We start from the raw sequence: 57,671 nt of genomic DNA, 5'->3' as shown, positions 1-57,671 counted from the left end.
GCGATCCGAGTCATCCGGCCAACTTCGGAAAATTGTGCAGCAAGGGCTCCAGCCTGCACCTCACCGGAGACCTCGCGGCCCGCGCGTTGTACCCGGAACTGCGGCTGGGCAAAGGCCTGGCCCGCAGCCGCACCGACTGGGATACCGCCCTGGAGCACGCGGCGAACGTGTTTGCCGAAACCATCGCTGAACACGGGCCGGACAGCGTCGCGTTCTATATTTCCGGGCAGTTGCTGACCGAGGATTACTACAGCTTCAACAAACTGGCGCGGGCGCTGGTGGGCACCAACAATATCGACAGCAACTCGCGGCTGTGCATGTCTTCGGCGGTGGTCGGCTACAAGCGCAGCCTGGGGGCCGACGCGCCACCGTGCAGCTACGAGGACCTGGAGTCGAGCGACTGCGTGATGATCGTCGGCAGCAATATGGCCTACGCGCATCCGGTGTTGTTCCGACGCCTGGAGGAAGCCAAGGCCCGCCGGCCACAGATGAAAGTGCTGGTAATTGATCCCCGGCGCACCGACACCTGCGACTTGGCGGACCTGCATCTGGCGATTTTGCCGGGTACGGATGTCGCATTGTTCCATGGGATCCTGCACTTGCTGTTGTGGGAAGACTGGATCGACCGCGACTTTATCCAGGCCCATACCGACGGCCTGGTCGAACTCAAACGCCTGGTTCACGACTACACACCGCAAATGGTCACGCAGTTGTGCGGGATCAGTGTCGAGCAACTGCGTCTGTGTGCGGAATGGGTCGGCACCTCGGCGAGTTTTCTGTCGTTGTGGTGCATGGGGCTCAATCAGTCCACCGCCGGCAGCGCGAAGAACAGCGCCTTGATTAACCTGCATTTGGCGACCGGCACCATCGGCCGCCCTGGCTGCGGACCTTTCTCCCTGACGGGTCAGCCGAATGCCATGGGTGGGCGGGAAACCGGCAGTTTGTCGAATTTACTGCCTGGCCATCGTGAGGCTGCCAACCCCGAACATCGGGCAGAAGTAGCCGCGTATTGGGGGGTCGACCAACTGCCGGCCAGCACCGGGCTGACCGCCATCGAATTGTTTGAACAGATGCAGGCCGGCAAGATCAAGGCCTTGTGGATCGCGTGCACCAACCCCGCCCAATCCCTGCCCGACCAGAACACCGTGCGCCAGGCCCTGGAAGCGTGTCCGTTCGTGGTGCTACAGGAAGCCTTTCGTACAACCGAGACGGCGCGTTACGCCGACCTGTTGCTGCCAGCCGCGAGCTGGGGCGAGAAGGAAGGCACAGTGACCAACTCTGAGCGGCGCATTTCCCACGTTCGCCGAGCCATCGCCCCACCTGGGGAAGCGCGGCCGGACTGGGCAATCACCGTGGATTTTGCCCAACGCCTGGAGCAGCGTCTTTGTCCCGGAAAACCGGGGCTTTTTGCCTTTGAGCAACCGGCACAGATCTTTGATGAATACAAGCTGCTGACCCGTGGCCGGGACCTGGACCTGTCGGGTATCAGCCACGCGCTGCTGGACCGGATAGGCCCGCAGCAATGGCCATTCCCGGCCGATGCGGTGGGCGGAACACCAAGGCTGTACACCGACGGATTTTTCCCTACGGAGACTGGCCGCGCGCACTTTGTCGCCGACCCTTATCGCGCCGCCAAGGAGCAGCGTGACGCGCGCTTCCCACTCACCCTGATCACCGGCCGCCTGCGGGACCAATGGCATGGCATGAGCCGCACCGGCACCGCTGCGCAGCTGTTCGGCCATGTCAGTGAAGCAGTGCTCAGCCTGCACCCGGACGAACTGCGTCGCCATCGCTTGAAGGAAGGGGATCTGGTCAGCCTGAAAAGCCGGCGCGGCAGCGTGATTGTGGCCGTCGGCAGCGATGACAGCGTGCGTCCCGGCCAGGCTTTCCTGCCGATGCACTGGGGCGACCGTTTTCTTAAAGGCGGCGTAAATGCGCTGACCCAGCCGGCATTCGACCCGCTGTCCAAACAGCCGGAACTCAAGCACAGCGGCGTGCGCCTGGAGGCGGTGCGACTGCCCTGGCACTTGTTTGCGCTGATTGAAGGCGATGTGCAGCAACACTTCGAAGCGTTGCGACCGCTGTGTGACGGCTTTGCCTACGTCAGCCTGAGCCTGACCGGACGCGAGCGGCCTGCCCTGCTGATTCGTGCGGCGCATCACGAGGCGCCCGCCCTTGAACTGCTCAAGCAGATCGACCAACTGCTGGGCCTCAACGACGGCCCCGTGATGGCGTACGACGACCCGCGGCGCTCCATTGGCAAGCGGGTAAAGATTGAAAAAGGCCGTATCACCGCGATCCGCCTGGCTGGCGAAACCCTGGCTCGCCACTGGCTGCAAAGCCTGTGGCTGGAAGGTCGCACCGATGAGCAGTTACGCCGCTGGTTGTTGGCACCATTGAGTGCGCCACCGGGGGGCGGCTCGAGCAGCAACAAGACGCTGTGCAACTGCAAGAACGTCAGCGAAAGCGCGGTCTGCGCCGGCATTGCCCGGGGCCTGGACCTGAACGGGCTGAAGCAGGAACTGGGTTGCGGCACGCAATGCGGCTCCTGTGTGCCGGAAATCAAACGGTTATTGGCGAACGGCGAGCAGCCAATCGCGATCAGAGTGTGAGGCAAGCATATGAGCGCAAAAGTCTGGCTGGTGGGCGCAGGCCCCGGCGATCCGGAACTGCTGACACTCAAGGCGGTGAGAGCCCTGCGGGAAGCCGATGTGGTGCTGATCGATGATCTGGTCAACCCGGCGCTGCTGGAGCATTGCCCCGCTGCACGGCTGATCACCGTGGGCAAACGCGGTGGCTGCCGTTCCACCCCACAGGCGTTTATCCATCGCCTGATGTTGCGTTATGCCCGGCAGGGTAAGTGCGTGGTGCGGCTCAAGGGCGGCGACCCGTGCATTTTTGGTCGCGGCGGCGAAGAGGCGGCGTGGCTCAGGCAGCAAGGGGTGGAAGTGGAGTTGGTCAACGGCATTACGGCAGGGCTGGCCGGGGCAACGAACTGCGATATCTCGCTGACGTTGCGCGGTGTCAGCCGTGGCGTCACGTTGGTCACGGCCCATACCCAGGACGACAGCAGCCTCAATTGGCGGGCCCTGGCCGAGGGCGGCACGACGCTGGTGATCTATATGGGGGTGGCGAAACTGGGGGAAATCCGCCGGCAATTGCTGGAAGGTGGCATGAGCGATGACATGCCGGTGGCGATGATTGAAAACGCTTCACTGCCACAACAGCGCGAATGCCGCAGCAGCCTCGCCCGGATGCAGGATGATGCGCACGAATTCGCGCTCAAGAGCCCGGCTATCCTGGTGATTGGCCGGGTTGCGCAAGCGACGCAGGCGCTTGCGGCCCTGGCCAGCGCCACGGCCTGAGGCAAATTACAGGCGAAAAAAAGCCCGGCCTAAGCCGGGCTTTTTTCTACAACTCAGTAATTACTGAGCTGCTTGTGCTTCTACCGAGGCTTCTACGCGACGGTTGATAGCACGGCCAGCTTCAGTTGCGTTGTCAGCAACTGGGCGGGATTTGCCATAACCAACCGAGCTTACACGGTTAGGAGCAATACCGTCTTTGACCAGGACTTGCTTAACAGCGTCAGCACGACGCTGGGACAGCTTCTGGTTGTAAGCGTCAGGACCGACGGAGTCAGTGTGACCTTCAACAACGGTGGTGGTTTGTGGGTACTGTTTCATGAAGTCAGCGAGGTTTTTCACGTCGCCGTAGCTGTTAGGCTTAACAACCGACTTGTCGAAGTCGAACTTCACGTCCAGCTCAACACGAACAACCTGAGCAACCGGAGCTTCTGGCTCTGGGGTTGGCTCTGGAGCTGGTGCTGGGGTAGGAGCTGGAGCAGTTTTGCCAGCGTTGCCGCCGAAGTTTACGCCCAGGCCAACCAGTGCGGAGTAGTCCCACTTGCCGTTGTCGATAGCGTAGTCAGCTTCAACACCAGCACGTGCGAACAGGTTGTCGGTGAAGTAGTACTTCACACCAGCGCCAGCGATAGCCAGGGTCGATTGATCGCGACCTTTGTGACCATCAGCTTCAACGTTGGTACGGCTCTGGTGGCCGAAACCGCCCTCTACGTATGGACGCAGGGAGTCGACGCCAGCTTGACCGAAGTGGTACTGGGCAGTAACGCTGCCGGTATCACCTTTGATCTTCTGGTTGCCAGTACCGTCGTTCGAACGGGTGTGGTTGGTAGTGTCGTAGTTCAGGTTGATCGACACGTCGTCGGTCAGGAAGTAACCGATGCTGGCGCCAGGATTGAAGCCGTCTTCGATATGTTTGACGCTATCGTTGAACTGCTTTTTGTAAAACAGCTGGCCTTCAACTGCGCCTTGGCCTTGTGCCAGAGCGCCGACAGAAGTGGCAGCAATAAGAGTACCAATGGCCAAGCCCAAGGTGTTTTTCAGTTTCATCCGTTAAATCCCCATCTGGTGATTGTAAAGCAGTCCCACATACCGGGGGACAACTCGGCGACAAGTCTAACAGAACTTGCCTACACGTAAGAGATATTTGCCACGCACTAAGTTTCAGTGCTGCCCGCAAATTTCTCACGTAATTTATCAAGAGCGCGTTTGTAACGCATTTTTGTAGCACTCAAACCCATATGCATGATGTCAGCGATCTCCTGAAACTCCAGCTCTGCGACAAATCGTAGCACCAGAATTTCCCGGTCAATCGGATTCACATGCACCAACCAGCGATCGAGTCCGCCCTTTTCTTCCGGGGTAGGCGCCTTTTCCTCAGACGCTTCCTCAAGGGGGTCCAGACTCAAAGCATCCATCAAGCGACGCTTTCGCCGTTCCTTCCGATACTGCGTGATGCACTCGTTGTACGTGATGCTATAGAGCCATGTCTTGAACTTCGATTTTCCCTCGAAGTTCTTCAGGCCGTATAGCACCTTGAGCATCACTTCCTGACAGACATCATCCGCATCTCTATCGTTCCCTAAATACCTTGAACAAACGTTGAACAGAGTGCGTTGATACCTGCGCATCAATTCTTCGTACGCGCGTGTTACGTGAAACAGCTCCGTGTGTGCGCGCGCGACCAACTCCTCATCAGAGAGCTCACGGGGGTCATAGCGCGTGGACAGCGTTTGGGCTTTATTCAAAACAAGTCGTGCCGACAGTCAGGTCAATGTCCGCCATGGCCTGGATACCCAGGTTTGCGGCGGCGTACATTAGCAGGATTCGCCGGGTTAGCGGCTAGTCACATGCTGTTCCAGCAGGATCCGGTTCGAAAGCGAAACCAGTTCGCCATCGTCCGTCAGCACTGTCGTCTTGACCGTGCCGATCTCCTCGATCTGCCCTTCGACCTCGCCCACACGCACTTGTTGCCCAACCTGATATAGCTCACGCACATAGATTCCCGCAAGAATCTGCCCGGCAATTTCCCGGCTTCCCAGTCCCATGGCCAGCGCAACGGCCAGACCAACGGTAATCAAAACAATCACAATCACATGGTTCAGCAGGTCGGTCTTGACCTCCAGCTGGCTGATCGCGACCGAAATACTGATGATAATCACCAGACCCTGGGCAATTCGCCCCAGGCCGCTGGCGTAATCCAGACCCACGCCTTCAGCCGCGCCACGCACCAGGCCATTGGCCAGTTGCGCCAGCAAAACCCCTACCAGCAACACCAGCGCGCCACCGAATACTTTCGGCAAATACAGCGCCAGCATGTCGAGCGTAGCTGAAACTCGCTCAAGTCCAAGGGATTCAGCCGCAGAAACCAGAAAAATCAGTAAAACAAACCAATAAACGATCTTGCCGATCAGTGTCGAGATCGGCACTTGCAACCCGGCACGCCCCAAAATCTTGGTCAGGCCGGTGCCACCCATCAATCGATCAAGACCCAGCTTAGCCAGCAATTTGGAAAGCAGGGTGTCAAGCAGCTTGGCCACGACAAAACCCAGCAGTACCACCACCAGTGCACCAAACAGGTTGGGAATGAAATTCGCCACCTTGGTCCACAACGCAGTCATTGCAGTTACCAGACTCTGGGTCCAGAGATCGAGTTCCATATTCATTCAGCCTTATCAGCAGTGCGAGCAAGAGGTTTACGACGGGAAACCGGTGAGACATGGGCCGAACCATTGTTCAAGGCCATCATCAACGCCGGCAACCAGCGGCCAAGCAGACCGAACAGATCCCCCGCCCCGACCTGGCGGTTGGCGGTTTTCAAGACGCGACCCAGGCAAGCATCGTCGTCCCGGTTGGACGGCGAGGCATTGAGCATGTCACGCAAAGACTGTTCGAACGGATCGTGCATAAAAAACCTCTCGCAAGTGATTTAAAAGACGAGGGTAAAATTCTTCGGGTCACATGACCTCTTTCCACGTTCAGGTCACATTCAGCTCAAACCCAACGTAACCGTCGAAACAACCACCATTGCCCGACCGCCACCGTGACCATCATCAGGCAGGCAATCAGGAACCCGTAAGGGCTGGAAGAGAACGGAATTCCGCCTACATTGATGCCCAGCAAACCGGTCAGGAAACTCATCGGCAGGAAGATCCCGGTGATGATCCCGAAGCGGTACATGGTGCGGTTCATGCGCAGGCTCAAACGCCGGTCTTCGGTCTCCAGCACAAGCCCCACGCGCTCCCGGGCCAGCTCAAGCTCTTCCAGGTAGCGGGTCAGGCTGTTGTTCAATTCGTTCCAGTAGTCAGCATCGTCGTCACAGAACCAGGGCAATTTGATCCGGGTCAACTGCGCGAAAATATCCCGCTGCGGCGACAGGAAACGTTTAAGCCCGGCGGCGCGCCGACGGATCTGCAAAACGCTGCCGTGCTCCGGAGTATACCGTTCGTCGGCATCCAGTTTTTCTTCTTCGATATCGACGATTTCGGACAAGTCGCTGACCAGATCCTGAACCTTGTTGGTCAGGTACTGCGCCATATACAGGACCAGTTCCGAGGAAGTCTTCGGCCCCTTGCCGTCTGCCAGTTGCACCAGCAACTCGTCGGTGGCGCGCAATGGGCGCAAACGCAGGGAAATCACCCGCGCTGCCGAGGCAAAGATCCGCACCGAGACCATGTCTTCCGGTTCGGCGCCGGGATTGAGGTTGACCCCGCGCAAAAACAGCAGCAGTTCGGCATCCGGCAGCGGCAACAGGCGTGGGCGAGTGTTCTCCTCCAGCAGCAGGTCACAGGCGAATTCGCTGAGGCCGCTGGATTTGCGCAACCAGGTCTGGGTCTGGGGATGGCTACGGTCCCAATGCAGCCACAGGCTTTCCTGAGGCTGCAGTTGCAGCTCATCAAGCTCTGTCCGGGCAATCGAACGCGCACCACCTTTACCGTCCAGCACCAGGGCATGCACCAGCCCCCACTGCGCGTTTTCTTCCTCGAACATCCTCACCCCTGTCGGCTACTGCTGTTTATTCAGGCATCTTCAGCGGGCTGGGGGAGACGATCACACCGTTATTGTCGGCGTACACGTACTCGCCCGGGCGGAAGGTCACGCCGGCGAATGTCACCGCCACGTTCAAATCGCCAATACCGCGCTTGTCAGTCTTCATCGGGTGGCTGGCCAGGGCCTGCACGCCCAGGTCGGTCTGGGCGATTACGTCGACATCGCGGATGCAGCCGTAGATCACCAGCCCTTCCCAGCCGTTTTTCGCGGCTTTCTCGGCGATCATGTCGCCCAGCAACGCGCGGCGCAGGGAACCCCCACCATCGACCACCAGCACCTTGCCGGCCCCATTGAGTTCGGCTTGTTCCTTGACCAGGGAATTGTCTTCAAAGCACTTGATGGTCACGATCTCGCCACCAAAGGAGTCCCGGCCGCCGAAATTGCTGAACATCGGCTCAACCACCTGCACCAGCTCCGGATAGGCGTCACACAGGTCGGGGGTAAGGTAATGGTTCATCGAGAAACTCCTGTAGGTGAAAGAAGGTGTCAAACATCCCACTGTTTACTTACATCTGGAAACGCTTTGCCGTGAAGGCTCTTTAATCCGGGCCGAATAGTCAGGCCCATCGGATAGCAACGCAAGACCCACTGCGCGACTGAATATGACCAGAACCACTCAACGCGTCATATCTTAGCCTCTACGGCAAACAAGCGAAACGCCCCTGATAGAGCCTTGCGCTCAAACCGCTGCCAGTTCCTGCGCCTGCGCCCCCAGCAAAGGTGTAAGCGGATTTTTCAACCAGCGCGTCACCAGCGGCCACACTTCAGCCTGGGCGGCCTTGCTGACGAGCATCTCGACATGCCCGAAATCCCCGCTGAACCCTTGCTGGCGCCCCAGGCACAGGTATTGGCGATGCTCGGAGCCGACCTGCTCAAAGAGTTTGCGACAGGCCCAGTCCGGGTCCTGGTGATCGCCGGCGGCGCTCACCGCCAACAGCGGCACGTCAACCTCGGCCAGGCCTTTCCACCAATCCTGCTTACCTTCGCCAAAGCGGCCGAACAGCCCATTCCAGCGCATGGCTTCAATCAATACACCCGCCGGCTCGTCCTCCGGGCCGCGTTTCCACCGAGCGCCGGACAATTGGCCGAAACGTTTCAAGAGCAGGCGACCGGTCCACTCCACCGGTGGCAACTTCAACGGCCAATGCGTGCGACTGACCTGGCAGCCAAACAGCGCCACCGAGGCCACTGCCGGCGCGCCAAGGTGCTGCCCACCCAGGGCCGCAGCCAGGGTTGTGCCACCCAGGGAATGCCCGATCCAGTGGGGAATCTGCCCGCTTTGCTCACGCACGAAGGCGGCAATGGCCGGCAAGTCGTAGCGAGCATAGTCGGCGACACGATTCCTGGCGTAGTCCTGATTGCGCCGGGACAGCCCGTGACCGCGCATTTCCGGGATCCAGACGTCAAACCCTTCGCGCGCCAGGTAGGCGCCCAGGCCGATCCCCTTGGGCGAGTACCAGAAGCGGCGGTTGGAAAAACTGCCATGCAACAAAACCACCGGCACGCCCCGGTTTTCCGGGACGTCAGCCAGGCCCAGGCGGGTCACGGCCAGCTCGACGGTACCGTCAGGGCTGTTGCCGGGTTTCAGCCGATACACATCTTCACTCAGGTCGCCACGACGCTCAGCGCTGATCAAGGCGACGGGAAACAGGTTGCTGCTGCTTTGCATAATGCTCTTGCACAAAAAAGGGCGGCGTCCGGAAGGAGTTCCGCCCTGTACAGAATGAGAAATGCCGGCCAACCGCAAGGTTGACCGGCACTTTTGGGTGTTGCGTATTACGCCTGGGCTTGACCTTCAGCCAGGAAGAACCAGGTTTCCAGTACGGAATCGGGGTTCAGCGAGACGCTTTCGATGCCCTGCTCCATCAGCCACTTGGCCAGGTCCGGGTGATCGGAAGGGCCTTGGCCGCAGATCCCGATGTACTTGCCGGCCTTGTTGCACGCCTGGATGGCGTTGGCCAGCAGCTTCTTGACCGCAGGGTTACGCTCGTCGAACAGGTGGGCGATGATCCCGGAGTCGCGGTCCAGGCCCAGGGTCAGTTGGGTCAGGTCGTTGGAACCGATGGAGAAGCCGTCGAAGAACTCCAGGAACTCTTCAGCCAGGATGGCGTTGGATGGCAGCTCGCACATCATGATGACGCGCAGGCCGTTCTCGCCACGGGACAGGCCGTTTTCAGCCAGCAGGTCCACCACCTGGCTCGCTTCACCCAGGGTGCGCACGAACGGCACCATGATTTCTACGTTGGTCAGGCCCATCTCGTTGCGCACGCGCTTGAGGGCGCGGCATTCCAGCTCGAAGCAGTCACGGAAGGCTTCGCTGATGTAGCGCGAGGCGCCACGGAAGCCGAGCATCGGGTTTTCTTCTTCCGGCTCGTAAAGCTTGCCGCCGATCAGGTTGGCGTACTCGTTGGACTTGAAGTCCGACAGGCGCACGATGACCTTTTTCGGGTAGAACGCCGCTGCCAGGGTGCTGATGCCTTCTACCAGCTTATCGACGTAGAAGCCCACCGGGTCGTTGTAGCCGGCGATGCGCTTGTCGACGCTTTCCTTGATGTCCGGCGGCAGGCCGTCGTAGTTCAGCAGAGCCTTGGGGTGCACACCGATCATGCGGTTGATGATGAACTCCAGGCGGGCCAGGCCCACACCGGCGTTCGGCAATTGCGCGAAATCGAAGGCGCGGTCCGGGTTGCCGACGTTCATCATGATCTTGAACGGCAGGTCGGGCATGGCGTCGATGGAGTTTTGCTTGATATCGAAGCCCAGCTCACCTTCGAAGATGAAGCCGGTGTCGCCTTCAGCGCAGGACACGGTTACGCCCTGGCCGTCTTTCAACAGTTGGGTGGCGTTACCGCAACCGACCACTGCCGGAATCCCCAGCTCGCGGGCGATGATCGCCGCGTGGCAGGTACGCCCGCCACGGTTGGTGACGATGGCGCTGGCGCGCTTCATCACCGGTTCCCAGTCCGGGTCGGTCATGTCGGAAACCAGCACGTCGCCTGGCTGGACCTTGTCCATCTCGGACACGTCCTTGATGATCCGCACCTTGCCGGCGCCGATGCGCTGGCCGATGGCACGGCCTTCCACCAGCACGGTGCCGGTTTCTTTCAACAGGTAGCGTTCCATGACGTTGGCCGAGGTGCGGCTCTTCACGGTCTCAGGGCGGGCCTGGACGATGTACAGCTTGCCGTCGTCGCCGTCCTTGGCCCATTCGATGTCCATCGGGCACTTGTAGTGCTTCTCGATGATCATCGCTTGTTTGGCCAGTTCGCTGACTTCGGCGTCGGTCAGGCAGAAACGCGCGCGTTCGGCCTTGTCGACATCAACGGTTTTCACCGAGCGACCGGCCTTGGCCTCGTCGCCGTAGATCATCTTGATCGCCTTGCTGCCCAGGTTGCGGCGCAGGATGGCCGGGCGGCCGGCTTCAAGGGTGTGTTTGTGGACGTAGAATTCGTCCGGGTTCACCGCGCCTTGTACGACGGTTTCGCCGAGGCCGTAGGCGCCGGTGATGAACACCACGTCGCGGAAGCCCGATTCGGTGTCCAGGGTGAACATCACGCCGGCGGTGCCGGTTTCCGAACGCACCATGCGCTGCACACCGGCAGACAGGGCCACCAGCTTGTGGTCGAAACCCTGGTGTACGCGGTAGGAAATAGCACGGTCGTTAAAGAGGGAGGCAAACACTTCCTTGGCTGCGCGGATCACGTTTTCCACGCCGCGGATGTTCAGGAAGGTTTCTTGCTGGCCGGCAAAGGAGGCGTCCGGCAGGTCTTCGGCGGTGGCCGAGGAGCGCACGGCGACGGCCATGTCGGGGTTACCGGCCGACAGCGTGGCAAACGCGGTGCGGATCTCGGCGTTGAGCTTCTCGGGGAACTCGGCTTCCATGATCCATTGACGGATCTGGGCGCCAGTCTTGGCCAGGGCGTTGACGTCATCGACGTCCAGCGCATCGAGGGCGGCATGGATCTGATCGTTGAGGCCGCTCAACTCGAGGAAATCACGGTAAGCCTGGGCAGTGGTGGCAAAACCACCTGGCACCGATACACCGGCGCCCGCAAGATTACTGATCATCTCGCCCAGGGATGCGTTCTTGCCCCCTACGTGCTCTACATCATGGACGCCGAGCTTATCGAGGGAAACTACGTACTCTACCAAGGTGATCTCTCCACTTTCTGTGTTGGAAAAGCTCAGGACGCCGGCGGCTCAGTAGGAGCGGTTACCGGCGTTTGTGGCCTGGACCTGGAAAATAAGTGAGAATGCGGCCCACTGCGGGACGGCAAAATCGCGCCTATCATATCCAAGATTCGTCATCAGCTTAAGGCCCAAGGCTCAAATGAAACGATCTGCTTTCTTTATCTCCGACGGCACCGGCATTACAGCCGAAACCCTGGGTCAAAGCCTGCTGGCGCAGTTCGAAAACATTACCTTCAGCAAATTCACGCGACCCTATATCGATAGCGTGGATAAAGCGCGAGCCATGGTACAACAAATCAATCTGGCGGCCGAAAAAGACGGATTTCGTCCGATCATTTTCGACACCATCGTCAATCAGGACATTCGTGAGATCCTCGCCACCTCCAATGGTTTCATGATCGACATCTTCTCTACCTTCCTGGCGCCGCTGGAACAAGAGTTAAGTGAACATTCGTCATACTCTGTCGGAAAATCTCACTCCATTGGCCATAACTCCAACTATATGGAGCGGATCGAGGCGGTGAACTTCGCCCTCGACAACGACGACGGCGCCCGCACCCACTACTACGACAAGGCTGATTTGATCCTGGTGGGCGTATCCCGCTGCGGCAAGACGCCGACCTGCCTTTATATGGCCATGCAGTTCGGGATTCGCGCGGCCAACTACCCACTGACCGAAGACGACATGGAGCACCTGACGCTGCCGAGCGCCCTGCGCGCGCACCAGCACAAGCTGTTCGGGCTGACCATCGACCCGGACCGCCTGACGGCGATTCGCAACGAGCGCAAGCCCAATAGCCGTTACTCCAGCTATGCGCAGTGCGAATTTGAAGTGCGGGAGGTGGAAAATCTGTTCCGCCGGGAAAATATTGCGCACATCAATTCCACGCATTTTTCGGTGGAAGAGATTTCGGCGAAGATACTGGTGGAGAAAGGGGTGGAGCGGCGGTTCAAGTAACTCCGCGCGCTGGCCAAGGTGCTTGTGTGGCGAGGGAGCTTCTGTGGCGAGGGAGCTTGCTCCCGCTCGACTGCGCAGCAGTCGCAAACCAGACGACTGGTATTTAGTGAATGGCTTTGGGGCTGCTTCGCAGCCCAGCGGGAGCAAGCTCCCTCGCCACAGGGGTCATGTTCACAACAAGCTGTTGGGTTCACAGGTGAAACCGCCCCCCGCCCTGCCCCAGCGCCGTCGCCAGCGCATCGAACCCATCCAGCAGCAACTGATCATCCCCCGACGTATTGCAGATGCTCGCCCGAATGAATTGCGGCACCGCCGTCTGCCCCACGGCAAACGCTTCGGCTGTCGCGATCAGGTAATTGTTCTGCTTTAACTCCGCCTCGATTTCCGACGCGCGCCATGGCTCCGGGACTTCGATCCAGAAGTGCGGGCTGTTCAGGTGAGTGCGGTACTCCAGCCCGATCAACAAACCTTCCACCAGTGCCTTGCGGCGGCTGATTTCCTGGATCTGCTGGTGCAACAGGTGTTCCGCCGTGCCGTTTTCGATCCACTGGGTCGCCAGTTCCAGGGTGACCGGCGTGGCCATCCAGCAGGTGGAACGCAAGGCCGCAGAAATCCGGCTGACCAGCGCCGGCGGTGCATGCACGTACCCAACCCGCAAGCCTGCCGATACCGCCTTGCTCAGGCTGCTGATCAGAATCGTACGCTCCGGAGCAAAATGACTCAGGGGCGGCGGACGGTCTTCCACCAGCACACCGTGGGCCTCGTCCTCAAGAATCAGCAGGTTGTGTTCCCGACAGACCTTCACCAATGCCTCACGGCGCGGGACCGACAGCACCGCCGTCGTAGGATTCTGGATGGTCGGCGTGCAGTACAACGCCGACACCCGGTGATTGCGGCAGACTTCATCCAGCGCCCCCGGCAGCAGCCCTTCTTCATCCATTTCCAGGCCGATCAGGCGGATGCCCAGCATGCGCGCGGCGGTGATCAGCCCCGGATAGGTCAACTGTTCGGTCACCACCGTATCGCCGGCTCGCAACAGCGCCATCATTGCGCAGAGCAACCCATGCTGGCCGCCGTTCACGCAAATCACCTGCTCGGGAATCGGGTGGAAATCCCGCTGCACCAGCCACTGCGCACCCGCCGCCCGGTAACGCGGCAGCCCGGCATCCGGGGTGTAGGCACTGATGTCCTGCAAGAACTTGGCGTTGTTCGCCAGCGTCTGGAAGCTCTGGGCCAGGAACGTGGTCTCCTGCCCGGGGATGTGCATGTTGCGGCTCATATCAAAGTATTGCCGCGGCTCGTCGCTGAAGTTGCGAAAGCCTTCATCCCGCTGGCGCTCCATCCCACGCTTGCGTACGAAAGTGCCGTCGCCGACCCGCGCCACTACCAGCCCCAGGCGTTCCAGCTCACCGTAGGCGCGGCTGATGGTGCCAATGGTGACCCCCAGATTGTCGGAAAGCACCCGATGAGGCGGCAGTTTTCTTCCCGGTTCAATCAAGCCTTCAAGGATGCCTCGCTCCATGACATCGGACAGGCGCTTGTACTTCACGCCCTGCCCGTTGGAGAGTCCTTCTCGCATAATTGACACCATGTCAATATTTGTTTTGACAGCCATCATTCGCCCTAATAGTGTGCTTTTACGGGTTCAATCACCGAATCATGGCACTCAATATAGAGGTCAATTCGGTCTCATGGAAGCAATGTCACGATGCCAATGTCCGCCGTTCTCGAAAATGCTGAAAAAACAAAAACTCACAAGCAGTGGTTGGCCGGGCTGATTACCAGTGTGATGTTCCTGATCGTGTGTCTCAGCTGGGGCACTACCTGGCTGGGCATCAAGATCGCTGTGGAAAGCGTGCCACCGCTGACCTCCGCCGGGCTGCGGTTCCTGATCGCGTTTCCGCTGTTCCTGTGTTTCGCCTGGGTGCGCCGCGAGCCGATCCTGTTTCCCCGGGAAAGCCGCTGGTTTTTCGTGTTTGTGACGCTGTCCTACTTCAGCGTTCCGTATTACCTGCTCAACTACGGCGAGATGCATGTTTCGTCCGGCCTTACCGCGCTGCTGTTCAGCTGCATGCCGGTGTTTATCCTGATTTTCTCCGCGCTGTTCCTGCGCGAGCGCATCTACTTTTCCCAGGTGATCGGTATCGCCATCGGTTTCGGCAGCCTGTACATGATCATCAAGAGCCAGGGCCTGCACCTGGACCATGCCGAGTTCTTCGGCGTGCTGGCGATCCTCGCCGCCGCGATCATGCATGCCTTGTGCTACGTGATTACCAAGAAACAAGGCAGTGCCATCAGCGTGATCACCTACAACACCCTGCCCATCGGCATCGCCGGGTTGATGCTGTTTGTCGCCGGGCTGTGGTTTGAAACCCCGACCTTTGAAGACATCACCCTGCGTTCCTGGAGTGCGCTGTTCTACCTCGGGCTGGTGGCCTCGGTGGGCGGCTTTATCGTGTATTTCATGCTGCTCAAGCGCCTGAGCCCGATCATTCTGTCCTTCGTGTTCATCATCTTCCCGGTGTTCGCGGTGATCATCGGGGCCTGGTACGAGGGCGTGCAGATTTCCAGGGACCTGATGATGTATTCGGCGATCCTGCTGGCCGGCTTTGCCATCACCAAGCTGCCCATCGAAAAGCTCCTGGCGAAGAAAAACTGAGATGAAGGTCCTGAGCCCAAGCGCACTGGAGCAGATTTACGCCCACGCCGACCGCAGCTACCCCGAGGAATGCTGCGGCTTTGTTTTCGCCGATGGCAGCGTGTACCTGGGCAGCAACATCCAGAACGAGCTGCACAGCAAGAACCCGGATATGTATTCACGCAGCGCCGCCAACGGCTACACCTTCTCGGTGGCCGACACGCTGATGATGAACAAGGCGTTTCGCAGTGATAACCCGGTGGTGGTGATCTACCACTCCCACCCTGACGTCGGCGCGTATTTCAGCGACGAAGACCAGGACAAGGCCCTTTTCATGGGCGAGCCGATCTACCCCGTAAGCTACCTGGTGGTGGATGTTCGCCAGGGCAAGACCCAAGGTTCCAAGCTGTTTGCCTGGGATGGCAAACGTTTCGCCCAAAACCCCTTCAACGACCTGCAAACGGAGTTGTGCATGAACGCTGTCTCTTTCCCCGACATCCTGGTCCGCGTGGCCAAGCTGCCAGCATCGACCCTCGAGGGTGCCGGATCGACATTGCGCGAAGTCATTGAAAACCTGTGCGATAACCATCCGAATTTACGTGCGCACCTGTTTCACGAAAATAACAACCAGATCAAGGAGCACTTCCTCTTTATCGCCGAAGAAGAACTGATCAACGCCGATGACAGGTTACCGGAAGAAGCCAAAATCGAAGTACTGCTGGCCACCTCCGGCGGCATGGACGTCGACCAACTGAGCAACGAAGAAGTGCAGCGCTACGTGCGCCACATCACCCTGCCCGGCGTCGGCCGCGAAGGCCAGTTGAACCTGAAGAAAGCCCGCGTGCTGATCATCGGCACCGGCGGCCTCGGTTCGCCCATCAGCCTGTACCTGGCGGCAGCCGGCATCGGCACCCTGGGGCTGGTGGATTTCGACGTGGTGGAAAGCAGCAACCTGCAACGCCAGATCGTCCACGGCAACAGCACCTTGGGCCTGCCCAAGGTCGAGTCCGCCAAGCAGCGCTTGCAGGACCTGAACAGCCACATCCAGATCAACACCTACGACACCGCCTTCAACACCGACAACGCCCTGGAACTGGTGGGCGCCTATGACCTGGTGATCGACGGCACCGACAATTTCGAAACCCGCTACCTGGTCAACGACGCTTGCGTGCAGTTGGGCAAGCCGTTGGTGTACGGCGCCATCTACCGCTTCGACGGGCAGATCAGCGTGCTCAACTATAAAGGCGGGCCGTGCTATCGCTGCCTGTTTCCCCAGGCACCACCGGCGGAACTGGCGCCCAACTGCAGCGCCGGCGGGGTCATCGGCGTATTACCCGGGGTGGTCGGGATGATCCAGGCCACCGAGGCGATCAAGCTGCTGATCGGCATTGGCGAACCACTCTCGGGCCGGCTGATGCGCTTTGATGCGCTGGCGATGAAGTTCAGCGAGATCCGCTTCAAGCGCCGCGCCGACTGCCCTTGCTGCTCGGAACTGCGACACAGCCAAACCATCGCCCCCGCCGTCTGCGCCGACGCCCTGCCAAGCCAACCTTCCCTGGCCGAAGAACGCTACATCAAGCCGCGGGTGCTCAAGCAACTGCTCGAGCAACACAGCAAGGCCGACGTACTGCTGGATGTGCGGGACGCCAGCGAGCTGGAAGTGTGCAAGTTGCCGGGGGTGGTGCACATCCCGCTGGCCGAGCTCGACGGGCAACTCGCCAACCTCAGCCGCGACAACACGCACTACCTCATCTGCTACGCCGGGACCCGCGCGGAGCAAGCCGCCAGCACCTTGCTGGCCGCCGGATTCGCCAACACCAAAGTACTGCAAGGTGGCATGAAACACTGGGTTCGCGACGTCGAACCCGACATGCCTTTGTACTGATCAGCGGCCATGGGCTCTTACTTGATGTTGCATAACTCGATACTCGACGCCATTGGCCAAACGCCCATCGTGCGCCTGGAACAGTTTTCCGAAGACCTCGGCATCGAGGTCTACGCCAAGCTGGAATCCCTCAACCCCGGCGGCAGCCACAAGGCACGCATCGCCCTGGGCATGATCCTCGACGCCGAGCGCCGGGGCATTCTGATTCGTGGCTCAGGGCAAACCATCATTGAGCCCAGCGGCGGCAACACCGGCATCGGCCTGGTGATGGCCGGTAACGTGCTGGGCTACAAGGTGGTGCTGGTGATCCCCGACAACTACAGCCCCGAGAAGCAGAAACTGCTGCGCCTGTACGGCGCCAGGGTGGTGCTGTCGGACAGCCGCCTGGGCAACAATTCCCACGGCGAAAAGTGCATGGAGCTGCAGCTGGAAAACCCCAGCTACGTGATGCTCAACCAGCAGCGCAACGGCGCCAACCCGCAGACCCACCGTGACACCACCGCCCGGGAAATCATCCGCGCCTTCGGCGAGCTGCGTGTGGACTACTTCGTCAGCGGCATCGGCACCGGGGGCCATATCACCGGCATCGGCGAAACCCTCAAGAGCACCTGGCCGGCGATCCGCGTGATGGGGGTGGAGCCGGAAGAGTGCGACCTGCTCAGCGACCGCCATGCGCCGCACCATATCCAGGGCCTGTCGATCGGCTTGATCCCGAGCATTCTCAACGTCGCGATCATTGACGGGATGCTCAAGGTGTCGCGCCAGGAATGCCTCGACATGATCAAACGCATCATGCGCACCGACGCCATCAGCCTCGGGCTGTCGTCGGCCGCCAACATGGTAGCCATCGCCAAGCTGGCGCCGGAGCTGCCCACCGACACCGTCGTGCTGACCATGGTCTACGACAGTGCCGACAGCTATCTGCCCTGTTTTGAATAACAACTATTGCGGGGGTGCCTCCATGGGGGGCTTTATCGACATGCAACAACTGCACGATGAGTTGCTCACCCACCTCATCACCACGCTCACGCCTGCGCAGTTGAAGCAGCTGGAGGCGCATCTCGCGCCGCTGATCCAGGCGGCGGCCCAGGCGGTGGCCGAAGACCTGATCGCCTATGCCTGGCGCGACCCGGCGTCCCGTGGGCGCGGAGAGCTGATCCTGGAGTCCTACGCCTCGTTCAAGGCCGTGCTGTATTACCGCCTGGCCCACCTGGTGTGGAATTTCCCGGACAAGAACAACGGCGTGTTTTCCGCCATCGCCCTGAAGCTGAGCAACCAGGGCAAGATCCTGTCCGGCGCCGAAATTCACCCTGCGGCGCGGATCGGCCGGCGCTTTGTGCTGGACCACGGTTACGGCACGGTCATCGGTGAAACCTGCGAGATCGGCAACGACTGCTACATCCTCTGCGGCGTGACCCTCGGCGCCCGGGGCATCGCCAACAACCCGGACGGCAAGCGCCACCCGCGGCTGGGCAACAACGTGGAAGTCGGCTCCGGCGCACGGGTGCTCGGTTACGTGCTGATCGGCGACAACGTGTTCATCAGCCCGTCCTGCGTGATCACCCAGGACGTGCCGGCCGGCACCAAGGTCAAGGTGGTCAACCAGATCCAGTTGCAGAAAAACGATGAGTCGGACCACAGCAATTACCTCGGCGCGTTTGCCCTCGACGAACGCCTGCACGTGGTGGGCGAAGTCAACGCCAGCCACAAGGTGACGGTATTGGACGCTGACTTTCATCCCCTGCCCGGCCTGCTGCTGGAGCCGACAGTCAAGGAACGTCATCACCTGCAATTCCGCCTGCGGCACATCGAAACCAACGCCTACCCGCCGCGCCTGCCGCTGAACCTGAAAGTGACCGGGCCCGAATTTGAAATCACCCTGCTATCTCCTCCTGGCTTGAGCGCGATGGTTCGTCGCCTGCTGCAAGCCAGCCCACTGATCGTCGGAGGTTGAACATGTCCGTGCACACCATGGAAACCCTCGCGCTGTTCGACAGCGCGCCTTACCAGAATGCCTTCAGTGCGCGGGTGATTGCCGTCAGCGAACAGGGAATCGCCCTGGAGCACACGCTGTTCTACCCCACCGGCGGCGGCCAACCGGGGGACACCGGCCATTTCATCCTGCCCGACGGCAGCCGCGTCGACATCACCGGCACCGTGCGTGACCCGGTGCTGCGCTCGATCATCTGGCACCAGGTAGAACACTGCCCCGAGCAACTGGCCGCCGGGATGCAGGTAGACGCCAGCCTGGACTGGGAACGTCGCTACCAGCACATGAAAATGCACACCTGCCTGCACCTCCTGTGCTCGATCATCGACGCTCCGGTGACCGGTTGCAGTATCGGCGCCGACAAGGGCCGCCTGGATTTCGACCTGCCGGAAATGACCCTCGACAAAGAGACCATCACCCGTGACCTCAATGCCTTGATCGAACAGGCTCATGGGGTGAAAACCCTGTCCATGCCCGCCTCGGAGTATTCAACCCTGCTGCAGATCACTCGCACCCAGGCGGTGGCGCCACCGGTCATCCAGGGGGCAGTACGGGTGATTGAAATCGCCGGGATCGATATCCAGCCCTGCGGCGGCACCCATGTGACCAATACCGAAGAAATCGGCCGGGTGTTCTGCGAAAAAATCGAGAAGAAGAGCAAACACAATCGCAGGGTGATCCTGCGGTTTGAATAACCGCCGAGCGACGACCGGGGCGCCGACGCCCTAGTCGCCGTTCGTACAGGAAACTGACAGCAAATTTATGCGCTTGTAACATTCAGAAACGTACAATCCCGCCAGCAACGCCTCGTTGCCCCTGACTCGCGAAAACAGCGCCCGCCCTTCTCGGTGGGTCATTCGTGCAGCAGCTAAGCTCACTCCCATCACGCCCCTGAACCTGAACGCTGCAGGAATGACTGCCTATGAAAAGAGTGTTCCGTCACTACATCCCTGCATCCACATTGCGCTTGCTACCCAACCGCTGGGATTTGGTCGCCCTGCCCCTGGTGATCGGCTTTTTACTGTTTTTCTCCATCACTGCACGGGAAACCTGGGCGCCCATCGCCACCCTGCAGAGTGAAGTGATCTCGCTGGACCCGGCCAACCTGCCGGAATACGCGATGCGCACCACGATGCGCATGCTGGCGGCGATGGTTGCAGCGCTGGTGTTCACCCTGTTGTACGGCACCCTGGCCGCCAAAAGCCGGCGCGCCGAGAAACTGCTGGTGCCCGTGCTCGACATCCTGCAATCAGTACCAGTGCTGGGTTACATCTCGTTCACAGTGACGTTCTTCCTGCTGCTGTTCCCCGGGCGTGTGCTCGGCGCGGAGTTCGCGGCCATCTTTGCGATTTTCACCAGCCAGGCCTGGAACATGACGTTCAGCTTCTACCAGTCGCTGCGCATGCTGCCCCATGACCTGGTGGAAGTGTCGACCAACCTGCGACTTTCCGGTTGGCAGCGGTTCTGGAAGCTCGACGTGCCCTTCGCCATGCCCGGGCTGGTGTGGAACATGATGATGAGCATGTCCGGCGGCTGGTTTTTCGTGGTCGCCTCCGAGGCCATTACCGTCGGCGACAAGACCATCACCTTGCCGGGCGTGGGCTCATACCTGGCCCTGGCGATTGCCCAGAAAGACCTGCACGCCGTGGGCTACGTGATCCTGGCGATGATTGTGGTCATCCTGATGTACGACCAGTTCCTGTTCCGCCCACTGGTGGCCTGGGCCGACAAGTTCCGCATGGAAACCACCGCCTCCCAGGGTGCCGCGCCGCAATCCTGGCTGCTGAACCTGATCCAGCGCACGCGCATCGTCCAGCGCGTCCTGCGGCCTGTCACCCGCGCCATCAGCCGCATTGGCAACAAGCGCTTCAGCCTGGCGGGCGGTGCACTCAAGGCGCTGCCGGCAGAAACCCCGAAAGCGTCAAAAGTGATCGACTGGGTATGGGGCGCACTCATCGCGCTGCTGGCCGCTTATGCGCTGTACCACATCGTGCAGTACGTCGGCACCGAAGTGACCCTGGCCGAAGTCGGCCACGTATTTGTGCTGGGCTTCATCACGCTGCTGCGTGTGGCTGGCCTGATCCTGATCGCCTCGCTGATCTGGGTGCCGCTGGGCGTGATGATCGGCTTGCGCCCGGCCCTGGCGGAAAAGATCCAGCCGCTGGCGCAGTTCCTCGCGGCCTTCCCGGCGAACCTGCTGTTCCCGGTGTTCGTCATCGTGATCCTGCACTACAACCTCAACCCGGATATCTGGCTGAGCCCGCTGATTGTGCTGGGCACCCAGTGGTACATCCTGTTCAACGTGATCGCCGGAGCCAGCGCGTTCCCGAATGACTTCAAGGAAGCCGCCGCCAACTTCCGCATTCGCGGCTGGTTGTGGTGGCGCAAGGTGATGCTGCCGGGGATTTTCCCGTACTACGTCACCGGCGCGATTACCGCCTCGGGGGGTGCCTGGAACGCCAGTATCGTGTCCGAGTACGTGTCCTGGGGCCACGACAACGTGGTCGCCCACGGGCTGGGCGCCTACATCGCACAAACCACTGCGGCCGGCGACTTCCCGAAGATCGCCCTGGGCGTGGTGGTGATGTCGATCTTCGTGGTGGCGTTCAACCGCGCTGTGTGGCGGCCGATGTACGCCATGGCTGAAAACAAACTTCGTCTGAATTGATGGGACTCGCTGTGATGACTACCTATACCGAGCATGCCGCCGACACTCCGGAAATCTACTCGTTGAAAAACGTGAACCGGGTGTTCGGCAAAGGTAAAGACGAGCTGCAAGTCCTCAGCGGCGTGAACTTGAGCCTGCACGAAGGCGAGATTGTCGGCATGCTCGGCCGGTCCGGCTCGGGCAAGTCGACCTTGCTGCGCATCATCGCCGGGCTGATTCAGCCGTCGTCGGGCGAAGTACGCTACAACGGCGCGCCACTCACCGGCCCGGCCGAAGGCGTGGCCATGGTGTTCCAGACCTTCGCACTGTTCCCGTGGCTGACCGTGCTGGAAAACGTCGAGGCCGGCCTGCAAGCCTTGCAGGTCGAGCGCAAGGAGTCCCGCAGGCGCGCCCTGGCGGCCATCGACCTGATCGGCCTGGACGGCTTTGAAAACGCCTACCCGCGCGAACTGTCCGGCGGCATGCGCCAACGCGTGGGTTTCGCCCGTGGGCTGGTGGTGAACCCGACCCTGCTGCTGATGGACGAACCGTTCTCGGCGCTGGACGTGCTCACCGCTGAAACCCTGCGCACCGACTTGCTGGATCTGTGGAGCGGCAAGCAACTGCCGATCAAATCGATCCTGATCGTGACCCACAACATCGAAGAAGCGGTGCTGATGTGCGACCGCATCCTGGTGCTGTCGTCCAACCCTGGCCGGGTGGTGGCCGAGATAAAGGTGCCGTTTGCCCACCCGCGCAACCGCCTGGACCCGACCTTCCGGCAAATGGTCGACGACATCTATGCCCTGATGACCGACCGCCGCAGCGCTGACGCCAGCAGAGGTTTGCCTGAGCTGAAAATGGGCAGCCTGTTGCCGGAAGTCTCCACCAACCTGATGGCCGGCCTGATCGAAACCCTGGCCGCCGAGCCCTACAACGGCCACGCCGGCCTGCCGACCGTGGCCGAACGGCGTTTGCTGGAAGTCGACGATCTGTTCCCGGTGGCGGAGATGCTTGAGCATTTGGGCTTCGCCGAACTCAAGGGTGCCGATATCACCCTGACCGATGCCGGCAAACTGTTCGCCGACTACGGCACCCAGGAGCGTAAAACCCTGTTCGCCGAACACTTGATCCGCCACGTGCCATTGGCCGCGCGCATTCACCAGGTGTTGCTTGAGCGCAGCGGCCACCGGGCGCCACGGGTGCGCTTCGAGCAGGAACTGGAAGACTCGATGACGGAAGCCTTTGTGGAGAAAACCCTGGAAAGCGTGGTGGCCTGGGGGCGGTATGCGGAGATCTTCTCCTATGACGACCATACCGAGACGTTCAGCCTGGATGATGTGGAAGGCAGCATGTAGGTTTAATGTGGGAGCGGGCTTGCTCGCGAATGCGGTGGATCAGCCATATATGTATTGGCTGACACTCCGCATTCGCGAGCAAGCCCGCTCCCACATTTGACCAGTGGTGTTCTTCAGATGACGAACAGGTCCACAAACCGGTTTACCGCAGTGGCCTCAAGCCGTGCCTGATCCTTGCACAGCGCAAAAATCTCGGCACTGCGCTGCGCGGTAAACCGGGTCGCCAGATTGGCCTTGAACTTGTCTTCCAGCAACGGAATGCCATCCACCCGACGGCGACGGTGGCCAATCGGGTATTCCACGGCCACCTGTTCGGTGCTGGAACCATCCTTGAAGAACACCTGCACCGCATTGGCGATGGAGCGCTTGTCGGCCTCCAGGTATTCGCGGCTGTAGCGCGGCTCCTCGACGATGACCATCTTTTCGCGCAGCTCATCGATGATCGGATGGGCCGCGTGGAATTCATCTTCGTATTGCTCGGCCACCAGGTTGCCAAACGCCAGCGGTACGGCGGTCATGTACTGCAGGCAATGATCGCGGTCCGCCGCGTTGGCCAACTGCCCGACCTTGGAGATGATCCGGATCGCCGATTCGTGGGTGGTGATCACAATCCTGTCGATCTCATGCAGGCGGTGCTTCACCTGTGGGTGCAGGGTGACTGCTGCCTCGCAGGCGGTTTGTGCGTGGAACTCGGCGGGGAAGCTGATCTTGAACAGTACGTTCTCCATCACATACGTGCCGTAGGGCTGCGACAGGCTGAAGGCGCGCTTGTCTTCGGGCTTGAGCGCCAGGTCCTTGTTGGTGTGGCTGAACAGCACGTCATAGAAGCCCCACTGCGGCGCGCTCAACACACCGGGAATGCCCATCTCGCCGCGCATGGCGATATCCGCCAGGCGCACCCCGCGACTCGACGCATCCCCCGCCGCCCACGACTTGCGCGAACCGGCGTTCGGCGCATGACGATAAGTACGCAATGCCTGGCCATCGACAAACGCCTGGGACAGGGCCGACAGCAGTTGCTCACGGTTGGCGCCCATCAGCTTGGCGGTGACGGCGGTGGAGGCGACTTTCACCAGCAGCACGTGGTCAAGGCCGACACGGTTGAAGGAGTTTTCCAGGGCAATCACACCCTGGATTTCGTGGGCCATGATCATCGCCTCCAGCACGGCCCGCACGGTCAGCGGTGCGTCGCCGTTGGCCAGGCGTTTTTGCGAGAGATGGTCGGCGACCGCGAGGATGCCACCGAGGTTATCGGAAGGGTGACCCCATTCGGCAGCAAGCCAGGTGTCGTTGTAGTCGAGCCAGCGCACGATGCAGCCGATGTCCCATGCGGCCTTGACCGGATCCAGGCGGAACGAGGTGCCCGGCACCCGTGCGCCGAACGGCACCACCGTGCCTTCGACGATCGGCCCCAGGTGCTTGGTGCACTCCGGGAAACGCAGGGCCAGCAGGCCGCAACCGAGGGTGTCCATCAGGCAGTTGCGGGCGGTGTCGAGGGCATCGCGGGATTCGATCCTGAAATTCAGTACGTAGTCGGCGATGTCCTGCAGGACCTGGTCGTAGTCGGGGCGGTTGTTCTGGTCGACGTTGGCGCTCATGGCAGTACTCCAAAGTGGGTTAGGTGTGGTCCATCCTCAGGGTCAGGGTGTTCGTTCCCACGCTCTGCGTGGGAATGATCGGTTAGAAAGAGTCGCCGGGGACGCGTACGAACCCTTCCATCAACACTCGCGCACTGCGGCTCATGATGGCTTTTTTCACGACCCATTCACCGTCGATCTGGCTGGCCTCGGCGCCTACGCGCAACGTCCCGGAGGGATGCCCGAACCGCACCGCATTGCGCTCCACGCCGCCCGCTGCCAAATTCACCAGCGTGCCGGAAATCGCCGCCGCCGTGCCAATCGCCACCGCCGCCGTGCCCATCATCGCGTGGTGCAACTTGCCCATGGACAGCGCCCGCACCAGCAGGTCGACATCACCCGCCTTGATCGCCTTGCCGCTGGACGCCACGTAGTCCGCAGGCCGCGCCACAAACGCCACCTTCGGCGTGTGCTGACGCTGGGCCGCCTCGTCCAGGTGTTTGATCAAGCCCATGCGCAGCGCACCATGGGCGCGGATGGTTTCAAACATCGCCAGGGCCTTGGGGTCGCCATTGATCGCGCCCTGCAACTCGGTGCCGGTGTAGCCCAGGTCCTGGGCGTTGATGAAGATGGTGGGAATCCCGGCATTGATCAGCGTCGCCTTGAACGTGCCGACACCCGGCACTTCCAGATCATCCACCAGGTTGCCGGTAGGGAACATCGAGCCACCGCCGCCCTCTTCTTCCGCCGCTGGGTCCATGAATTCCAGCTGCACCTCGGCGGCCGGGAAGGTCACGCCGTCGAGTTCGAAGTCGCCGGTTTCCTGCACCGCACCGTCGGTGATCGGTACGTGAGCGATGATGGTCTTGGCGATATTCGCCTGCCACACCCGCACCACGGCCACGCCGTTGTGCGGAATGCGCGCGGCATCTACCAGGCCGGCGCTGATGGCGAACGAACCCACCGCCGCCGACAGGTTGCCGCAGTTGCCGCTCCAGTCCACGAACGGTTTGTCGATGGACACCTGGCCGAACAGGTAATCCACGTCGTGATCGGCGCGGGTACTTTTGGCCAGGATCACGGTTTTGCTGGTGCTGGAAGTCGCGCCGCCCATGCCGTCGATTTGCTTGTCATACGGGTCGGGGCTGCCGATCACCCGCAACAACAACGCATCCCGCGCCGCGCCCGGCACCTGGGCCGACTCGGGCAAATCCTTGAGGCTGAAAAACACGCCTTTACTGGTGCCGCCACGCATGTAGGTGGCGGGAATCTTGATCTGCGGTACGTGTGCCATGGTGGTCCTCATGGGCCGGGGCGTTGACCCCGGCCGCAGTTATCAGGCAGTTACAGCCGATTCCAGGAAGTCTTGGGCAAAACGTTGCAACACGCCGCCCGCCTCGTAGATCGACACTTCTTCAGCCGTGTCCAGCCGGCAGGTCACCGGCACCTCGACACGCTCGCCGTTCTTGCGGTTGATCAGCAACGTCAGTTGCGCACGCGGGGTGCGTTCGCCGATCACGTCGTAGGTTTCCGTGCCGTCGATCTTCAGGGTCTTGCGGTCGGTGCCCGGCAGGAACTCCAGCGGCAGCACGCCCATGCCCACCAGGTTGGTGCGGTGGATGCGCTCGAAACCTTCGGCGGCAATCGCCTCAACACCGGCCAGGCGTACGCCCTTGGCCGCCCAGTCCCGGGACGAACCCTGGCCGTAGTCGGCGCCGGCAATGATGATCAGCGGCTGCTTGCGCTCCATGTAGGTTTCGATGGCTTCCCACATGCGCGTGACCTTGCCTTCCGGCTCCAGGCGCGCCAGCGAACCCTGCTTGACCTTACCGTCTTCAACCACCATTTCATTGAACAGTTTCGGGTTGGCGAAGGTGGCGCGCTGCGCGGTCAAGTGGTCGCCACGATGGGTCGCGTAAGAGTTGAAGTCGACTTCCGGCAGGCCCATTTTCGCCAGGTATTCGCCCGCGGCGCTGTCGAGCATGATCGCGTTGGACGGCGACAGGTGATCGGTGGTGATGTTGTCCGGCAGCACCGCCAGCGGGCGCATGCCCTTGAGCGGACGTGCACCGGCCAGGGCACCTTCCCAGTACGGCGGGCGACGGATGTAGGTGCTCTGCGGGCGCCAGTCGTACAGCGGCGTGACCTTCGGGCCGGTGTCTTCGTGGATCGCGAACATCGGGATGTACACCTGGCGAAACTGCTCCGGCTTGACCGACGCCTTGACCACCGCGTCGATTTCTTCGTCGCTTGGCCAGATGTCCTTGAGGCGGATTTCCTTGCCATTGGCGTCCAGGCCCAGCACGTCTTTTTCGATGTCGAAACGGATGGTGCCGGCAATCGCATAGGCCACCACCAGCGGCGGCGACGCGAGGAACGCTTGCTTGGCGTACGGGTGGATACGGCCGTCGAAGTTGCGGTTACCCGAAAGCACGGCGGTGGCGTACAGGTCGCGGTCGATGATCTCTTGCTGGATCACCGGGTCGAGTGCGCCGGACATGCCGTTGCAGGTGGTGCAGGCGAACGCCACCACGCCGAAACCCAACTGCTCCAGCTCGGTGGTCAGCCCGGCTTCGTCGAGGTACATCGCGACGGTTTTCGAACCCGGTGCCAGGGACGACTTGACCCACGGCTTGCGGGCCAGGCCGAGCTTGTTGGCATTGCGTGCCAGCAGGCCGGCGGCAATCACGTTGCGCGGGTTGCTGGTGTTGGTGCAACTGGTGATGGCGGCGATGATCACCGCGCCGTCGGGCATTTGCCCCGGCACGTCATCCCACTGGCCGGAGATGCCCTTGGCCGCCAGGTCGCTGGTGGCGACGCGGGCGTGGGGGTTGCTCGGGCCGGCCATGTTGCGCACCACCGAGGACAAATCGAAGCTCAGGCCACGCTCGTATTGCGCGCCCTTGAGGTCGTCCGCCCACAGGCCGGTGTGGCGAGCATATTGCTCCACCAGGGTGACTTGTTCGTCGTCACGGCCGGTGAGCTTGAGGTAGGCGATGGTCTGCTGGTCGATATAGAACATCGCCGCCGTGGCGCCGTATTCCGGGGCCATGTTGGAGATGGTGGCGCGGTCGCCCAGGGTCAGCGCGGAGGCGCCTTCACCGAAGAACTCCAGCCACGCACCGACGACCTTCTGCTTGCGCAGGAACTCGGTCAGCGCCAGCACCATGTCGGTGGCGGTGATGCCCGGTTGCAGCTTGCCCGTCAGCTCCACGCCAACACTTTCCGGCAGGCGCATCCACGAGGCGCGGCCGAGCATCACGCTCTCTGCTTCAAGGCCACCAACGCCGATGGCGATCACGCCCAAGGCATCAACGTGAGGCGTGTGGCTGTCGGTGCCGACGCAGGTATCCGGGAAGGCCACGCCGTCACGTACCTGGATCACCGGAGACATTTTCTCCAGGTTGATCTGGTGCATGATGCCGTTGCCCGGCGGGATCACGTCGACGTTCTTGAAGGCCTTTTTGGTCCATTCGATAAAGTGGAAACGGTCTTCGTTGCGACGGTCTTCGATGGCGCGGTTTTTCTCGAACGCCTGCGGGTCAGAACCACCGGCTTCGACGGCCAGGGAATGGTCGACGATCAGTTGGGTCGGCACCACCGGGTTGACCTGGGCCGGGTCACCGCCTTGCAGGGCGATGGCGTCGCGCAGGCCGGCAAGGTCCACCAGGGCGGTCTGGCCGAGGATGTCGTGGCACACCACGCGGGCCGGGAACCACGGGAAGTCGAGGTCGCGTTTGCGCTCGATCAGTTGGCTCAAGGAGGCATTGAGGGTTGCGGGGTCACAGCGACGCACCAGGTTTTCCGCGAGCACGCGGGAGGTGTACGGCAGTGTGGCGTAGGCGCCGGGGGTGATTGCATCGACTGCCGCGCGGGCGTCAAAGAAATCGAGGCGGCTGCCGGGGAGCGGTTTGCGGTGTTCAGTGTTCATCGTCAGGACTCGGTCACGGTAGTTGCAAAAGGAAGAACCGGTGCTGATCCAAGGTGGAATGCGATCAAAATGTGGGAGCGGGCTTGCTCGCGAAAGCGGTGTGTTATGCAACACACATGGCGACTGTCGCACCGCCTTCGCGAGCAAGCCCGCTCCCACCTTTTTGATCCGTTTTCACCCCAAGATCAGCGGTTTCTCCACTCAGCGACGTTCGATTGGCACGAACTTGCGCTGCTCAACGCCGATGTACTCGGCGCTCGGACGGATGATGCGGTTGTTGGCTCGCTGCTCGAACACGTGAGCTGCCCATCCTGTCAGCCGCGAGCAGACGAAAATCGGGGTGAACAGCTTCGTCGGGATGCCCATGAAGTGGTACGCCGAGGCATGGTAGAAGTCGGCGTTGGGGAACAGTTTCTTCTGCTCCCACATGGTCTTGTCGATGGCTTCAGAAACCGGGAACAGCACGGTGTCGCCCACTTCGTCCGCGAGTTTTTTCGACCAGGCCTTGATCACCTCGTTTCGCGGGTCGCTGTCTTTATAGATCGCGTGGCCAAAGCCCATGATCTTGTCCTTGCGCGCCAGCATGCCGAGGGTGCCTTCCACCGCTTCCTGGGCGGAAGAGAAACGCTCGATCATCTCCATCGCCGCTTCATTGGCGCCGCCGTGCAGCGGGCCACGCAGGGAGCCGATGGCGGCAGTCACGCAGGAATACAGGTCCGACAGGGTCGACGCACACACGCGGGCGGTGAAGGTCGAGGCGTTGAATTCGTGCTCGGCGTAGAGAATCAGCGACACGTTCATCACCTTGACGTGCAAGTCGCTGGGCTTCTTGTCGTGCAGCAGGTGCAGGAAGTGCCCGCCGATGCTCGGCTCGTCGGTCACGCAGTTGATGCGCTGGCCGTCGTGGCTGAAGCGGTACCAGTAGCACATGATCGCCGGGAACGCGGCCAGCAGGCGGTCGGTCACGTCGCGCTGCACGCTGAAGTCTTTCTCCGGCTCGATGTTGCCCAGGAACGAGCAACCGGTGCGCATCACGTCCATCGGGTGCGCGTCGGCGGGGATGCGTTCCAGCACTTCTTTCAGCGCCTGGGGCAGGTCGCGCAGTTTGCCGAGCTTGGCGGTGTAGGCGGCCAGTTCGGATTTGGTCGGCAGTTCGCCGTAGAGCAGCAGGTAGGCGACTTCTTCAAACTGGGCATCGGCGGCGAGTTCGCGCACGTCGTAGCCGCGATAGGTCAAGCCGGCACCGGCCTGGCCCACGGTGGACAGTGCGGTTTGCCCGGCAACCTGGCCACGCAGGCCAGCTCCACTGAGTACTTTTGCTTCGGCCATGGTTATCTCCAATCTTGTAGTTATTAGTGAGGCGCTCGCGTTACTTCTTGGCGGCGAACAGCGCGTCGAGCTTCTGCTCGAAGGTGTGGTAGTCGATGCGATCATAAAGCTCCATGCGGGTTTGCATGGTGTCGATCACGTTCTGCTGGGTGCCGTCGCGACGGATCGCGGTGTAGACGTTCTCGGCCGCCTTGTTCATGGCGCGGAAGGCCGAGAGCGGGTACAGGACGATGGAAACATCCGCAGATTTCAGTTGATCGACGGTATAGAGAGGTGTCGCACCGAATTCGGTGATGTTGGCCAGGATCGGCGCTTTCACCCGGGAGGCGAACAGCTTGTACATCTCAAGCTCAGTGATGGCTTCCGGGAACACCATGTCGGCACCGGCCTCGATGCAGGCGGCGGCACGTTCCAGGGCGGATTCCAAACCTTCCACGGCCAGTGCGTCGGTGCGGGCCATGATCACGAAACTGTCATCGGTACGCGCATCCACCGCAGCCTTGATGCGGTCGACCATTTCCTGCTGGGACACGATTTCTTTGTTCGGGCGATGGCCGCAACGCTTGGCGCCCACCTGGTCTTCGATATGGATCGCCGCCGCGCCGAACTTGATCATCGACTTGACGGTGCGCGCCACGTTGAACGCGGAGGAGCCGAAACCGGTGTCCACGTCCACCAGCAGTGGCAGGTCGCACACGTCGGTGATGCGGCGCACGTCCGTCAGCACGTCATCCAGGCCGGTGATGCCCAGGTCCGGCACACCGAGGGAGCCGGCAGCCACCCCGCCACCCGACAGGTAGATCGCCTTGAAGCCGGCGCGCTTGGCCAGCAGCGCATGGTTGGCGTTGATCGCGCCGACTACCTGCAACGGGTGCTCGCTGGCAACCGCGTCACGGAAACGCTGGCCTGGAGTGGTGTTGTTATTGGAACTCATGACTCACCTCGTGATTGGGGAGCGCCGTCCGGGAAGTGACGGGCAATGTTGCGTTTGGAGGCGCCGATATGCCGGCGCATCAACAACTCGGCCAGTTCACCGTCGCGATCGGCAATCGCGTCAAGAATGCGGTGATGCTCGGCAAAGGCCTGGCGTGGACGATTGGGGGTGGCGGAGAACTGGATGCGGTACATGCGCACCAACTGATACAGCTCGCCGCACAACATTTGGGTCAGGGTGCGATTACCGGCGCCTTGAATTATCCGGTAATGAAAATCGAAGTCGCCTTCCTGCTGGTAGTAGCCGACACCGGCCTGGAAGGCCGCATCGCGCTCGTGGGTGTGCAACACCTGGCGCAGCTCTTCGATCTCGGCGTCGGTCATGCGCTCGGCGGCCAGGCGGCAGGCCATGCCTTCCAGGGATTCGCGGATTTCGTAGAGTTCGATCAGTTCTTCATGGCTCAACGAGACCACTCGCGCGCCCACATGGGGGATGCGCACCAGCAGGCGCTGGCCTTCCAGGCGATGAATCGCCTCGCGCAGCGGGCCACGGCTGATGCCATAGGTGCGCGCCAGCTCCGGCTCGGAGATCTTGCTGCCGGGGGCGATTTCGCCCTTGACGATGGCGGCCTGGATACGCCGGAAGACGTTCTCGGACATGGTCTGGGAATCGTCTTGGGCCATCACTGGGGTTTCCAGTTGATCCAGCATATTGTCGACACCTTTAAAAGCAATGCCGCAAAAACTAGCCAATCAGCCCCGGATAGTCAAAGAATAAATACACATTGTCGACAATCGTCTAATAACCCGCCTTGCACTCTATCGGGGCATGGCCGGCTGCCAGCGCTGGCGCCAGAAAACCTTCATGTTAGAATGCCGGCCACTTTTGCCTCACATCCCTGGATGAAAAGGCGCACGAGGGAGCTTGCGCAGCAATGCCAGTCGCCTTGAATTGAACATCGCACTGCACCGCGTCAGGATTTATGAGACTCAAGCCCTTCCCCCTTTTGCTTCTACTGTTTATCCCGGGCCTTGGCGTTGCTGCCGAGAAGACCGTTTATGGACTCAATGAATACGCCAAGTTGGCCGGCATTGACCTGGAAGTGGCCGCCAAGCTCGACACCGGCGCCAAGACCGCGTCCTTGAGCGCCCGCGACATCAAGCGCTTCAAGCGCAACGGCGAGTCCTGGGTGCGCTTCTACCTGGCCATCGACACCGCACACTCCCACCCCATCGAGCGCCCCCTGGCCCGCGTGAGCAAGATCAAGCGCCGCGCCGGTGACTACGACCCCGATGAAGACAAGAACTACACCGCCCGTCCAGTCATCGCCCTGGACATCTGCATGGGCACCGCTTTACGCAGTATCGAAGTGAACTTGACTGACCGCAGCGCCTTCCAATACCCGCTGCTGATCGGCTCCGAAGCGCTGAAACGCTTTGATGCGCTGGTCGACCCCAGTCTTAAATACGCGGCGGGCAAACCTGCCTGCGCCTCCGACGCTCATACCGCTGAGTAATTTGAATGCGCTCTCTTAATCTGCACCTGAAAATCCTGATCGCCGTTTTGGTGGTCTTGGGCATTTCGGTCACCGCCTATCAGATTTTCGTGCTGGGGATTCCCGTCACCGAGGACGCCACCGACGACCTGTGGAACATCGACGCCAAGGTCGAGTTCGTCGCCAGCGCCAAGGACCCGGTGAAAATCCAGATGTTCGTGCCGCCCCTGAGCCGCGACTTCGTCAGCCTGAATGAAAGCTTTATCTCGAATAACTACGGCGTCAGCGTCAATCGCCTCGACGGCAACCGCAAGGTCACCTGGTCGGCACGCCGGGCCAAGGGCAACCAGACCCTCTACTACCGCCTGGTGCTGACCAAGCGTTACAGCGGTGAAAAGGTCAAGGTCAAGGGCCCGACCTTCCGCGACAGCATCGCCGTCGAAGGCCCGGAAAAAATCGCCGCCGAAGCCCTGCTGGCGCCGATCCGCCAGCACTCGGCCGACGTCGAGACCTTTATCAGCGAAGCCATCAAGCGCACCAACAACCTCAACGACGACAACGTGAAGCTGCTGCTGGCGGGCGACCCGTCGACGCCGCACAAGGCCAAGATCGTCGAGTTGCTGCTGTCTATCGCCCACGTGCCGGTGGAAAAGGTCCACACCATCCGCCTGGTGGCCGACCAGCCGCAAACCCCGGAACTCTGGCTGCGCAGTTTCAATGGCAACGACTGGCTGTACTTCAACCCCGACACCGGCGAGCAAGGCCTGCCGGCCGACCGCCTGCTGTGGTGGACCGGTGATGAAAACCTGATCACCGTCGACGGCGGCAAGAAGGCCATGGTGACCTTCAGCCTCAACAACAGCGAAATGAACGCGATTCGCCTGGCCAAGCTGACGGACGAAAACACCGACGCCAACTTCCTCGAATACTCGCTGTACGGCCTGCCGCTGCAAACCCAGCAGACCTTCATGATCATGGTGATGATCCCGATTGGCGTGCTGGTGATCCTGATCCTGCGCAACCTGATCGGCCTGCAGACCCTTGGCACGTTTACCCCGGTGCTGATTGCCCTGGCGTTCCGAGAGACACAGCTGGGCTTCGGGATTGTGCTGTTCACCATTATTACGGCGCTGGGGCTGTCGCTTCGGTCTTACCTGGAACACTTGAAGCTGCAGATGCTGCCGAGGCTCTCGGTGGTGCTGACCTTCGTGGTGGTGCTGATCGCCGCCATCAGTCTGTTCAGCCACAAGCTCGGCCTGGAACGCGGGCTGTCGGTGGCATTGTTCCCGATGGTGATCCTGACCATGACCATCGAACGCCTGTCGATTACCTGGGAAGAACGCGGTGGCGGCCATGCGATGAAAGTCGCGATCGGCACGCTGTTCGCCGCTTCCCTGGCGCACATCATCATGAGCGTGCCGGAACTGATCTACTTCGTGTTCACCTTCCCGGCGATCCTGTTGATCCTGGTGGGCTTCATGCTGGCCATGGGTCGTTATCGCGGCTACCGCCTGACCGAACTGGTGCGTTTCAAGGCCTTCCTCAAGGCTGACTCGTAATGTTCGGCTTCTGGAAGACCTGGAAGGCCCTGGAAGCGCGGGGGATCATGGGCATCAACCGGCGAAATGCCGACTACGTGCTCAAGTACAACAAGCGCAGCCTGTATCCGATCGTCGATGACAAGATCATCACCAAGGAACGGGCCATGGCCGCCGGCATCCACGTGCCGGAAATGTACGGGGTCATTTCCACCGAGAAGGAAATCGACAAGCTCGACGAGATCATCGGCGGGCGCAGCGACTTCGTGATCAAGCCGGCCCAGGGCGCCGGTGGTGACGGTATCCTGGTGATCGCCGACCGTTTTGAAGGGCGCTACCGGACCGTCTCCGGCAAGATCATCAGCCATGAAGAAATCGAGCATCAGATTTCCAGCATCCTCACCGGCCTGTATTCCCTCGGCGGCCACCGTGACCGCGCGCTGATCGAATACCGGGTGGTGCCTGACCAGATCTTCAAAAGCATCAGCTACGAAGGCGTACCGGACATCCGCATCATTGTGCTGATGGGCTACCCGGTGATGGCCATGCTGCGCTTGCCCACCCGCCAGTCCGGCGGCAAGGCCAACCTGCACCAGGGCGCGATTGGCGTGGGTGTCGACCTCGCCACCGGCCTGACCCTGCGCGGCACCTGGCTGAACAACATCATCACCAAGCACCCCGACACCACCAATGCGGTGGACGGCGTGCAACTGCCCAACTGGGACGGTTTCATGAAGCTCGCCGCCGGCTGCTACGAGCTGTGCGGCCTGGGCTATATCGGCGTGGACATGGTGCTGGACCAGGAAAAGGGTCCGTTGATCCTGGAACTTAACGCTCGCCCGGGGCTGAACATCCAGATTGCCAACGACTGCGGCCTGACCTTGCGCACCCATGCCGTGGAGGCTCGACTGGAAGAGCTGAAGGCGGCGGGCGTAACGGAAACACCGGAGGAACGGGTTAAGTTTGTGCAGGAAATGTTTGGGCATATTCCGGCGGTCGAGGGATAAACCCAGTGACCTGCTCCGTACACCCGCTGCCCTACCGGGCCAACCCTGCCGAATACTTTGCAGCAATCCGCCATGCGCCCGGCGCGGTGCTGCTGGACAGTGGCCGACCGGCGGCCGAGCGCGGCCGTTATGACCTGCTGAGCGCCTGGCCCGAGACGACCCTGGCGGTACTGCCCGACGAAAGCGGCAGTGATTTCCTGCAGCGCCTGCGGGAAAACCTGACGTTGCTGGGTGAAGCCACGATCCCCGCGCCCTACGAACTGCCGTTTGCTGGCGGCCTCATCGGCTACCTGAGCTACGACTTCGGTCGTCATCTTGAGCACCTGCCGCACCTGGCGGTGGACGACCTGCACCTGCCGGATGCACGCTTTGGCCTGTACGCCTGGGCCTTGATCAGCGATCACCAGGCGCAGACCAGCCAACTGGTGTTCCACCCCAAACTGGCGGAAAGCGAACGGCAACGCCTGATTACCTTGTTCGGTCAGCCGACCATCAGCGCATCGGCCACCTTCAAGCTGCAAGGCCCAATGGCCCCGGACGTGACAGCCGACACCTACCAGCACGCCCTCGCCCGTATCCAGGACTACATCCAGGCCGGTGACTGCTACCAGGTCAACTTTGCCCAACGTTTCCGTGCTCCGTGCAGTGGCGATCCGTGGGTGGCCTACTGCGCCTTGCGCGAAGCCTGCCCAACACCGTTTTCCGGGTTCCAAAGCTTGCCGGATGATGGCGCGGTATTGAGTTTATCGCCGGAGCGCTTCGTCAAAATCAGCCAGCGCCAGGTGGAAACCCGCCCGATCAAGGGCACCCGGCCAAGGGGTGCGACGCCTGAGGAAGATGCAGCCAACGCCGCTGAATTGCTGGCCAGCCCCAAGGATCGTGCCGAAAACCTGATGATCGTCGACCTGCTGCGCAACGACCTGGGCCGCACCTGCCGTACCGGCTCGGTGAAAGTGCCGGAGTTGTTCAGCCTGGAAAGCTATCCCAACGTGCATCATCTGGTGAGCAGCGTCACCGGTGAGCTGGCGGACGATAAAGACGCCCTCGACCTGATCGCCGGCAGCTTCCCCGGCGGCTCCATCACCGGCGCACCGAAGATTCGCGCGATGCAGATCATCGACGAGCTGGAGCCGACCCGGCGCGGGTTGTATTGCGGTTCGCTGGTGTATCTGGACGTGCGCGGCGAGATGGACAGCTCCATCGCCATTCGCAGCCTGTTGGTCAAGGATGGTCAGGTGTGCTGCTGGGGCGGCGGCGGGATTGTCGCGGACTCGGAGTGGCAGGCGGAGTATCAGGAGTCGATGACCAAGGTGCGGGTGTTGTTACAAACCTTGGAAAGCCTGTAGCACCCAGCCCCTTCCTGGCTCGCTGACGTAGAGCCACGCAGCGGAAAAGACCTGAATCAGTACCGAAGTAGAGGGGGTCGAAGCCGGAGGATAGCGTCCGGTTTCAACCGTCCACCAGCCGTCTGTGAAGGATCACATGAAACGACTGCCTACTTGTCAGGAAAGATTTCCGAGATTGCATCTGCCCTCAACCGCACCTATTATCTCCCAAATTGGGAGGTCGCAGCGATGCGGATAATCGCTCTGTCTGCCCTACGAATATTCTGGGAAAACCACCCTGGCTGCATGGATGCAAAAACGCCGCTGGTCGAGCTGTATCGCCATATGGAAAAAGCTGTTTACCCAACCCCTCAGGCCCTCAAGGCAGAGCTAAGGACAGCGAGCATTCTCAAAGGGGGCCGGGTTGTGTTCAACATAGGCGGCAACAAGTATCGAGTGATCATGGCGATCAATTATCAGCGACAGCTTGCGTTCATTCGCTTCGTGGGGACCCACGCGCAATACGATCAGATCAATGCGGAGACCGTGTGATGAACATCAAACCCATTCATTCCCAGGAAGACCTGACCGCTGCGCTCGCGCGCGTCGAACAGCTATGGGAAGCGGAAATCGGCTCGCCCGAGGGTGACGAGCTGGAAATTCTCGCCATCCTTATCGAAAAGTACGAAGCGGAGCATTTCCCAATGCCGCCTTCGGATCCCGTCGAAGCGATTAAATTTCGAATGGAGCAACTAGGCCTGACCGCCCGTGACCTGGAGCCTTTCATAGGTCCGAGCGGGCGGGTTTCCGAAGTGTTGAATCATAAGCGCAAGCTGAGCTTGTCGATGATCAAACGCCTGCATAAAGGCTTGCGCATTCCTTATGAGAGTTTGCTGGCAGGGGTCTAGGCAGTGCAGTGGCTGGACCGGCCCCATCGCGGGAAAGCCCGGCTCCCACATGGGAGCGCGGTCAACATGTGGGAGCTGGCTTGCCTGCGATGAGGCGTCAGCCACACCCAATAACTTACAGGCTCAACTGCCGATTCGACGCCTTGATGAACTCTTTCTTCAAGTCCTCAAACGTATGCACCGCCGGGAACTGCGGGAACTCGCGAATCACGTTCTCCGGCGCGTGGAACAGAATCCCACGGTCGGCCTCACCCAGCATGGTGGTGTCGTTGTAGGAATCACCAGCGGCAATCACGCGGTAGTACAGGGTTTTGAAGGCCAGCACCGACTGACGCTTGGGATCTTTCTGACGCAGCTGGTAGCTCACCACCCGGTCATTTTCGTCGGTGATCAACCGGTGGCACAGCAAGGTCGGAAAACCCAGTTGGCGCATCAGCGGCTGGGAGAACTCATAGAAGGTGTCAGACAGGATCACCACCTGGAAGCGCTCGCGCAGCCAATTGACGAACTCGATGGCGCCGTCCAGCGGCTTGAGGGTGGCGATCACTTCCTGGATGTCCGAGAGCTTCAGCCCATGCTCATCAAGAATGCGCAGGCGCTGTTTCATCAGCACGTCGTAGTCGGGGATGTCCCGGGTGGTGGCCCGCAAGGATTCAATACCGGTTTTTTCGGCGAAGGCGATCCAGATTTCCGGAACCAGCACCCCTTCCAGGTCGAGACAGGCAATTTCCACAAGACACTCCCATTTAAAGTTATTGAGTTGAGCGAGCAAAAGGACTGCCGAACTCTAGCGATTCACGCTGGCCGCCGCAACGCAGGCGGGATTTTGTTACCATCGCCCCCCTATAGAGCGCTCAGCGCCACTGACCTGTAGGAACCGTCCTGATGAACCAAGCCTTCGACGTCGCTGAACTCGCCGCGACTTACGCCAACAAATCCGCCCAGGACATTCTCAAGCTGGCCTTCAGCCAGTTTGGCGACGACCTGTGGATCTCTTTCAGCGGTGCCGAGGACGTGGTGCTGGTAGACATGGCCTGGAAGCTGAACAAGAACGTCAAGGTGTTCAGCCTCGACACCGGTCGCCTGCACCCGGAGACCTACCGGTTTATCGAGCAGGTGCGTGAGTTCTACAAGATCGACATCGAACTGATCTCGCCGGACCAGAGCAAGCTGGAACCCTTCGTCAAGGAAAAGGGCCTGTTCAGTTTCTACAAGGACGGCCATGGCGAGTGCTGTGGCGTGCGCAAGATCGAACCGCTGCGCCGCAAGCTGTCCGGTGTAAGCGCCTGGGCCACCGGCCAGCGCCGCGACCAGAGCCCCGGCACCCGCAGCCAGGTGGCCGCGCTGGAAATCGATACGGCTTTTTCCACCCCGGAACGCACCCTGTACAAGTTCAACCCGCTGGCGCAGATGACCAGTGAGGAAGTATGGGGTTACATCCGCATGCTGGAGTTGCCGTACAACAGCCTGCACGAGCGCGGTTTTATCAGCATCGGCTGTGAGCCGTGCACCCGTCCGGTACTGCCGAACCAGCACGAACGCGAAGGCCGTTGGTGGTGGGAAGAAGCAACCCAAAAAGAATGCGGGTTGCACGCCGGGAACATCATCAGCAAGGCGTAACGCCTGAGCCAGAATCCTGTACACAGAAATGTCACCATCGGTGCCATTTTTGTGTGCACTTATAAAATCCTGCACCGAAAAGTTACATCCTCCCTCGTCACACCTCTTCTAAAATCCCCGCCCCTCTCTGCACCACAAAATAAATAGCTGTTCAAACGGTCAATTTATATCGCTTCAAATTCAGCCGGTTATTTCCAATCACGCTAAAAACCAAATCGCCGTGTATTTCACCCGGCGAAAATCTGGCACGCATGTGGCTTAAGGCAAAACACACTTTGTATACAATTAATAAAAAAGATACATACACTTTGACATCAGCCGCTCTCCTGCTGATGTCCAGGAGCCTGCCGGAATGCGTACAAGTCTCTCCAATAACATCGCACTGGATCTGCCCTCCTCCACCCTGAACCCCGAGGCCACGAGCCCCGGCCCGTTGGTCCTCAGCCCGCGCCTGCACAACAAGGACCTGGCGCCTACCAAGGCCGAAGGCCGGCGCTGGGGCCGCTACAGCATCTTTGCCTTGTGGACCAACGATGTGCACAACATCGCCAACTACTCCTTCGCCATCGGCCTGTATGCGCTGGGCCTGGGTGGCTGGCAGATTCTGCTGTCACTGGGGATCGGCGCGGCGCTGGTGTACTTCTTCATGAACCTGTCGGGCTATATGGGGCAGAAGACCGGCGTACCGTTTCCAGTGATCAGCCGCATCAGTTTTGGCATCCATGGTGCGCAGATTCCTGCACTGATTCGTGCGGTGATCGCGATTGCCTGGTTCGGGATACAGACCTACCTGGCCTCGGTGGTTTTCCGCGTTCTATTGACAGCGGTTCATCCAGGTTTTGCCGACTACGACCACAACTCGATCCTCGGCCTGTCCACCCTGGGCTGGGCGTGTTTTGTGGCGATCTGGTTTGTGCAGCTCGCCATCCTCGCCTATGGGATGGAGATGGTGCGCCGCTATGAAGCCTTCGCCGGGCCGGTGATTCTGCTGACAGTAGCGTCCCTGGCCGGCTGGATGTATTTCCAGGCGGACGGCCACATTGCCTGGGCCATTCGCGAGCCGCTGACCGGTGGTGAGATGTGGCGCAATATCTTTGCCGGCGGCGCGCTGTGGCTGGCGATCTACGGCACGCTGATCCTGAATTTCTGCGACTTCGCCCGCTCCTCGCCGTGCCGCAAGACCATCAAGGTCGGCAACTTCTGGGGCCTGCCGGTGAATATCCTGGTGTTCGCGGCCATCACCGTGCTGCTGTGCGGCGGGCAGTTCCACCTCAATGGCCGGGTGATCGAGAGCCCTACGGAAATCATTGCGGCGATACCCAACACATTCTTCCTGGTGCTGGGCTGCCTGGCGTTCCTGATTGTGACCGTGGCGGTGAACATCATGGCCAACTTCGTCGCGCCGGCCTTTGTGCTGAGCAACCTGGCGCCCAAGTACCTGAACTTCCGCCGCGCCGGGCTGATCAGCGCCACCGTGGCGGTGTTGATCCTGCCGTGGAACCTCTACAACAGCCCGCTGGTGATCGTGTATTTCCTCTCGGGGCTGGGCGCTCTGCTGGGGCCGTTGTACGGCGTGATCATGGTCGACTACTGGTTGATCCGTAAAAGCCAGGTGGACGTGCCGCAGTTGTATAGCGAAGACCCGAATGGCGCTTATTACTACAGCTGCGGGATCAATTTGCGGGCGGTGGCGGCGTTTATTCCTGCGGCGGTGATCGCCATTCTCCTCGCCCTGCTGCCCGGTTTCGCCCTCGTCTCGCCCTTCTCCTGGCTGATTGGCGCCGGTATTGCAGGGCTGCTGTACCTGCTGTTCGCCAAGCGCCAGCCGTACTACGCCGATGTGAGCGGCGAAAGCATTGCAGTCGATAACGTCAGTCATTAAGTAAGGACATTCCATGCGCATCCTTGTGGTCAACGTCAACACCACCGAGTCCATCACCGAGGCCATCGCCAAACAGGCACGGGCGGTGGCGTCCCCCGGCACCGAGATCGTCGGCCTGACTCCGTTTTTCGGTGCCGAATCGGTGGAAGGCAATTTCGAAAGCTACCTGGCGGCCATCGCGGTGATGGACCGGGTGATGGCTTACGACCAGCCGTTCGATGCGGTAATCCAGGCCGGCTACGGCGAACATGGCCGCGAAGGCTTGCAGGAGTTGCTTAACGTGCCGGTGGTGGACATCACCGAAGCGGCCGCCAGCACCGCGATGTTCCTCGGGCATGCCTATTCGGTGGTGACCACCCTGGACCGCACCGTGCCGCTGATCGAGGACCGACTGAAACTGTCGGGTTTGTATCAGCGCTGCGCGTCGGTACGGGCCAGCGGCATGGCGGTACTGGAGCTGGAAGAAGACCCGCTGCGGGCCATGGAGGCCATCGTGCGCCAGGCTGAATTGGCGATCAGCGAAGACAAGGCCGAAGTGATCTGCCTGGGCTGCGGCGGCATGGCCGGGCTGGATGACCAGATTCGCTACCGCACGGGTGTGCCGGTAGTGGACGGCGTGACCGCAGCGGTGACCATTGCTGAAGGGCTGGTGCGGTTAGGGCTGTCGACCTCGAAGATCCGCACGTATGCGACGCCGAGGCCGAAGAAAGTGATCGGCTGGCCCGGAAAGTTCGGACACTGAAGATCCGAAAGGTGGGAGCGGGCTTGCACGCGAAAGCGGTGGATCAGTCGATGCATGTGGTGACTGTCACACCGCCTTCGCGAGCAAGCCCGCTCCCACACTTTGATCCCCACAAGGATCAAATGGCGCTGAACCGCCGCCCCAACTCGCGTTCGACAAACTGCTCCAGGATGAAATCCACAAACGCCCGGGTCTTGCCGGGCAGCAGCTTGTGTTCGGCGTAGTACAGCGAGATGTTGCCGTCGTCGACGTACCAGTCGGGCAGCACTCGCACCAGTTGGCCGCTGTCCAGATACGGCACCGCCATCGGCATGCTGACCAGCGCAATCCCCAGGCCCTGGGCGCTGGCGCAGCAGGCAGCGCCCGAGTCGCTCATGGTCATGCGCGGCTTGAGCACCAGCGGGCGTTGTTCGCGGGTGCGGTGGGTGAGTTGCCACGAACGCACGCGCCCGGTTTGCGGTGAGCGGATCAGGATGCCGTTGCACACAGACAAGTCCTCCGGCGCGACTACCGGCTTGCGTTTGGCGAGGTATTCCGGTGAGGCCAGCAGGATCCGGTGCGCCGGCGCCAGCTTGCGCGCGACCACGCCCTGGGGCAGCTCAAAACCACCGCCGATCGCGGCATCGAAGCCCTGGCCGATCAGGTCCACCTGGCGGTTATCAAAATGCCAGTCGGGGTTGATATCAGGAAAGCGCTTTAGAAACTCCCCCAGCAACGGCACCACATAACGGTTGCCGAACACCGTGCCCATGCTCACTTTCAGCGTGCCCACTGGCCGCCCTTCGGCACTGGCCAGGTTAGCCACGGCGTTTTGAATGGTGGTGAGGCTGCCGCTGACTTCTTCGAGGAAGAGCTTGCCGGCCTCAGTCAGCGTCAGGCGCCGGGTACTGCGCTGGAACAGCCTTACACCCAGGCGCGCCTCCAGCTTGGCCACACTTTTGCCCACGGCCGCCGGGGTCAGGCTCAGGTGCCGGGCAGCTTCGGCAAAACTGCCGCCTTCGGCGCTGCGCACGAAGCATTCGATACTGCCAAAGCTTTCCATATCGCCCCACTCTAAACTTTTGGTTTACACAGACTATAGCAATCACGGTCTACCGGGCGCGCCGGGTGAGGTCGATACTCGACTCCAACCTCAACACACCTTTTGGAGATCGACATGACCACACAGAACCTCAGCGGCAAAGTCGCCTTGATCCAGGGCGGTTCTCGCGGTATCGGCGCCGCCATCGTCAAGCGCCTGGCCGCCCAAGGCGCAGCCGTCGCGTTCACCTATGTCAGCTCGGCCGCCAAGGCCGAAGCATTGCAGAACAGCGTGATCAGCGAAGGCGGCAAAGCCCTGGCGATCCACGCTGACAGCGCCGACGCAGCCGCCATCCGCAGCGCCGTCAACGCCACCGTCGAAGCCTTCGGGCGCCTGGATATCCTGGTCAACAACGCAGGCGTGCTGGCCGTCGGCCCGCTGGAAGATTTCAAGCTGGAAGACTTCGACCGCACCCTCGCCATCAACGTACGCAGCGTATTTGTCGCCACCCAGGAAGCCGCGCGGCACATGGGCGAAGGTGGCCGCATCATCAACATCGGCAGCACCAATGCCGATCGCATGCCGTTTGCCGGTGGCGGCCCGTACGCCATGAGCAAATCGGCGCTGGTCGGCCTGACCAAAGGCCTGGCCCGCGACCTGGGCCCACGGGGCATCACCATCAATAACGTGCAGCCAGGCCCGGTGGACACCGACATGAACCCGGCAAGCGGTGATTTCGCCGAAAGCCTGATCGGCTTCATGGCCGTGGGCCGTTATGGCCATGTAGAAGAGATCGCCAGTTTCGTCGCCTATCTGGCAGGCCCTGAGGCCGGCTACATCACCGGCGCCAGCCTGACCATCGACGGCGGTTTCGGCGCCTGAACCAACGCTGCGACATCACACCACGCTCCGACCTTGGTCGACACTGACTAACGCCAAGCATCATGCGAGACTGTTCGCCCGGGCCGGGAATGCCCGGGCGTTCTTATGTCTGGAGTTCTCATGACGCTGTCCAGCGGGCTGATCGCCGCCGTTGCCCTGGCCTATATGGCCATTATGTTTGCCATCGCCTTTTACGGTGACCGTCGCCATGCGCCGCTGCCGCCGCGGATGCGTGCCTGGGTGTACAGCCTGTCGCTGGCGGTGTATTGCACCAGTTGGACATTTTTTGGTGCTGTAGGCCAGGCAGCCGAACAGTTGTGGGCGTTTTTACCGATCTACCTGGGACCGGTGCTGCTGTTGGTGCTCGCGCCGTGGGTCCTGCAGAAGATGGTGCTGATCAGCAAGCAGGAAAACATCACCTCCATCGCCGACTTTATCGCCGCCCGTTACGGCAAATCCCAATCCCTGGCGGTAGTGGTGGCGCTGATCTGCCTGGTGGGCGTCCTGCCTTATATAGCCTTGCAACTCAAAGGCATCGTGCTGGGGGTGAACCTGCTGATCGGCGCCAGCGCCGACACTACCGGCACCCGCTCCCAGGACACGGCGCTGATCGTGTCGCTGGTATTGGCGTTGTTCACCATTGTGTTCGGTACCCGCAACCTCGACGCCACGGAACACCACCGCGGCATGGTGCTGGCGATTGCCTTTGAATCCTTGGTCAAGCTGTTCGCGTTTCTCGCCGTCGGTGCGTTTGTGACCTACGGCCTGTACGACGGTTTCGACGATTTGTTCAGCCAGGCGATGCTCGCGCCACGGCTGGAGGAATACTGGAAAGAGACCGTCAACTGGCCCTCGATGGTGGTGCAGACCGGCGTCGCGATGATGGCGATCATCTGCCTGCCCCGGCAGTTCCATGTCACCGTGGTGGAAAATATCGACCCCCAGGACCTGCGCCTGGCCAAGTGGGTGTTCCCGGCCTATCTGATCCTGGCCGCCCTGTTTGTGATCCCGATTGCCCTCGGCGGGAAGATGCTGCTGCCGGGCTCGGTATTACCGGACTCCTACGTGATCAGCCTGCCGTTGGCCGAAGCCCATCCGGCGCTCGCCGTGCTGGCGTTTATCGGCGGCGCCTCGGCGGCTACGGGCATGGTGATCGTCGCGAGCATCGCCCTGTCGACCATGGTCTCCAACGACATGCTGCTGCCCTGGCTGCTGCGCCGCTCCAGTGCCGAGCGGCCGTTCGAAGTGTTCCGTCACTGGATGCTGTCGGTACGCCGGGTGAGCATTGTCATCATCCTGCTGCTGGCTTACGTCAGTTACCGGCTGCTGGGGTCCTCCGCCAGCCTTGCAACCATTGGCCAGATTGCCTTTGCCGCCGTGACCCAACTGGCACCGGCGATGCTCGGCGCGCTGTATTGGAAACAGGCCAACCGACGCGGAGTATTTGCCGGGCTGGCGGCGGGTACGTTCCTGTGGTTCTACACCTTGGTCCTGCCGGTCACCGCGAAAAGTCTGGGCTGGTCGTTCAGCCTTTTCCCGGGCATGACGTGGCTGCATTCGCACCCGCTGGGCTTGTCTGTAACTTCTCTGACGCTGGGCACCGTATTTTCCCTGGCGGGTAACTTCACGTTGTTCGTGTGGGTCTCGATGCTGTCCCGCACGCGCGTGTCGGAACATTGGCAGGCCGGGCGTTTTATCGGCCAGGAAATCAGCCAGCGGGCCAGCGCTCGCTCGATGCTTTCGGTGCAGATCAACGACTTGCTCAGTCTGGCAGCGCGGTTTGTCGGTGAAGAACGGGCTCACCAGAGTTTTGTGCGCTTCGCCTATCGCCAAGGCAAAGGGTTTAACCCCAACCAGAACGCCGACAATGACTGGATTGCTCACACCGAACGCCTGTTGGCCGGCGTACTCGGTGCGTCGTCGACCCGGGCGGTGGTGAAAGCCGCCATTGAAGGCCGGGAAATGCAGTTGGAGGACGTAGTTCGCATCGCCGACGAAGCGTCGGAAGTACTGCAGTTCAACCGGGCACTGCTGCAAGGCGCCATCGAAAACATCACCCAGGGCATCAGCGTGGTCGACCAGTCCCTGCGGCTGGTGGCGTGGAACCGGCGGTACCTGGAGCTGTTCAATTACCCCGAGGGCCTGATCAGCGTGGGCCGGCCGATTGCCGACATCATTCGCTACAACGCCGAGCGCGGGCTGTGCGGCCCGGGCGAGGCCGAAGTACACGTGGCGCGTCGCCTGCACTGGATGCGCCAGGGCCGTGCGCATACCTCCGAGCGGCTGTTTCCCAATGGCCGGGTGATCGAACTGATCGGCAACCCGATGCCGGGTGGCGGGTTTGTGATGAGCTTCACCGACATCACCGCGTTCCGCGAAGCCGAGCAGGCGTTGACCGAGGCCAATGAAGGCCTGGAACAGCGGGTGACCGAGCGAACCCACGAACTATCGCAACTCAACGTCGCGCTGACCGATGCCAAGGGCGTGGCCGAGACCGCCAGCCAGTCGAAAACCCGGTTCCTCGCAGCAGTCAGTCACGACTTGATGCAACCGTTGAACGCCGCAAGGCTGTTCTCTGCCGCCCTCTCCCACCAGAACGACGGCATGTCGCCGGATGCCCGGCAGTTGGTGCAGCATCTGGACAGCTCGTTGCGTTCGGCGGAAGACCTGATCAGCGACCTGCTGGATATTTCGCGCCTGGAAAACGGCAAGATCAATCCGCAGCGCCAGCCCTTCGTGCTCAATGAACTGTTCGATACGCTGGGCGCCGAGTTCAAGGCGCTGGCTCAGGAGCAGGGTTTGCGCTTCCGCCTGCGGGGCAGCCGTTTGCGGGTCGACAGCGACATCAAGTTGCTGCGGCGGGTGTTGCAGAATTTCCTCACCAACGCGTTCCGGTATGCCGACGGGCCGGTGCTATTGGGTGTGCGGCGCCGTCGCGGCGAGTTGTGCCTGGAAGTATGGGACCGTGGTCCCGGGATTCCCCAGGACAAGCAAAAAGTCATCTTCGAGGAATTCAAACGCCTGGACAGTCACCAGACCCGTGCCGAGAAAGGCCTGGGACTGGGCCTGGCGATTGCCGATGGCCTGTGCCGCGTGCTCGGGCACCGCTTGAGCGTGCGTTCATGGCCGGGCAAGGGCAGCGTGTTCAGCGTGCGTGTGCCGTTGGCGCGCACTCAGGTCAGCGCGCCTGCCAAGCCGGCGCAGGAAAGCGGCCAGCCGTTGAGCGGTGCACAGGTGCTGTGTGTGGATAACGAAGAAAGCATCCTGATCGGCATGCGCAGTTTGCTCACGCGCTGGGGCTGTGAAGTCTGGACCGCCCGCGACCAGGCGCAATGTGCCGCGTTGCTGGCCGAGGGTGTGCGGCCGCAACTGGCCCTGGTGGATTACCACCTCGACCACGGGGAAACGGGCACCGAGTTGATGGGTTGGCTGCGGGCGCAATTGGCAGAGCCGATTCCGGGTGTGGTGATCAGTGCCGACGGGCGGCCGGAGATGGTGGCCCAGGTGCATGCGGCAGGGTTGGATTACCTCGCCAAACCGGTGAAGCCGGCGGCGTTGCGGGCCTTGTTGAGCCGGCACCTGCCGCTTTAGCCCATGTGGGAGCTGGCTTGCCTGGGATGGCATCGCCTCGGTGTATGCGGAGGAACGAGGTGTCTGCATCGCAGGCAAGCCAGCTCCCACAGAGCCCGGTGACTATTCTGGCAACTGCGCCACGCCGTCTTCATCGGTCATCGCCCGTTCCAGCAAGTCGGCCGGCAGGCTTTTGCTGGCGCGGGCGCCGAGCAGCTTCAGTTGCTCGGTACGGCTCACCAGGTTTCCGCGTCCGTCGGTCAGCTTGTTGCGCGCTGCACTGTAGGCTTTATCCAGCTGCTGCAGGCGGTTGCCTACCTCGTCCAGGTCCTGGATAAACAGCACGAACTTGTCGTACAGCCAACCGGCACGCTCGGCAATTTCCCGGGCGTTCTGGCTTTGCCGTTCCTGTTTCCACAGGCTGTCGATCACCCGCAAGGTGGCCAACAGCGTGGTCGGGCTGACGATCACGATGTTGCGGTCGAAGGCTTCCTGGAACAGGTTCGGCTCGGCTTGGAGTGCAGCCGAAAATGCGGCTTCGATGGGCACGAACAGCAGCACGAAATCCAGGCTGTGCAGGCCTTCCAGACGTTTGTAGTCCTTGCCGGCCAGGCCTTTGACGTGGTTGCGCAAGGACAGTACGTGCTGCTTGAGCGCTGCCTGGCCGATCGCCTGGTCGTCCTCGGCGACGTACTGTTGATAGGCGGTCAGGCTGACCTTGGAGTCCACCACTACCTGCTTGTCCCCCGGCAGCATGATCAACACGTCGGGCTGGAAGCGTTCGCCGTCCGGGCCTTTGAGGTTGACCTGGGTCTGGTACTCGCGGCCCTTTTCCAGACCGGCATGTTCCAGCACCCGCTCCAGGATCAGCTCGCCCCAGTTGCCCTGGGTTTTCTGGCCCTTGAGGGCGCGGGTCAGGTTGGTGGCTTCATCGGACAGGCGCAGGTTCAGCTGTTGCAGGCGCTCCAGCTCCTTGGCCAGGGAAAACCGCTCGCGGGCTTCGCTCTGGTAGCTTTCTTCGACGCGCTTTTCGAACGACTGGATGCGCTCCTTGAGCGGGTCGAGCAATTGGCCGAGGCGCTGTTGGCTGGTTTCGGCGAAGCGTTGCTCGCGCTCGTCGAAGATCTTCCCGGCGAGTTCAGCGAACTGCGCCCGCAGCTCATCACGGGAACCTTGCAGGTCGCTGAGGCGTTGCTGATGGCTTTCCTGTTGCTCGCGAAGTTCGGCGCGCAGGGACGCGGACAAGGCATCCAGGCGGCGCAGTTCGGTTTCCTTGGCGGAACGGTCGAGGTTCCAGGCGTGGGCGGCGTCGCGGGCGTTGTCACGGTCGATCTGCAGCAGTTCGACTTCCCGGCGCACGGCGGCCAGATCAGCCTGTTTGGCAGCGTTGGCCTGGCTCAGGTCGCTGATTTCGTCACGGCTGGCGTCCAACTGCGCGGCGAGCCCTTCCTGGGCCAGTTGTGCGGTGGCCAGGCGCTCTTCGAGCAATTCCCAGCCGGCCATTCGCGCGCTCAGTCGGCGCTGAATCTGCCAGCACAGGCCCAACAGCGGCAACCCAGCAGCGGCGAGACCCAGCACAACACTGGTCCAGTCAAAAGCCATAGCGATTCCTGCCGTCACCCGAAAAGAAGAAGGTTAACCAAGCCAGCGCATTGAGGACAGCTCAGTCTTCGATCTGGCCCAGTTCACGCTGGGCGATGCGGTCGCCGGCGCGGGCGGCCTGGCGCAGCAGTTCGTGGCCGATACGGCGGTCGCGGGCATTGCCGCACTCGCGGCACATCAACTGGCCCAGACGGCTTTGCGCCACCACCACGCCAGCACGAGCCGGTTGCTTGAGCAAATGCCCTGCAAAATGTTTGACGTTGGGGCTGTGGCCCAGGCGCGGGCTGTCGAGCAACCACAAGGCAACTTTCAGGGAAAAACGCTTGGGTGCGGTAACAACCTGAGGGCTGTCGGTAACAGAAGGTGATACTGAGCGAAACTTCATAAAGCACTGTGGGACAGAACGGAAGGCGCGCCACTCTACTCTTTTTTTCGTACAGGTAAAGCTGAAAAAAGCCTGCACGCCCGTTCTAGAGCAAGCGCTTGGGACAATCCACAGAAGCTGTGGATAACTCAGTGGACAACCGTTCTGTAAGTCCCGCAAAGGCCCATGGAACGGGGGCCGCAGTCAAACTGACGATTTTTTCACCAATAAAAAAAAGCTCGATTTTTCATTGACTTAAATTTTAGTTGCAGGCACCCGGGCGCTTTGCGGGGCGTATGTCAGTTCAGTTACACAGGGCGCCACCAATGTGCACAACTACCCACTCGCCGGTTATATCAACCGCGTTTTTTGCTCAGGCAGCGGCTAAGGAATGTTACCGCAGGCCCAGGACCCGAAAAGTTTTTTGCCTATCACACTTCCTTTCATCGTTTCAATCCGTTACTATCCGCGGCGTTAGTACCAAGCTGAAAGTCAATTCTGGTCGAACAACTCCCTCACGGCACCGCCGACAAAAAGGGATCGACCACCTCGATGGTTTCCAGGTATCACTTGCGACGACACGGCCTTTGAACAATGCAAAGGGTGTCGCGAAGTTTCCATACTCTGTCCGAACCAACCTGCAAATTGATCAGGATCTTCACCCCGGGCCCAGAACCTTTGCCCCTGTTGTGTTGCCTGCCCTCCTAAGTACCTACCTGCCAGCCCAAGCGCGCCAACTTAATAGCGCTTCAAACTGGCTGCTTTGTTCCAGTCGGGTTCTTCGTTCGATCAATGGTGATCAACGTCACTGGAACGTTTTAACGTTGCACGGTTCTTAACCGTGTCATTTGTAGGAACACCAATAATATGTCCACTCAAATCCACACTCAGGATGCCATTCGCACCCTCACCAACGCTTTTGCACCAATGAACTGCCTGATCATGGCCGCTCGCAAAGGCTGCTTCAGCTTTACCCTGGTCAACGAACACGGCATCGCTCGTCACAGCGAACGCCTGTACCCCGATCAATACTCCAGCGCAGAACCGCTGCAGGCCGTGATCGATCGTACTCGCCAGGCACTGGTTGCCTGATCGACCCGAATCGCTGAAACACAAAAACCCCGGTTAAAACCCGGGGTTTTTTATTGCCTGAAATTCAGGCGCGCTAAGTTTAAATTGATATAAACGATATAACTAAATGATGAAAATATTTTAAAAACAGTCCTTTACATCGTAAATATGACACTACACTTCAACTCAAGCGGCATGATCCGCTTCCGGCGGACCTGAGATCCGATTCACCGCTGCCAAGCCCTCGCTCAGGTATCGCCGATTAATTTCATGGATTGAGGCATTTATGGGCATCGCCGCCAGCGAATTGTGTCGTTATGTGATCCGGCCCACCCTGCTTTACCTGGGTCGCCATAACCAGACGGCTGAATCCCTGCTGCTGGGCATCGCCGCCAGCCAGTCGGCACTCGGTTCAGCCCTGCACGACCGCCGCGGCCATGGCCTCTACAGCATCACCGAGCCGCGTCATCGCGCGCTGTGGGATAACTACCTGGCGCTGGACCCCGAGCGCGCCAGCCTGGTACGCGGACTCGCCAGCCAGCATGCCTTCCTCAGCGGGCCGCAGGTTGAGCTGACGGTCAACCTGCGTTACGCCACCGCCATCGCCTGGCTGCTGGTGGAACAACACCGCCCAAACCTGCCACCGGCCGACGACGTATTGGCGATGGCACGTATCTGGAAAGAAATATTTCACCCTCAAGGCCGGCTCCGGGATTTCACCCAGGCCTGGCAAACCTGTGTTTCACCCATGAATCACGTCGCCTGTTGACCGGGCGATTTGCAAGATTCGGCTAAAAACGTTGATTTTGGTCGGATTGTCCTACAAAACCGCTCTATCTCCTGTGTTTGAGCCTATAGCGCAAACATAAATTTATTGTTACTTTCCGCAGCGGTGATCACCACGGAGTTCTAATAATGAAAAAAGTAATGCTCAAGACGACACTTAGCCTCGCCGTTGCAATGGCCTCCTCCCACGTGTTCGCGAGCGGCTTCGCCCTCAACGAACAAGACGTTGCCGGGATGGGTACCGGTTTTGCGGGACGTTCTTCATCTGCCGAAAACGCAAGCACTGTTTATGGCAACCCTGCCGGTATGGCTCGCCTTGAAGGCCAGCAAGTTACAGGTGGTGTTGCAGCGATTGATGCTTCCACCAACATCAAAGATGTCAGTGGTCGCTCCAGCGGTAGCAATAAAGGCGACATGGTCCCTTTCACTGCCGTTCCTTTCGGTTTCTACACCAATAAACTCAATGAGCAATGGGCTGTCGGTTTCGGCGTCTATGCACCCTTTGGCCTGGTGACTGACTACGAAAGCGGCTTCCAGGGCAAAGCATTCGGCAGTAAGAGCGAAGTGAAGGTCATCACCTTCCAGCCAACCGTCAGCTATGCCTTCAACGACCGGGTGTCGATTGGTTTTGGTCCGACTATCAACCGTATCGCCGGTACGCTTGAGTCCGATATCAACCTGCCAATCGCCGGGACCGGCTCCAATAACGTCAAGATCAAGGGTGATGACACCGCACTCGGCTTCAATGCCGGCCTGCTGGTACAAGCCACTGACACCACTCGAGTGGGCCTGACCTATCACTCGAAAGTGAAGTACAAGCTCGAAGGCCATACCGAAGTGACCAAGGGGGCCAACGTTCCCGCCAGTCTCTTGAACAACGGTCGTTACGACGCTTCGTTGAAGATCGACACCCCTGAATCCTGGGATCTGTCTGTTACTCAAGACCTGAGCGACGCCTGGAAACTCTATGCGGGCGCAACATGGACTCGCTGGAGCCGCCTGAAAGACATCACCGTCAATAACGAAGGCGTATCGGCCGCTGCAGGCAGTGGCGCTCTGGCTCCGCAAATTGTCGGCACCATCAAGGAAGACCAGAACTGGCACGACACCTGGGCCTACGCCCTGGGTACTTCGTACCGCGTGACCAAGCAGGTGGTACTGCGTACCGGCCTGACGTTCGACCAGTCGCCGACCAACAACACTGATCGCTCTCCTCGCATCCCTACCGGTGACCGGACGATCTTCAGTCTCGGCCTGGGCTACGACGTCATGCCGAACATGACCGTCGACCTGGCTTACTCCTACCTTAAGGAAGAACCTGTCAAAGTTGCACGCGCTAACGCACTGGGCCAGTCCTACAATGCCAAGTACGAAAACAGCGCCAACGGTTTCGGCCTGGGCGTGACGTACAAGTTCTGATGTAAAGCGGCACAAAAAAGCCCCGCACTCTTGCAAAAGAGGCGGGGCTTTTTAGTGGGCGGTGATCAGGGTTTGGAGGCCAACGCGTCTTCCACCGCCTTGACCAGGTCCGGGCTATCCGGCTTGGTCAGGCTGGAGAAGTTGGCGATCACCTTGCCCTGGCGGTCCACCACGTACTTGTAGAAATTCCACTTCGGCGCGCTGCTCTGCTGCGCCAGGATCTTGAACAGATGCACCGCGTCCGGGCCCTTGACCTTCTGTGGTTCGGTCATGGTGAAGGTCACGCCGTAATTAACGTAACAAACCTTGGCAGTTTCCTCCCCGGTCTTGGCTTCCTGCTTGAAGTCATCGGACGGCACGCCAATCACTTCCAGCCCCTGGCCCTTGTAGCGCTGGTACAACGCTTCAAGCCCTTTGAACTGCGGCGCAAACCCGCAGAAGCTGGCGGTGTTGACGATCAGCAGCGGCTTGCCGGCAAAGCGCTGGCACAGGTCGATGGATTCCTTGGCGCGCAGCTTGGGCAACTGGCCTTCAAGCAACGGCGGGCAATCGGCAGCCATGGCGACACCGCCAAAAGCCACCATCAGAGCGGGTACTGCGAACCAGCGCATCTGCATGTGAGGTGTCCTTGAAAAGTCTCAGACACAGAACTTAACAGATCGCCATGCCCAACTGCATCAATGCCAGGCCGCCCTGTTGCCAGCCCCACCACGCCAGCAGCAGCAAGAGTCCTGCTCCTGCTGCGCCGAGCCAATGCCAGGTCGAATTCATGCCACCCCCATTTGCGCCTGCAAACGTGCCACCGGGCGCTCGCGCACCGGCCAGTTCAGCGCCGCTGCCACCAGACTCAGGACGATTGCCACCTGCCAGATCAAATCGTAGCTACCGGTTCGATCATAGACCACCCCGCCCAACCAGCCGCCGAGGAACGAGCCCAGTTGATGGAACAGGAATACGATCCCACCGAGCATGGAAAGGTTTCTGACACCAAACAAGGTCGCGACCGTGCCGTTGGTCAGTGGCACCGTGGACAGCCACAGGAAGCCCATCGCCATGCCGAACAGGTAGGCGCTGGTCTGCGTCACCGGCGCCCACAGGAAGATCACGATCACCACCGCCCGCAGCAAGTACAAACCGGTCAACAAACGGGGTTTGGACATGCGCCCGCCGAGCCATCCGGCGGTATAGGTGCCAAAGATATTAAACAGGCCGATCAATGCCAGCACGGTCGTCCCGACCGAGGCCGGCAAGTGCTGGTCCACCAGGTACGATGGCAAGTGCACGCCGATAAACACCACCTGGAAACCGCAGACAAAAAAGCCGAACGCCAGCAGCCAGAACCCTGAATGGGAGCAGGCCTCACCCAAGGCTTCGCGCAAGGTCTGCTGGCCAGCCACCGCAGGCAACGGTCGGTCCTTGAGCATGGTCACCAACGGCACGATCAGCGCCACCATCAGGCCCAGCACCAGCAACGCGGCGGACCAGCCAAGCCAGCCGATCAAACCGAGGGTGCCCGGCAACATGGCGAACTGGCCGAACGAGCCGGCGGCGCTGGCGATACCCATGGCCATGCTGCGTTTTTCCGGCGCCACGGCACGCCCCACCACCCCGAGGATCACCGAGAACGAAGTACCCGACAGGCCAATGCCGATCAGCAACCCGGCACTCAGGGACAACGACCACGCTGAATCCGAAAGGCCCATGAACACCAGGCCCAGCGCGTAAAGCACACCACCGATCATCACCACCTTGGCGGCGCCGAAGCGGTCGGCCAAGGCGCCGGTAAACGGCTGTGCCAGGCCCCAGATCAGGTTTTGCAGGGCGATGGCAAAGGCAAAGGTTTCACGGCCCCAGCCGAATTCGGCACTCATGGGCGCCAGGAACAGGCCAAAGCCATGCCGCACGCCGAGGGACAACGCGAGGATCAGCGCACTCCCCACAAGGATCCAGCCGCTGGTGCGCCACATCGAGGTCATTTCTTATTCTCCGTTCGCGGGTATATACCCGCTTATCATCGAACAAACTCGCGTCAAGCGAGTTCATCCAGCAAGGCCAACAGGGTTTCGCGCTTTTCGGCGCCCAACTTATCAATCAATTTCTGCTGCGCCGCTTCCCAGGCCGGCAATGCGGCGGCGAGCCGTTCGATACCCGCCTCGGTCAGCAAGACCAGGCGGTTGCGCAAGTCATCGCCCTCCACCAACTGCACCAGGCCCTCGCCTTCCAGCACCCGCAGGTTGCGCCCCAGTGTGCTGCGATCCAGGCCCATGGCGTCGGCCAGGCTGGAAATGCTCGGTTGATCGAGGCGCTGCAGATTACACAGCAAAGAATACTGGGCAACGTTGATCCCGAAGCCGTCGAGAGCGCCGTCGTAATGCCTGCTGACGCCACGAGCGGCGCGACGCAGGTTTGTGCATAAACATTGGGAGGCAAGCATGGAGCGTGTATATACCCGGGATTAATGAAATGCAAGAAAGTGTTACAGCACCAGACTGATCAACACCGCCACTTCCAGCAGCTCCAACAGCGCGCCGGCGGTGTCGCCGGTGGTGCCGCCGAGGCGATTGACCATCAATTGGCGCAAGCCGATAAAACAAAGGGCAGCCACCAGCACGGCAATCCCGCCACTGAAACCGCCGATCAAGATACACGCCAGGCCGCTGAGGATCAGCACCTGTTGGCCGACGATCCGTGGCAAATGATCCGCCAGGGCCTGCCCCAGACCACCGGCGCGCACATAGCGCGTGGTGAGAAACAGCGCCAGCATTGAAGCGCGGCCAATCAACGGTGCGAGGATCAGCGCGGCGCCGTTGTGCTGCTCGATCAATGCCACCAGCGCGGTGAATTTGAGCAGCAACACCAGGCCCAGGGTGACCACCGCGATCGGGCCGCTGCGCGGGTCTTTCATGATGGTCAGGGTGCGCTCGCGGTCACCGAAGCCACCGAGCCAGGCGTCGGCGCTGTCGGCCAGGCCGTCCAGGTGCAGGCCGCCACTGAGCAACACCCATGCGGTCAACAGCAGCGCGGCGTGCAGCAGCAATGGCGCGCCCATCAACACGGCGTTCAAGCCCCACAGCAGTAGCCCGAACAGCAGCCCCACCACCGGATAAAACAGCAACGAACGCCCCAGTTCCTGGGGCTGCGGCATGCCCGGCAAGCGAATCGGCAGGCTGCTGAGAAACTGCAAGGCGATCCAGAACGGCAACATGCTCAGCGTCCTTCCCTTAATACGCCATCCGCCTCGACCTGCAGGCTGAACAGGCCACCATGGCCGACTTCGACATTCAACAGTTGCTCACGCGGCAGACCACGTGCCTGGGCCAGCAGCAAACGCATGACCCCACCATGGCTGATCAGCAGCACTCGCTGGCCGGCATAAGCTTGATACAAGCGGCCGACAGCCCCCAAAACACGCGCGGAAAACTGTGAAACCGGCTCGCCCTGCGGCGGCGTGAAACTGTAGGGATCAGCCCAGAACAGGCCCAGCGCGTCGGCGTCGGTTTCCATCAAGGCTGCAGCGCTCTGCCCTTCCCAGGCGCCGAAGTGCAGTTCCTGCAGATCCTTTTCGAGGGTGACCGGCAGGTTCAGGCGCGTGCCCAACTCCTCGGCAAACCGCGCACAACGTTGCAGCGGCGAACTGACCAGACGCTCCCAAGGGCCCTGCGCCACCACCGCCTCACGCATCTGCTCCCAGCCCTTGGCCGTGAGCGCATCGTCCAGGCTGCCGCGCAAGCCGCCGCCCAGTTCGGTTTCGCCGTGGCGCAGCAGGTCCAGGCGCAAAGTCATGCCGGGCGATCCGCTACGGCCGCTTCGGCGAAGGTCGCCATCTGCCCGTGCAGCGCGCAGGCCAGGCGCAGCAACGGCACAGCGAGCGCGGCGCCACTGCCTTCGCCCAGGCGCAGCCCGAGTTCCAGCAAAGGCTCGGCGTTGAGGCTTTGCAGCACGTGACGATGGCCGGGCTCGGCACCGCGGTGGCCGAACAGCAGCCATTCACGGCAGCCGGGGTTCAGGCGCGTGGCGACCAAGGCGGCGACGGTGCAGATAAAACCGTCCACCAGCACCACGACCCCTTCTTGAGCGCAGGCCAGGTAGGCGCCGACCAGCGCGGCAATTTCAAAGCCGCCGAGGTTGAACAGGGTTTTCAGTGCGTCGTCGCGATCGCCCGCGTGCAGTGCAAGGGCGCGCTCGATGACGGCGACCTTGTGGCTCACGCCCTGGGTGTTCAGCCCGGTACCGGGGCCGGTCAGGTCGCTGACCTGGCAATCCAGCAGCGCGCAGGCCAGGGCACTGGCGGCGGTGGTGTTGCCGATGCCCATTTCGCCACCGATAAACAGTTGCGCACCGCTGGTGATAGCGCGGTGCACGCTGTCGCGGCCGGCTTGCAGGGCCAGTTGGCCCTGGGCTTCGGTCATTGCCGGGCCGTTGACGAAGTTGGCGGTGCCGAGACCGATATTCAGGTGGCGGACGCCCGGTAGGTTCAACGTCGGGGTGATGGTGCCGAGGTCGACCACTTCCAGCTTGGCGTCGAGTTGGCGCGCAAGCACGCTGATGGCGGCGCCACCGGTGACGAAGTTGTGAAGCATCTGGCCGGTGACTTCCTGGGGGAAGGCGGAGACACCTTCGGCGACGACGCCGTGGTCGCCGGCGAAGATCGCGATCCACAGGTGGTCGACGCTGGGTTTGACCTGGCCCTGGAGGCCGGCCAGTTGGACGGCCACGGCTTCCAGCCGGCCGAGGGAGCCGGCGGGCTTGGTCAGTTGCTGCTGGCGGGCCAGGGCTTGTTCGTGGGCTTGGGTGTCGATCGTTTTGCAGGGGTTGAGCCACCAGGTGTCGGTCATAACGCAGTACCTTTCAAAGTCAGGGGCAGGCCGGCGACGGTCAGGACAACGCGCTGACAACGTTCGGCCAAGGCTTGATGCAGCCAACCGGCTTCATCGACATAGCGGCGAGTCAATTCGCCCAGCGGGACGACACCCATTCCGGTCTCGTTGCTGACAAAAATGATTTCTCCTGGGAGGGTGGCCAGGGTTTGGAGCAAGGCCTCACGCTCTTCTTTGAGACGGTCGGGGTCTTCGAGCATCAGCAGGTTGGTGAGCCATAGGGTCAGGCAGTCGACCAGCAGGCAATGGTTCGGGGTGGCGTTTTCCTTGAGGACACGGGCCAGTTCGACGGGCTCTTCGATCAGGCCCCATTCGGATGGGCGGCGTTCGCGGTGGTGGGCGACGCGTGCGGTCATTTCGCCGTCCAGGGGTTGGCTGGTCGCTATGTAGGTGACGCTTAGGCCGCTGTCGGTGGCGAGTTTTTCAGCCAGGCGGCTTTTGCCGGAGCGGGCGCCGCCGAGGATCAACTGGAGCATGGGGTGTGCCTCTGTTTTTGACGGTGTGTATATCCGTTATTTCGGTAACGGCGGCTTATGGTTCCGCTCTTACAGCGGCTCACTTTTGAAGAGCGCAAAAGTAAGCAAAACGCTCTTGCCCCACCACTCGGCACCTCGCCTAGGCTCGGTGTGCCCTCACTCCGGCTTTGGACCGTGGGCCGCCGTCATGGGCCATCCCTGGCCCAGGACGGCTAACCCGGCGTCCTGCCGGGTTACCC

Annotated in this window: 50 protein-coding genes (1 of these 50 running past the window's edge); 24 read left to right on the top strand and 26 right to left on the bottom strand. The window is 61.0% G+C overall.

The annotated features are described in order from the left end of the window. Together HX805_RS10130 and cobA are read left to right on the top strand one after the other, a co-directional pair. Nucleotides 1-2,612, top strand: the 3' portion of a protein-coding gene (locus HX805_RS10130; protein ID WP_177116838.1) for a nitrate reductase. Its footprint begins 97 nt before the window's first position; the window shows 2,612 of its 2,709 coding nt (coding positions 98-2,709); the start codon falls outside the window, past its left edge; the stop codon is at nt 2,610-2,612. A gap of 9 nt (nt 2,613-2,621) precedes the next feature. Then, nucleotides 2,622-3,365, top strand: coding sequence for a uroporphyrinogen-III C-methyltransferase (gene cobA, locus HX805_RS10125; RefSeq protein WP_003215019.1), 744 nt, complete (start codon nt 2,622-2,624; stop codon nt 3,363-3,365). A gap of 60 nt (nt 3,366-3,425) precedes the next feature. Here cobA and HX805_RS10120 read toward each other — a convergent pair whose 3' ends face one another. The 8 genes from HX805_RS10120 to ppsA all read right to left on the bottom strand — a co-directional run bounded on the left by HX805_RS10120 (nt 3,426) and on the right by ppsA (nt 11,561). Next, nucleotides 3,426-4,409: an OmpA family protein gene (locus tag HX805_RS10120; protein ID WP_003215016.1), complete on the bottom strand. Its 984-nt coding sequence runs from the start codon at nt 4,407-4,409 to the stop codon at nt 3,426-3,428. A 107-nt stretch (nt 4,410-4,516) separates the two neighbouring features. Then, the gene (gene sigX / locus HX805_RS10115; RefSeq protein ID WP_008432648.1) at nt 4,517-5,107 is read right to left on the bottom strand and encodes an RNA polymerase sigma factor SigX; all 591 of its coding nucleotides are present in this window, start codon (nt 5,105-5,107) and stop codon (nt 4,517-4,519) included. A gap of 87 nt (nt 5,108-5,194) precedes the next feature. Beyond that, nucleotides 5,195-6,019: a mechanosensitive ion channel domain-containing protein gene (locus HX805_RS10110; protein WP_008432650.1), complete on the bottom strand. Its 825-nt coding sequence runs from the start codon at nt 6,017-6,019 to the stop codon at nt 5,195-5,197. Nucleotides 6,020-6,021: 2 nt separating this feature from the next. Next, a complete protein-coding gene (locus HX805_RS10105) occupies nt 6,022-6,267 on the bottom strand; it encodes a hypothetical protein (RefSeq protein ID WP_003215011.1) in 246 nt (81 codons plus the stop codon). An 86-nt stretch (nt 6,268-6,353) separates the two neighbouring features. Further along, on the bottom strand, nt 6,354-7,349 hold the full coding sequence (locus HX805_RS10100) for a zinc transporter ZntB (protein ID WP_003215009.1): 996 nt from the start codon (nt 7,347-7,349) through the stop codon (nt 6,354-6,356). A 25-nt stretch (nt 7,350-7,374) separates the two neighbouring features. Continuing rightward, the gene (gene rraA / locus HX805_RS10095; RefSeq protein WP_003215007.1) at nt 7,375-7,866 is read right to left on the bottom strand and encodes a ribonuclease E activity regulator RraA; all 492 of its coding nucleotides are present in this window, start codon (nt 7,864-7,866) and stop codon (nt 7,375-7,377) included. 222 nt (nt 7,867-8,088) lie between these two features. Further along, nucleotides 8,089-9,078: an alpha/beta fold hydrolase gene (locus HX805_RS10090; protein ID WP_003215005.1), complete on the bottom strand. Its 990-nt coding sequence runs from the start codon at nt 9,076-9,078 to the stop codon at nt 8,089-8,091. Nucleotides 9,079-9,185: 107 nt separating this feature from the next. Beyond that, the gene (gene ppsA / locus HX805_RS10085) at nt 9,186-11,561 is read right to left on the bottom strand and encodes a phosphoenolpyruvate synthase (protein WP_177116837.1); all 2,376 of its coding nucleotides are present in this window, start codon (nt 11,559-11,561) and stop codon (nt 9,186-9,188) included. 178 nt (nt 11,562-11,739) lie between these two features. Between ppsA and HX805_RS10080 the strand changes: the two genes are divergently transcribed. Further along, the gene (locus tag HX805_RS10080) at nt 11,740-12,558 is read left to right on the top strand and encodes a pyruvate, water dikinase regulatory protein (protein WP_003215001.1); all 819 of its coding nucleotides are present in this window, start codon (nt 11,740-11,742) and stop codon (nt 12,556-12,558) included. Between the two features lie 190 nt (nt 12,559-12,748). On the opposite strand, the gene HX805_RS10075 is transcribed toward HX805_RS10080, so the two are convergent. Next, on the bottom strand, nt 12,749-14,173 hold the full coding sequence (locus tag HX805_RS10075; protein WP_102370226.1) for a PLP-dependent aminotransferase family protein: 1,425 nt from the start codon (nt 14,171-14,173) through the stop codon (nt 12,749-12,751). Between the two features lie 150 nt (nt 14,174-14,323). On the opposite strand from HX805_RS10075, the gene HX805_RS10070 reads away from it, so the two are divergent. The 7 genes from HX805_RS10070 to HX805_RS10040 all read left to right on the top strand — a co-directional run bounded on the left by HX805_RS10070 (nt 14,324) and on the right by HX805_RS10040 (nt 23,076). Continuing rightward, nucleotides 14,324-15,217 carry a DMT family transporter gene (locus HX805_RS10070; protein ID WP_166742189.1) on the top strand — a complete coding sequence of 298 codons (894 nt, stop codon included), beginning with the start codon at nt 14,324-14,326 and terminating at the stop codon, nt 15,215-15,217. A 1-nt stretch (nt 15,218) separates the two neighbouring features. Beyond that, the gene (gene moeB, locus HX805_RS10065; RefSeq protein WP_177023063.1) at nt 15,219-17,081 is read left to right on the top strand and encodes a molybdopterin-synthase adenylyltransferase MoeB; all 1,863 of its coding nucleotides are present in this window, start codon (nt 15,219-15,221) and stop codon (nt 17,079-17,081) included. Nucleotides 17,082-17,105: 24 nt separating this feature from the next. Continuing rightward, on the top strand, nt 17,106-18,020 hold the full coding sequence (locus HX805_RS10060) for a PLP-dependent cysteine synthase family protein (RefSeq protein ID WP_043225528.1): 915 nt from the start codon (nt 17,106-17,108) through the stop codon (nt 18,018-18,020). 22 nt (nt 18,021-18,042) lie between these two features. Beyond that, on the top strand, nt 18,043-19,035 hold the full coding sequence (locus tag HX805_RS10055) for a serine O-acetyltransferase (RefSeq protein ID WP_003214992.1): 993 nt from the start codon (nt 18,043-18,045) through the stop codon (nt 19,033-19,035). A 2-nt stretch (nt 19,036-19,037) separates the two neighbouring features. Beyond that, nucleotides 19,038-19,766, top strand: a complete 729-nt coding sequence (locus tag HX805_RS10050; RefSeq protein WP_003214990.1) for an alanyl-tRNA editing protein — start codon at nt 19,038-19,040, stop codon at nt 19,764-19,766. Between the two features lie 227 nt (nt 19,767-19,993). Next, a complete protein-coding gene (locus HX805_RS10045; RefSeq protein WP_102368360.1) occupies nt 19,994-21,739 on the top strand; it encodes an ABC transporter permease subunit in 1,746 nt (581 codons plus the stop codon). A 14-nt stretch (nt 21,740-21,753) separates the two neighbouring features. Next, on the top strand, nt 21,754-23,076 hold the full coding sequence (locus tag HX805_RS10040; protein ID WP_008432668.1) for an AAA-associated domain-containing protein: 1,323 nt from the start codon (nt 21,754-21,756) through the stop codon (nt 23,074-23,076). A gap of 113 nt (nt 23,077-23,189) precedes the next feature. Here the strand turns inward: HX805_RS10040 and prpD are convergent, their stop codons facing one another. The 6 genes from prpD to HX805_RS10010 all read right to left on the bottom strand — a co-directional run bounded on the left by prpD (nt 23,190) and on the right by HX805_RS10010 (nt 31,557). Next, complete coding sequence (prpD, locus tag HX805_RS10035; RefSeq protein ID WP_177116836.1) at nt 23,190-24,674, bottom strand: 2-methylcitrate dehydratase; 1,485 nt, start codon at nt 24,672-24,674, stop codon at nt 23,190-23,192. Nucleotides 24,675-24,756: 82 nt separating this feature from the next. Then, a complete protein-coding gene (prpF, locus tag HX805_RS10030; protein ID WP_177051791.1) occupies nt 24,757-25,947 on the bottom strand; it encodes a 2-methylaconitate cis-trans isomerase PrpF in 1,191 nt (396 codons plus the stop codon). A 42-nt stretch (nt 25,948-25,989) separates the two neighbouring features. Then, complete coding sequence (gene acnD, locus HX805_RS10025) at nt 25,990-28,584, bottom strand: Fe/S-dependent 2-methylisocitrate dehydratase AcnD (RefSeq protein ID WP_177116835.1); 2,595 nt, start codon at nt 28,582-28,584, stop codon at nt 25,990-25,992. A 201-nt stretch (nt 28,585-28,785) separates the two neighbouring features. Beyond that, on the bottom strand, nt 28,786-29,913 hold the full coding sequence (gene prpC / locus HX805_RS10020; protein WP_177116834.1) for a 2-methylcitrate synthase: 1,128 nt from the start codon (nt 29,911-29,913) through the stop codon (nt 28,786-28,788). 40 nt (nt 29,914-29,953) lie between these two features. Next, entirely contained in the window at nt 29,954-30,847 is an 894-nt protein-coding gene (gene prpB, locus HX805_RS10015; RefSeq protein WP_003214976.1) for a methylisocitrate lyase, read from the bottom strand. Continuing rightward, nucleotides 30,844-31,557: a GntR family transcriptional regulator gene (locus tag HX805_RS10010; RefSeq protein WP_008432676.1), complete on the bottom strand. Its 714-nt coding sequence runs from the start codon at nt 31,555-31,557 to the stop codon at nt 30,844-30,846. The genes prpB and HX805_RS10010 overlap by 4 nt, the downstream gene beginning before the upstream one ends. A 272-nt stretch (nt 31,558-31,829) precedes the next feature. Between HX805_RS10010 and HX805_RS10005 the strand changes: the two genes are divergently transcribed. The 6 genes from HX805_RS10005 to HX805_RS09980 all read left to right on the top strand — a co-directional run bounded on the left by HX805_RS10005 (nt 31,830) and on the right by HX805_RS09980 (nt 37,120). Beyond that, the gene (locus tag HX805_RS10005) at nt 31,830-32,363 is read left to right on the top strand and encodes an ATP-dependent zinc protease (RefSeq protein ID WP_023659091.1); all 534 of its coding nucleotides are present in this window, start codon (nt 31,830-31,832) and stop codon (nt 32,361-32,363) included. A 5-nt stretch (nt 32,364-32,368) separates the two neighbouring features. Next, a complete protein-coding gene (locus tag HX805_RS10000) occupies nt 32,369-33,901 on the top strand; it encodes an inactive transglutaminase family protein (protein ID WP_003214971.1) in 1,533 nt (510 codons plus the stop codon). Further along, nucleotides 33,901-34,887, top strand: coding sequence for an alpha-L-glutamate ligase-like protein (locus HX805_RS09995; protein ID WP_003214969.1), 987 nt, complete (start codon nt 33,901-33,903; stop codon nt 34,885-34,887). Before HX805_RS10000 ends, HX805_RS09995 begins: the two co-directional genes overlap by 1 nt. Before the next feature lie 5 nt (nt 34,888-34,892). Further along, nucleotides 34,893-36,233, top strand: a complete 1,341-nt coding sequence (pabB, locus tag HX805_RS09990) for an aminodeoxychorismate synthase component I (RefSeq protein WP_087695202.1) — start codon at nt 34,893-34,895, stop codon at nt 36,231-36,233. A gap of 228 nt (nt 36,234-36,461) precedes the next feature. Next, complete coding sequence (locus tag HX805_RS09985; RefSeq protein WP_003214964.1) at nt 36,462-36,764, top strand: type II toxin-antitoxin system HigB family toxin; 303 nt, start codon at nt 36,462-36,464, stop codon at nt 36,762-36,764. Further along, nucleotides 36,764-37,120 carry a type II toxin-antitoxin system HigA family antitoxin gene (locus tag HX805_RS09980; protein WP_177080139.1) on the top strand — a complete coding sequence of 119 codons (357 nt, stop codon included), beginning with the start codon at nt 36,764-36,766 and terminating at the stop codon, nt 37,118-37,120. Before HX805_RS09985 ends, HX805_RS09980 begins: the two co-directional genes overlap by 1 nt. 115 nt (nt 37,121-37,235) lie before the next feature. Here the strand turns inward: HX805_RS09980 and thrH are convergent, their stop codons facing one another. Then, entirely contained in the window at nt 37,236-37,853 is a 618-nt protein-coding gene (gene thrH / locus HX805_RS09975; protein ID WP_010176441.1) for a bifunctional phosphoserine phosphatase/homoserine phosphotransferase ThrH, read from the bottom strand. A 152-nt stretch (nt 37,854-38,005) separates the two neighbouring features. On the opposite strand from thrH, the gene HX805_RS09970 reads away from it, so the two are divergent. From HX805_RS09970 to HX805_RS09960, 3 genes are all read left to right on the top strand, one after another. After that, nucleotides 38,006-38,740: a phosphoadenylyl-sulfate reductase gene (locus HX805_RS09970; RefSeq protein ID WP_003214958.1), complete on the top strand. Its 735-nt coding sequence runs from the start codon at nt 38,006-38,008 to the stop codon at nt 38,738-38,740. A 352-nt stretch (nt 38,741-39,092) separates the two neighbouring features. Continuing rightward, entirely contained in the window at nt 39,093-40,622 is a 1,530-nt protein-coding gene (locus HX805_RS09965) for an NCS1 family nucleobase:cation symporter-1 (protein ID WP_177116833.1), read from the top strand. A 13-nt stretch (nt 40,623-40,635) separates the two neighbouring features. Then, nucleotides 40,636-41,364: an aspartate/glutamate racemase family protein gene (locus HX805_RS09960; protein ID WP_177116832.1), complete on the top strand. Its 729-nt coding sequence runs from the start codon at nt 40,636-40,638 to the stop codon at nt 41,362-41,364. A 118-nt stretch (nt 41,365-41,482) separates the two neighbouring features. Here the strand turns inward: HX805_RS09960 and HX805_RS09955 are convergent, their stop codons facing one another. Next, nucleotides 41,483-42,406 carry a LysR family transcriptional regulator gene (locus tag HX805_RS09955; RefSeq protein ID WP_102605104.1) on the bottom strand — a complete coding sequence of 308 codons (924 nt, stop codon included), beginning with the start codon at nt 42,404-42,406 and terminating at the stop codon, nt 41,483-41,485. A 114-nt stretch (nt 42,407-42,520) separates the two neighbouring features. Between HX805_RS09955 and HX805_RS09950 the strand changes: the two genes are divergently transcribed. Together HX805_RS09950 and HX805_RS09945 are read left to right on the top strand one after the other, a co-directional pair. Next, nucleotides 42,521-43,267, top strand: coding sequence for a 3-oxoacyl-ACP reductase family protein (locus HX805_RS09950; protein WP_003214950.1), 747 nt, complete (start codon nt 42,521-42,523; stop codon nt 43,265-43,267). 120 nt (nt 43,268-43,387) lie between these two features. Beyond that, complete coding sequence (locus HX805_RS09945; protein ID WP_003214948.1) at nt 43,388-46,858, top strand: PAS domain-containing hybrid sensor histidine kinase/response regulator; 3,471 nt, start codon at nt 43,388-43,390, stop codon at nt 46,856-46,858. A gap of 102 nt (nt 46,859-46,960) precedes the next feature. Here the strand turns inward: HX805_RS09945 and rmuC are convergent, their stop codons facing one another. Together rmuC and HX805_RS09935 are read right to left on the bottom strand one after the other, a co-directional pair. Further along, complete coding sequence (rmuC, locus tag HX805_RS09940) at nt 46,961-48,325, bottom strand: DNA recombination protein RmuC (RefSeq protein ID WP_173406092.1); 1,365 nt, start codon at nt 48,323-48,325, stop codon at nt 46,961-46,963. Between the two features lie 175 nt (nt 48,326-48,500). Next, nucleotides 48,501-48,824: a sel1 repeat family protein gene (locus HX805_RS09935; protein WP_023659092.1), complete on the bottom strand. Its 324-nt coding sequence runs from the start codon at nt 48,822-48,824 to the stop codon at nt 48,501-48,503. Nucleotides 48,825-49,670: 846 nt separating this feature from the next. On the opposite strand from HX805_RS09935, the gene HX805_RS09930 reads away from it, so the two are divergent. The 3 genes from HX805_RS09930 to HX805_RS09920 all read left to right on the top strand — a co-directional run bounded on the left by HX805_RS09930 (nt 49,671) and on the right by HX805_RS09920 (nt 52,079). After that, nucleotides 49,671-49,895 (top strand): hypothetical protein, encoded by a 225-nt coding sequence (locus tag HX805_RS09930; RefSeq protein ID WP_003214941.1) that lies wholly within the window; start codon nt 49,671-49,673, stop codon nt 49,893-49,895. Nucleotides 49,896-50,160: 265 nt separating this feature from the next. Continuing rightward, complete coding sequence (locus HX805_RS09925) at nt 50,161-50,643, top strand: hypothetical protein (protein WP_003214935.1); 483 nt, start codon at nt 50,161-50,163, stop codon at nt 50,641-50,643. Nucleotides 50,644-50,789: 146 nt separating this feature from the next. Further along, nucleotides 50,790-52,079, top strand: coding sequence for an OmpP1/FadL family transporter (locus HX805_RS09920; protein WP_177008960.1), 1,290 nt, complete (start codon nt 50,790-50,792; stop codon nt 52,077-52,079). 65 nt (nt 52,080-52,144) lie between these two features. On the opposite strand, the gene HX805_RS09915 is transcribed toward HX805_RS09920, so the two are convergent. The 7 genes from HX805_RS09915 to cobU all read right to left on the bottom strand — a co-directional run bounded on the left by HX805_RS09915 (nt 52,145) and on the right by cobU (nt 57,432). Next, the gene (locus tag HX805_RS09915) at nt 52,145-52,696 is read right to left on the bottom strand and encodes a glutathione peroxidase (protein WP_008432697.1); all 552 of its coding nucleotides are present in this window, start codon (nt 52,694-52,696) and stop codon (nt 52,145-52,147) included. A 150-nt stretch (nt 52,697-52,846) separates the two neighbouring features. Further along, nucleotides 52,847-54,046, bottom strand: coding sequence for an MFS transporter (locus HX805_RS09910; RefSeq protein ID WP_161635735.1), 1,200 nt, complete (start codon nt 54,044-54,046; stop codon nt 52,847-52,849). Between the two features lie 62 nt (nt 54,047-54,108). Beyond that, nucleotides 54,109-54,513 (bottom strand): MarR family winged helix-turn-helix transcriptional regulator, encoded by a 405-nt coding sequence (locus HX805_RS09905; RefSeq protein WP_003214925.1) that lies wholly within the window; start codon nt 54,511-54,513, stop codon nt 54,109-54,111. Between the two features lie 42 nt (nt 54,514-54,555). Then, complete coding sequence (locus HX805_RS09900) at nt 54,556-55,284, bottom strand: adenosylcobinamide-GDP ribazoletransferase (protein WP_003214923.1); 729 nt, start codon at nt 55,282-55,284, stop codon at nt 54,556-54,558. Nucleotides 55,285-55,286: 2 nt separating this feature from the next. Then, nucleotides 55,287-55,862 carry an alpha-ribazole phosphatase family protein gene (gene cobC, locus HX805_RS09895; protein ID WP_102368349.1) on the bottom strand — a complete coding sequence of 192 codons (576 nt, stop codon included), beginning with the start codon at nt 55,860-55,862 and terminating at the stop codon, nt 55,287-55,289. After that, on the bottom strand, nt 55,859-56,914 hold the full coding sequence (cobT, locus tag HX805_RS09890; protein ID WP_177116831.1) for a nicotinate-nucleotide--dimethylbenzimidazole phosphoribosyltransferase: 1,056 nt from the start codon (nt 56,912-56,914) through the stop codon (nt 55,859-55,861). Before cobT ends, cobC begins: the two co-directional genes overlap by 4 nt. After that, on the bottom strand, nt 56,911-57,432 hold the full coding sequence (gene cobU, locus HX805_RS09885; RefSeq protein ID WP_177008957.1) for a bifunctional adenosylcobinamide kinase/adenosylcobinamide-phosphate guanylyltransferase: 522 nt from the start codon (nt 57,430-57,432) through the stop codon (nt 56,911-56,913). Before cobU ends, cobT begins: the two co-directional genes overlap by 4 nt. Nucleotides 57,433-57,671 lie beyond the last annotated feature (239 nt).

The organism is Pseudomonas sp. G5001, from assembly GCF_013385475.1.
Taxonomy (GTDB): Bacteria; Pseudomonadota; Gammaproteobacteria; order Pseudomonadales; family Pseudomonadaceae; genus Aquipseudomonas.
Note: the sequence above shows the minus strand (reverse complement) of the source record. Positions and strands in the feature narration are given on the sequence as shown.

Coding starts and splice junctions, on each gene's coding strand:
- cobA (WP_003215019.1), top strand. CDS start 2,622: ATGAGCGCAAAAGTCTGGCTGGTGGGCGCAGGCCCCGGCGATCCGGAA.
- HX805_RS10120 (WP_003215016.1), bottom strand. CDS start 4,409: ATGAAACTGAAAAACACCTTGGGCTTGGCCATTGGTACTCTTATTGCT.
- HX805_RS10110 (WP_008432650.1), bottom strand. CDS start 6,019: ATGGAACTCGATCTCTGGACCCAGAGTCTGGTAACTGCAATGACTGCG.
- HX805_RS10105 (WP_003215011.1), bottom strand. CDS start 6,267: ATGCACGATCCGTTCGAACAGTCTTTGCGTGACATGCTCAATGCCTCG.
- HX805_RS10100 (WP_003215009.1), bottom strand. CDS start 7,349: ATGTTCGAGGAAGAAAACGCGCAGTGGGGGCTGGTGCATGCCCTGGTG.
- rraA (WP_003215007.1), bottom strand. CDS start 7,866: ATGAACCATTACCTTACCCCCGACCTGTGTGACGCCTATCCGGAGCTG.
- HX805_RS10090 (WP_003215005.1), bottom strand. CDS start 9,078: ATGCAAAGCAGCAGCAACCTGTTTCCCGTCGCCTTGATCAGCGCTGAG.
- HX805_RS10080 (WP_003215001.1), top strand. CDS start 11,740: ATGAAACGATCTGCTTTCTTTATCTCCGACGGCACCGGCATTACAGCC.
- HX805_RS10075 (WP_102370226.1), bottom strand. CDS start 14,173: ATGGCTGTCAAAACAAATATTGACATGGTGTCAATTATGCGAGAAGGA.
- moeB (WP_177023063.1), top strand. CDS start 15,219: ATGAAGGTCCTGAGCCCAAGCGCACTGGAGCAGATTTACGCCCACGCC.
- HX805_RS10060 (WP_043225528.1), top strand. CDS start 17,106: ATGTTGCATAACTCGATACTCGACGCCATTGGCCAAACGCCCATCGTG.
- HX805_RS10055 (WP_003214992.1), top strand. CDS start 18,043: ATGGGGGGCTTTATCGACATGCAACAACTGCACGATGAGTTGCTCACC.
- HX805_RS10050 (WP_003214990.1), top strand. CDS start 19,038: ATGTCCGTGCACACCATGGAAACCCTCGCGCTGTTCGACAGCGCGCCT.
- HX805_RS10045 (WP_102368360.1), top strand. CDS start 19,994: ATGAAAAGAGTGTTCCGTCACTACATCCCTGCATCCACATTGCGCTTG.
- HX805_RS10040 (WP_008432668.1), top strand. CDS start 21,754: ATGACTACCTATACCGAGCATGCCGCCGACACTCCGGAAATCTACTCG.
- prpD (WP_177116836.1), bottom strand. CDS start 24,674: ATGAGCGCCAACGTCGACCAGAACAACCGCCCCGACTACGACCAGGTC.
- prpF (WP_177051791.1), bottom strand. CDS start 25,947: ATGGCACACGTACCGCAGATCAAGATTCCCGCCACCTACATGCGTGGC.
- acnD (WP_177116835.1), bottom strand. CDS start 28,584: ATGAACACTGAACACCGCAAACCGCTCCCCGGCAGCCGCCTCGATTTC.
- prpC (WP_177116834.1), bottom strand. CDS start 29,913: ATGGCCGAAGCAAAAGTACTCAGTGGAGCTGGCCTGCGTGGCCAGGTT.
- prpB (WP_003214976.1), bottom strand. CDS start 30,847: ATGAGTTCCAATAACAACACCACTCCAGGCCAGCGTTTCCGTGACGCG.
- HX805_RS10010 (WP_008432676.1), bottom strand. CDS start 31,557: ATGCTGGATCAACTGGAAACCCCAGTGATGGCCCAAGACGATTCCCAG.
- HX805_RS10005 (WP_023659091.1), top strand. CDS start 31,830: ATGAGACTCAAGCCCTTCCCCCTTTTGCTTCTACTGTTTATCCCGGGC.
- HX805_RS10000 (WP_003214971.1), top strand. CDS start 32,369: ATGCGCTCTCTTAATCTGCACCTGAAAATCCTGATCGCCGTTTTGGTG.
- HX805_RS09995 (WP_003214969.1), top strand. CDS start 33,901: ATGTTCGGCTTCTGGAAGACCTGGAAGGCCCTGGAAGCGCGGGGGATC.
- HX805_RS09985 (WP_003214964.1), top strand. CDS start 36,462: ATGCGGATAATCGCTCTGTCTGCCCTACGAATATTCTGGGAAAACCAC.
- HX805_RS09980 (WP_177080139.1), top strand. CDS start 36,764: ATGAACATCAAACCCATTCATTCCCAGGAAGACCTGACCGCTGCGCTC.
- HX805_RS09970 (WP_003214958.1), top strand. CDS start 38,006: ATGAACCAAGCCTTCGACGTCGCTGAACTCGCCGCGACTTACGCCAAC.
- HX805_RS09965 (WP_177116833.1), top strand. CDS start 39,093: ATGCGTACAAGTCTCTCCAATAACATCGCACTGGATCTGCCCTCCTCC.
- HX805_RS09960 (WP_177116832.1), top strand. CDS start 40,636: ATGCGCATCCTTGTGGTCAACGTCAACACCACCGAGTCCATCACCGAG.
- HX805_RS09955 (WP_102605104.1), bottom strand. CDS start 42,406: ATGGAAAGCTTTGGCAGTATCGAATGCTTCGTGCGCAGCGCCGAAGGC.
- HX805_RS09950 (WP_003214950.1), top strand. CDS start 42,521: ATGACCACACAGAACCTCAGCGGCAAAGTCGCCTTGATCCAGGGCGGT.
- HX805_RS09945 (WP_003214948.1), top strand. CDS start 43,388: ATGACGCTGTCCAGCGGGCTGATCGCCGCCGTTGCCCTGGCCTATATG.
- HX805_RS09935 (WP_023659092.1), bottom strand. CDS start 48,824: ATGAAGTTTCGCTCAGTATCACCTTCTGTTACCGACAGCCCTCAGGTT.
- HX805_RS09930 (WP_003214941.1), top strand. CDS start 49,671: ATGTCCACTCAAATCCACACTCAGGATGCCATTCGCACCCTCACCAAC.
- HX805_RS09925 (WP_003214935.1), top strand. CDS start 50,161: ATGGGCATCGCCGCCAGCGAATTGTGTCGTTATGTGATCCGGCCCACC.
- HX805_RS09920 (WP_177008960.1), top strand. CDS start 50,790: ATGAAAAAAGTAATGCTCAAGACGACACTTAGCCTCGCCGTTGCAATG.
- HX805_RS09915 (WP_008432697.1), bottom strand. CDS start 52,696: ATGCAGATGCGCTGGTTCGCAGTACCCGCTCTGATGGTGGCTTTTGGC.
- HX805_RS09910 (WP_161635735.1), bottom strand. CDS start 54,046: ATGTGGCGCACCAGCGGCTGGATCCTTGTGGGGAGTGCGCTGATCCTC.
- HX805_RS09905 (WP_003214925.1), bottom strand. CDS start 54,513: ATGCTTGCCTCCCAATGTTTATGCACAAACCTGCGTCGCGCCGCTCGT.
- HX805_RS09900 (WP_003214923.1), bottom strand. CDS start 55,284: ATGTTGCCGTTCTGGATCGCCTTGCAGTTTCTCAGCAGCCTGCCGATT.
- cobC (WP_102368349.1), bottom strand. CDS start 55,862: ATGACTTTGCGCCTGGACCTGCTGCGCCACGGCGAAACCGAACTGGGC.
- cobT (WP_177116831.1), bottom strand. CDS start 56,914: ATGACCGACACCTGGTGGCTCAACCCCTGCAAAACGATCGACACCCAA.
- cobU (WP_177008957.1), bottom strand. CDS start 57,432: ATGCTCCAGTTGATCCTCGGCGGCGCCCGCTCCGGCAAAAGCCGCCTG.